36 protein-coding genes and 1 riboswitch (2 of these 37 cut by a window edge) are annotated in these 57,671 nt (G+C 53.5%); of the genes, 18 read left to right on the top strand and 18 right to left on the bottom strand.

Annotation, left to right across the window (positions count from 1 at the left end; all coding sequences use genetic code 11):
* Positions 1-678, bottom strand: partial view of a 4-hydroxy-tetrahydrodipicolinate synthase gene (gene dapA / locus QA596_10015; protein MDG5767801.1) — the 5' portion only. It extends 243 nt beyond the left edge of the window; 678 of the gene's 921 nt are visible here — the first part of the coding sequence; the start codon lies at positions 676-678; the stop codon falls past the left edge of the window.
* Positions 679-689: 11 nt separating this feature from the next.
* Positions 690-1,421, bottom strand: coding sequence for a dihydrodipicolinate reductase C-terminal domain-containing protein (locus QA596_10020; GenBank protein ID MDG5767802.1), 732 nt, complete (start codon positions 1,419-1,421; stop codon positions 690-692).
* A 201-nt stretch (positions 1,422-1,622) separates the two neighbouring features.
* Positions 1,623-1,812, bottom strand: a riboswitch (Lysine riboswitch).
* 249 nt (positions 1,813-2,061) lie between these two features.
* Here QA596_10020 and QA596_10025 point away from each other — a divergent pair.
* The 3 genes from QA596_10025 to QA596_10035 are packed head-to-tail and all read left to right on the top strand — an operon-like array spanning position 2,062 to position 4,723.
* A complete protein-coding gene (locus QA596_10025) occupies positions 2,062-3,096 on the top strand; it encodes a cobalamin-dependent protein (protein ID MDG5767803.1) in 1,035 nt (344 codons plus the stop codon).
* Positions 3,093-4,082, top strand: a complete 990-nt coding sequence (locus QA596_10030) for a HAMP domain-containing sensor histidine kinase (protein MDG5767804.1) — start codon at positions 3,093-3,095, stop codon at positions 4,080-4,082. Before QA596_10025 ends, QA596_10030 begins: the two co-directional genes overlap by 4 nt.
* On the top strand, positions 4,079-4,723 hold the full coding sequence (locus tag QA596_10035) for a CPBP family intramembrane metalloprotease (GenBank protein ID MDG5767805.1): 645 nt from the start codon (positions 4,079-4,081) through the stop codon (positions 4,721-4,723). Before QA596_10030 ends, QA596_10035 begins: the two co-directional genes overlap by 4 nt.
* Positions 4,724-4,794: 71 nt before the next feature.
* On the opposite strand, the gene QA596_10040 is transcribed toward QA596_10035, so the two are convergent.
* Positions 4,795-7,386, bottom strand: coding sequence for an ABC transporter permease (locus tag QA596_10040; protein ID MDG5767806.1), 2,592 nt, complete (start codon positions 7,384-7,386; stop codon positions 4,795-4,797).
* Complete coding sequence (locus QA596_10045) at positions 7,383-8,156, bottom strand: ABC transporter ATP-binding protein (GenBank protein MDG5767807.1); 774 nt, start codon at positions 8,154-8,156, stop codon at positions 7,383-7,385. The genes QA596_10040 and QA596_10045 overlap by 4 nt, the downstream gene beginning before the upstream one ends.
* 282 nt (positions 8,157-8,438) lie before the next feature.
* Here QA596_10045 and QA596_10050 point away from each other — a divergent pair, with 282 nt between their 5' ends.
* The 4 genes from QA596_10050 to QA596_10065 all read left to right on the top strand — a co-directional run bounded on the left by QA596_10050 (position 8,439) and on the right by QA596_10065 (position 12,789).
* Positions 8,439-9,104 (top strand): arylesterase, encoded by a 666-nt coding sequence (locus tag QA596_10050; GenBank protein MDG5767808.1) that lies wholly within the window; start codon positions 8,439-8,441, stop codon positions 9,102-9,104.
* Positions 9,101-9,814: a CPBP family intramembrane metalloprotease gene (locus QA596_10055; GenBank protein MDG5767809.1), complete on the top strand. Its 714-nt coding sequence runs from the start codon at positions 9,101-9,103 to the stop codon at positions 9,812-9,814. The genes QA596_10050 and QA596_10055 overlap by 4 nt, the downstream gene beginning before the upstream one ends.
* Positions 9,815-9,854: 40 nt before the next feature.
* Positions 9,855-10,109, top strand: coding sequence for a Smr/MutS family protein (locus tag QA596_10060; protein ID MDG5767810.1), 255 nt, complete (start codon positions 9,855-9,857; stop codon positions 10,107-10,109).
* Positions 10,110-10,215: 106 nt separating this feature from the next.
* Positions 10,216-12,789: a DUF3160 domain-containing protein gene (locus QA596_10065; GenBank protein MDG5767811.1), complete on the top strand. Its 2,574-nt coding sequence runs from the start codon at positions 10,216-10,218 to the stop codon at positions 12,787-12,789.
* Positions 12,790-12,963: 174 nt separating this feature from the next.
* Here QA596_10065 and QA596_10070 read toward each other — a convergent pair whose 3' ends face one another.
* The 4 genes from QA596_10070 to QA596_10085 all read right to left on the bottom strand — a co-directional run bounded on the left by QA596_10070 (position 12,964) and on the right by QA596_10085 (position 19,783).
* Positions 12,964-14,163 (bottom strand): hypothetical protein, encoded by a 1,200-nt coding sequence (locus QA596_10070; GenBank protein ID MDG5767812.1) that lies wholly within the window; start codon positions 14,161-14,163, stop codon positions 12,964-12,966.
* Positions 14,164-14,299: 136 nt separating this feature from the next.
* Positions 14,300-16,219 (bottom strand): DUF5060 domain-containing protein, encoded by a 1,920-nt coding sequence (locus QA596_10075; GenBank protein MDG5767813.1) that lies wholly within the window; start codon positions 16,217-16,219, stop codon positions 14,300-14,302.
* Between the two features lie 180 nt (positions 16,220-16,399).
* A complete protein-coding gene (locus QA596_10080) occupies positions 16,400-18,889 on the bottom strand; it encodes a glycoside hydrolase family 95 protein (protein ID MDG5767814.1) in 2,490 nt (829 codons plus the stop codon).
* Positions 18,890-18,949: 60 nt separating this feature from the next.
* A complete protein-coding gene (locus QA596_10085) occupies positions 18,950-19,783 on the bottom strand; it encodes an alpha/beta hydrolase-fold protein (GenBank protein ID MDG5767815.1) in 834 nt (277 codons plus the stop codon).
* Positions 19,784-20,105: 322 nt separating this feature from the next.
* On the opposite strand from QA596_10085, the gene QA596_10090 reads away from it, so the two are divergent.
* From QA596_10090 to QA596_10105, 4 genes are all read left to right on the top strand, one after another.
* Positions 20,106-22,748 (top strand): glycoside hydrolase family 3 C-terminal domain-containing protein, encoded by a 2,643-nt coding sequence (locus QA596_10090; GenBank protein ID MDG5767816.1) that lies wholly within the window; start codon positions 20,106-20,108, stop codon positions 22,746-22,748.
* 106 nt (positions 22,749-22,854) lie between these two features.
* Complete coding sequence (locus QA596_10095; GenBank protein ID MDG5767817.1) at positions 22,855-24,798, top strand: glycoside hydrolase family 97 catalytic domain-containing protein; 1,944 nt, start codon at positions 22,855-22,857, stop codon at positions 24,796-24,798.
* A gap of 6 nt (positions 24,799-24,804) precedes the next feature.
* Positions 24,805-26,169 (top strand): glycoside hydrolase family 43 protein, encoded by a 1,365-nt coding sequence (locus QA596_10100; protein MDG5767818.1) that lies wholly within the window; start codon positions 24,805-24,807, stop codon positions 26,167-26,169.
* A 197-nt stretch (positions 26,170-26,366) separates the two neighbouring features.
* Complete coding sequence (locus tag QA596_10105) at positions 26,367-27,962, top strand: alpha-L-arabinofuranosidase C-terminal domain-containing protein (GenBank protein ID MDG5767819.1); 1,596 nt, start codon at positions 26,367-26,369, stop codon at positions 27,960-27,962.
* A 118-nt stretch (positions 27,963-28,080) separates the two neighbouring features.
* On the opposite strand, the gene QA596_10110 is transcribed toward QA596_10105, so the two are convergent.
* A complete protein-coding gene (locus QA596_10110; protein MDG5767820.1) occupies positions 28,081-29,445 on the bottom strand; it encodes a TrpB-like pyridoxal phosphate-dependent enzyme in 1,365 nt (454 codons plus the stop codon).
* Positions 29,446-29,854: 409 nt separating this feature from the next.
* On the opposite strand from QA596_10110, the gene QA596_10115 reads away from it, so the two are divergent.
* The 4 genes from QA596_10115 to QA596_10130 all read left to right on the top strand — a co-directional run bounded on the left by QA596_10115 (position 29,855) and on the right by QA596_10130 (position 35,147).
* A complete protein-coding gene (locus QA596_10115) occupies positions 29,855-30,319 on the top strand; it encodes a YtoQ family protein (protein MDG5767821.1) in 465 nt (154 codons plus the stop codon).
* A 369-nt stretch (positions 30,320-30,688) separates the two neighbouring features.
* Positions 30,689-32,611: a M13 family metallopeptidase gene (locus tag QA596_10120; GenBank protein MDG5767822.1), complete on the top strand. Its 1,923-nt coding sequence runs from the start codon at positions 30,689-30,691 to the stop codon at positions 32,609-32,611.
* Between the two features lie 334 nt (positions 32,612-32,945).
* Positions 32,946-34,133, top strand: coding sequence for a glycine C-acetyltransferase (kbl, locus tag QA596_10125; GenBank protein ID MDG5767823.1), 1,188 nt, complete (start codon positions 32,946-32,948; stop codon positions 34,131-34,133).
* Between the two features lie 27 nt (positions 34,134-34,160).
* Positions 34,161-35,147: an NAD-dependent epimerase/dehydratase family protein gene (locus QA596_10130; protein ID MDG5767824.1), complete on the top strand. Its 987-nt coding sequence runs from the start codon at positions 34,161-34,163 to the stop codon at positions 35,145-35,147.
* A 139-nt stretch (positions 35,148-35,286) separates the two neighbouring features.
* Here the strand turns inward: QA596_10130 and QA596_10135 are convergent, their stop codons facing one another.
* The 6 genes from QA596_10135 to pruA form a co-directional block, all read right to left on the bottom strand.
* Positions 35,287-35,793, bottom strand: coding sequence for a hypothetical protein (locus QA596_10135; protein MDG5767825.1), 507 nt, complete (start codon positions 35,791-35,793; stop codon positions 35,287-35,289).
* Positions 35,794-35,892: 99 nt separating this feature from the next.
* The gene (locus QA596_10140) at positions 35,893-36,801 is read right to left on the bottom strand and encodes a hypothetical protein (GenBank protein MDG5767826.1); all 909 of its coding nucleotides are present in this window, start codon (positions 36,799-36,801) and stop codon (positions 35,893-35,895) included.
* Between the two features lie 526 nt (positions 36,802-37,327).
* Positions 37,328-40,465, bottom strand: a complete 3,138-nt coding sequence (locus tag QA596_10145; protein ID MDG5767827.1) for an efflux RND transporter permease subunit — start codon at positions 40,463-40,465, stop codon at positions 37,328-37,330.
* A gap of 237 nt (positions 40,466-40,702) precedes the next feature.
* Positions 40,703-44,062: an efflux RND transporter permease subunit gene (locus tag QA596_10150; protein MDG5767828.1), complete on the bottom strand. Its 3,360-nt coding sequence runs from the start codon at positions 44,060-44,062 to the stop codon at positions 40,703-40,705.
* Between the two features lie 3 nt (positions 44,063-44,065).
* Positions 44,066-45,265, bottom strand: a complete 1,200-nt coding sequence (locus QA596_10155; protein ID MDG5767829.1) for an efflux RND transporter periplasmic adaptor subunit — start codon at positions 45,263-45,265, stop codon at positions 44,066-44,068.
* A 325-nt stretch (positions 45,266-45,590) separates the two neighbouring features.
* On the bottom strand, positions 45,591-47,216 hold the full coding sequence (pruA, locus tag QA596_10160) for an L-glutamate gamma-semialdehyde dehydrogenase (protein MDG5767830.1): 1,626 nt from the start codon (positions 47,214-47,216) through the stop codon (positions 45,591-45,593).
* Positions 47,217-47,893: 677 nt separating this feature from the next.
* Between pruA and QA596_10165 the strand changes: the two genes are divergently transcribed.
* Positions 47,894-48,343, top strand: coding sequence for a hypothetical protein (locus tag QA596_10165; GenBank protein ID MDG5767831.1), 450 nt, complete (start codon positions 47,894-47,896; stop codon positions 48,341-48,343).
* A 597-nt stretch (positions 48,344-48,940) separates the two neighbouring features.
* On the top strand, positions 48,941-49,687 hold the full coding sequence (locus QA596_10170) for an SDR family oxidoreductase (GenBank protein ID MDG5767832.1): 747 nt from the start codon (positions 48,941-48,943) through the stop codon (positions 49,685-49,687).
* Between the two features lie 72 nt (positions 49,688-49,759).
* Here the strand turns inward: QA596_10170 and QA596_10175 are convergent, their stop codons facing one another.
* Positions 49,760-51,970: a TonB-dependent receptor gene (locus QA596_10175; GenBank protein ID MDG5767833.1), complete on the bottom strand. Its 2,211-nt coding sequence runs from the start codon at positions 51,968-51,970 to the stop codon at positions 49,760-49,762.
* A 296-nt stretch (positions 51,971-52,266) separates the two neighbouring features.
* Between QA596_10175 and QA596_10180 the strand changes: the two genes are divergently transcribed.
* Positions 52,267-53,466 (top strand): NAD(P)-dependent oxidoreductase, encoded by a 1,200-nt coding sequence (locus tag QA596_10180; GenBank protein MDG5767834.1) that lies wholly within the window; start codon positions 52,267-52,269, stop codon positions 53,464-53,466.
* 57 nt (positions 53,467-53,523) lie between these two features.
* On the opposite strand, the gene QA596_10185 is transcribed toward QA596_10180, so the two are convergent.
* Positions 53,524-55,419 (bottom strand): glutamine--tRNA ligase/YqeY domain fusion protein, encoded by a 1,896-nt coding sequence (locus QA596_10185; GenBank protein ID MDG5767835.1) that lies wholly within the window; start codon positions 55,417-55,419, stop codon positions 53,524-53,526.
* A 1,392-nt stretch (positions 55,420-56,811) separates the two neighbouring features.
* A protein-coding gene (locus tag QA596_10190) for an integron integrase (GenBank protein MDG5767836.1) crosses the window boundary here: on the bottom strand, positions 56,812-57,671 show its final stretch. Its footprint extends 931 nt past the window's final position; only the last 860 of its 1,791 coding nucleotides appear in the window; its start codon lies off the right edge, out of view — the gene reads right to left on this strand; it ends in the stop codon at positions 56,812-56,814.

The following is a 57,671-nucleotide window of genomic DNA, read 5'->3' on the forward strand; positions in this document are numbered from 1 at the left end:
AAGGGCCATTTCGGAATAGAGCCTTGTAGCTGCGGGCCAGACATTTCCCGCCACCGATACCACACCGCAGGCGCCATGCGGGGCAAAATCAGGAAGCATGAGGTCATCACCGCTGTAAAGCTGCACATCACCGCAAACCGCTTTGTATTCGCGAAAATCATCCACCGACCCGCTGGCCTCCTTGATCGCCCAGAAATTCTTGTGCGTATGAAGCCGGGACACCGCGTCCAGATGCAGCGCGATACCGGTGCGTTTTGGAATATTGTAGAGCATCACCGGCCGTGTAACCAGATCCAGCAGTGTTTTAAACCAGTGATACTGCCCCTCCGGACCCGGTTTTGAGTATATCGGGGTTACCATCAGATAGGCATCCACCTTTTGTGATTCCAGAAAATAGAGCCACGAGGCCACGCCGGGCAGATGATGTCCGCCCACTCCGACCATGATCGGTATGTCCAGTTTCAGCGATACGGTATATCGAACAATGAGTTTACGCTCTTCCTCATCCAGGTTCAGGGATTCTCCGGTACTGCCGAGGATCAGAACGCCGTTTCCGGCCTCTTCCTGTTCACGCAGGAGTCTTTGAAGGCCTTCAAGGTCAGGGCGCCCCGAATCGGTAAGAGGTGTAATCAGGGCGGTCCAGAGCGGGTTGTTCAAACGGTTATTCACGTGCTTCATTGATTTGCTGTTTAGGAGGAAAAATTCGATTGCCCGGCGGCGGGGCCGGTACGCTTCCAAAGTTTGTCGAGGGCGATCTGCTGGATATCGTACAGTCCGGGCGCCATTTCGTGGCGATCGGCAAGAACCTGCCGGGCGGTCCAGAGCGCGCCTGAGGCAAATATGCTTCGGTTACGGGCCGAGTGTTCCACCGTGATCTCTTCAAAAGGGGTTGAAAGGGTAAGCGAATGTTCGCCGACAACGTCTCCGGTCCGTTCCGAGGTAACCTCTACCGGCTTGGCCAGCCATTCTTTCCAGGCCAGTGCGGTTCCGCTGGGGGCGTCTTTCTTTCGGGTGTGATGGACTTCGTGGATGGCGTATGACCACTCATCGTACAGGGAATCGGCCATGCTCAGGATGCGGATAAGCTCGTGCATGATATTCATGCCCAGGCTGAAATTGTTGGCATGGACCCAGATCAGGCCCTGTTCCCCGAGTTTCTCCGAGAATGCTTGCCGGCCACCCGGCCAGGCGAAACCGGTAGAGCCGGTTACAACGGGAATTTTGGCGGCAAGCAGTTCCGGAATAGCTGCTACAAATGGGTCTCCGGGAAGAAAACAGATGGCAATATCGTGTCCGGCAAGTTTCGATGCTTCGGGCGGGTTGTCAATATCATAGACCGTGACCTGGATTTCCTTTTTTCCATGGGCCAGCTTCAGTACTTCGCCACCGGTCCGTCCGGCGCCGACCAAAGCGATGTTCATCTGCATGATTACAATTGCATTTCAGATTCAGGCGGAGCAGCCGGGAAAAAGATTACGCACAGGCCGCAAGGTTTCACTGCAGGCAGCAGAACTCATCCGGTTGATCCGCCGATTACAAACGATACAAGAGAGGGGCCACTTGGAAAATCGGCTGCTCGACAAGAAGGGCAAAAGAAGTGGTTCGCTGCATGCCGGCGAATTCACTCCCAAAGCACTCCACGATCAGCATTTGAATACACTTCGTGACAGTCCCGGGGATTCAGCCCACGGTCCCAACACACCGGAAGGCCACTCTCCCGGGATGTTTCGGCAAATGCCCCCTGGCCATCGGTCACTGGCAAAAACTGGCGCCTTGCGATAGTTACCTGGCATCTGCTCCTCTTCAGGTTTTTGATAAACTTAGCAAGAATTGCCGTCAACTCAAAACAAAAAACGCTTGTGTCACTACCAAAAATGGTTATTATAAAGCAGGTTACCTTGACGATAAGAATGGCAATTACCACTCGTTACCCGCAGTCGAATACAAGATGGAGCGGGTGGACGGCATGAATTTCGGAAGCCCGTTATACTTTCAAATAAAGAGCAGGAACCCGGGACCTCCTCGCGCTGAAACGGACCCGCAATTGCAGATACTGTTCAGATGAACATTGCAGAAACCAGAAAACTGAAGGATTTTATCGAAACAAAGCGGGCTGTTCTGCTGACCGACCTTTTATTCGATCTGCAGCAAGAGTCGCCCGGTTTCGATTGGGATAATTATCTCTCCTTCTACATGGGCCACCTAAACGAGTCGCTTTCTTCCAATAACACGGCTGTTTTTTCAAAATTCCTGAGCTGGTCGCGATCGGTCGGCCGGCACCATTCCATCAAGGCACTGGAAGCAGACACCATCACGAAGAAGCTTGCCGCACTTTCGGGCAGACATCTTCCCCGTGAATGGCAGGAGGAGTTTATCCGTTTTCTGGAAGAGAGCCGGTTCAGGTCGGAAAAAGCGGAGCCGGAGGCACAGTCGTTTCTGGAGGTCGATTCCGGGCTGGAATCGCTCGCTTCGGAGTATTTTGAAACCCTGATCAGCGGTGACCGAAACAAGGCCTCAAAACTGGTGATGGATGCTGTTGCCGGAGGGGTACCCGTCAAAGACATCTATCTGAAGGTCTTCCAGCCGGGATTGTGGGAGCTTGGACGACTTTGGCAAATGAACCGGATTTCGGTTGGTCAGGAGCATTTTTTTACTGCGGCCACCCAGATGATCATCTCCAGATTATATCCGAAAATATTCAGCACCGAGAGAAACGGAAAGCGGATGATGGCTACAGCAGTGGGTGGAGAACTGCACGAAATCGGCATCCGTATGGTCTCCGATTTTTTCGAGATGGATGGATGGGACACCTACTATATCGGTGCCAACTGTCCGGCCGATGAATTGCTCGAAGAGCTTCAGAAACAGAGACCCGACCTTCTGGGCGTTTCCGTTACCCTGGGTTCGCATATTGGAACGGCCCATAATCTCATCCGGCAGATTCGTGATGTTCCGGAGCTAAGCGGACTAAAAATCCTGATTGGTGGCCGTGCTTCCCTGGACCACCCGGATCTTTTTTCCAACATGGAGGCCGACGGATTTGCCCTCGATGCGGAAAGTGCGGTTACCACGGCAAACGAGGTCACGGGATCATGAAAGAAAGCGACAAAAATAAATCACAGAAAAAAATAAAAACAGTGGGAACCGGACGTATTCGCCTCACAGACGATCCGTATTACAACAAAATCGCTCACCTGAACAATGAGCTGGCCAACATTCAGCGCAGCCTTGCCAAGAGCCGATTCGAGCTGGAAGAGAAAAACAAAAAGCTCGAAGAACAGCATGAAGAATTGTCCCACCTCAACCATCTGAAGAATGAAATGTTGGGCATGGCGGCACATGACCTGAGAAATCCGCTGTCCACCATCATGGCACTCAGTGAGCTGCTTCTCGAGGACGATGCCGATGAGTTGAATGAGTCGCAGAAAGAGTTCATCGGGGAAATACGCACCTCCAGTGCATTCATGCTCAAGCTGGTCAACGATATGCTTGACCTTTCGCAAATAGAATCGGGCTCCATCAACATGGAGCTGCAAACCGTTGATCTTGAGAAGATGCTGAAGCGTTCCGTGAAACTGCACAACATGATGTCCGCACGAAAAAAAATCAGAATCGGCTTCACCAACACCATTTCACCGGAAATTGACGGGAACACCAATGGAACTGCCTTGTTGATTCAGGCAGATCCCGGAAAGCTGGAGCAGGCAATCAACAATCTCCTGGGGAATGCCATCAAGTTTTCACCGGAAGATACTGCCATTGAAGTACAAACCGAGCAATGTGCGACACCGGGCAGCCATGCCGACGGTCGAAATTATGATGCCGGTGACATTCTGATCCATATACGGGACAAGGGACCGGGGATATCACCCGACAACCAAAAAAAGCTGTTCAAACCTTTTACCCGGATAGCAACCGAATCCGGTCACTCTGGCAAAGGTACCGGGCTGGGCCTGGCTATCACCCGCCGTATCATAGATGCACACGGATGGAGTATTCATCTGGATAGTGAGGTCGGCCGGGGTTCGGTGTTCACGATCCGGATACCGGTTCAAAAGCGGGTGCAATCACATTCGCGATGATGATGCGTCAGGAGCATGACACTCCCGGAGATCTGGTCAAGACCTCGTCCGGCGGCCTGGCGCTGATGTCGCTTGCCTCGCTTGTGGTCTATGCCGGCCTTGCCTGGGTACTCGTCCGTTTTTTTCATGATGCACCGCCCGCCGCTATGTTTCAGCATGGATTTCCATGGCCGGTTCAGCTTGTCGTTGGCGCGACACTCGGAGTTCTTGCGGCATTGGTTATCTCCCGGATCATGTTCCGGACAGCGTTTTCTTCCATTCTGAAGGATTACGCCATCGTGCAAATGCTTTCCGAAATGCGCCTTTCGCGTTTTGACCGACTTCAGATATCTCTGTTTGCGGGTGCGGGAGAAGAGTTGCTGTTTCGCGGCGCCATCCAGCCGTTGCTCGGCATCTGGGTCACCTCGTTCCTTTTTGTTGCCCTGCACGGATACTTCCGGTTCCACTCCATCCGGCATGTGCTTTTCGGTGTGATTTTCTTTGCCCTGAGTGTGGGGCTTGGCTGGCTGTTTCAGTGGGCCGGACTCCTTGCGGCCATGGCTGCCCACGCCGCTTACGATTATGTGATGCTTGTTTCCGGTGAGCGGTATTCTTTTGGCCGGGACCGTGAGGATGTCTCCCCGGCAGAGCCCGTATCCTGAAAATCTTTTTGCGGCAAAGTGAAACCGCGGGTCGAAGCCTGTACCAGCAAAAGACCGTGTTCCGGGTTCGGTTACTGCTCCAGGTTTGAGCGCAACGTCTCAAGCGGACTGTTTCCCAGCATTCCCCGCATATTCAGGAAACCCACAAAAAGGGTCAGGGCAATGACAACTGCAGAGGCAACGACCAGAGCAAGCAGATCAGGGACAAAAGCCAGATCGAAATAAAACCAGGCCAGCAGCCATCCGGCCGCAAACGCGAGAAGGAGTCCGGCCAGGCAGGCCAGCGCGCCCAGCCAGAAATACTCAACAAACTGTATCCCCCGGATCTGGTACCGCGAGGCGCCGAGCGTGCGCAGGAGCACCGATTCGCGTATCCGCTGGAACCGGCTGATGGCAATGGCGCTGGCCAGGACAATGAGTCCGGTGAGAATGGTGAACAGCGCCATGAACTGCACGGCCATCGCGATTTTACCGAGGAACGTCTGCACACTCTCAAGCACCAGTCCGATGTCGATCGCCGAAACATTTGGATGGGACCTGACCACCTCCTGCTGCATTCGATGGGTGGCGGCCTCGTCCGGTGCACGGAGCGTCATGGCATGGAACTGTGGTGCCGGTTCCAGCACACCGGCGGGAAACAGCAGGAAAAAATTGGGCTGGGGCCGCTGGAAATCGACATCCCGGATGGAAGCGATGTACGTATCCACCGGAACGCCCTGAACATCGAACCGGAGGGTGTCGCCCAGGCCGCTGCTCAGATCATCCGCCAGGCGGTAATCCATCGAGACCGGCACGATTTCACCAGACCCGATGCCCGCGGATCGACCGATCCACTCACCTTCCAGCAAGGTTTCCGCTTCATTCAGGGATTCCCGGTAGGTGACGCGGTATTCGCGAGTCAGGGCCCAGCTGCTCTGTTGCCGTGTGGTATCCTCCCGGATCTCTCTCACCGGCCGGCCGTTCAGGTGTGTCAGCCGCATGGAAACGATCGGTACGTTTTCGATGACATCCACCCCGTTTTGTTCCGCGATCGAAACGATATCCTCAATCTGATCCTGCTGGATGTCATAAAAGACCAGGTTGGGCTGACCATCGCCGCCGGTTTGCAGCTCGATGCGCTGAAGGATCATCTCCTGAGAAAGGTACATCGAGCCGATGAGCAGCATTCCCATGCCTAGTGTTGTAACCAGAACGGACGTTTGATTGTTGGGCCGGAACATATTGGCGATTCCCTGGCGCCAGATATAGGAAAAAGAGCGCAGGCGTAGCATTCTGGCCAGGTGCACAAACAGGGTCGAAGTACCGAGGAGCAGTGCCATGGCTACAACTAGTCCGATCACAAAAACCGCAGCGGCGACAAAACTTTCCAGTAAAAGTCCCAGAATGGTGGTAAGAGTCACAATTATACCGGCCGAAACCGCTGCTTTGGTCCGTTTCCCAACATGGGCCAGCGGCGAGAAATCGGTTGCGCGGATGGTTAACAGCGGCGGGATGTTGTTGATGCTCAACAGCGGCAGCAGCGACAGGACGAAACTGACCGCCACCCCCGTAACAAACCCGAGTGCCACAGCGGACAGCGACACCTGCTGCATCAATTCAAACGGAAGGAAATCTGTGAACAGCATCGGCAGAAAACGCTGTGCCACCATGCCGAGCCCCACACCGATCAGGCTGCCTGCCAATCCGATACCCGCCACTTGTATCCCGAATATCTGGAGGGTTTGTCGTGATGAGGCGCCGAGGCACCGCAACGTGGCAACCGTCGCGCTTTTCCGCTTGATGTACACGTAAATAGCGCTCGCCACCCCCAGGGCTCCCAGCATCAGGGCGATAAAACCCACCATCCCCAGAAAACGGACCAGGTTGTCGATCACCATTGCAAAATCATTTTTCCGGGATGCGACGGTTGTGACAGTAAGCATGCTTTCAGGTTCCCGTTCGCGAAATGCCGAAGCCAGGTGCTCCAGTTCCGCTTCCGATTGCAAATCCTCACGCCCGTCATCAAAAGCAAACCAGGTGGTGTACTGAACCCGGCTGCCCCGGTCCAGAAGTTCGGTACCGGCAACCACGCTTCGGGGCACCACCACTCTCGGACCGATCAGAGAAAAGACGGCCGATTCGCCCGGAAACTCCAGCAATACGCCGGATATAGGCATCCATTCGTTACCTACACGAATGGAATCCCCCACCTGAAGGCCGAACTGATTCATCGCCGGGCGATCCACCAGTGCCGAGCGCTCCGCCTGATACCGGGCCGCGGCATCGGGAGGCTCGGTTTTCATCTCACCGTAAAATGGAAACTGACCCTCAATGGCCCGTATCTGTGATAAGCGAGTGGATTCCGCGCCACGAGATTCCCCGGGTCGATAAAGCACCATAGAGGAAAACGAAAGCGCATGAGCCTGGCTTCCTCCCACCGAGTCCACCATCTCCTGAAGCCGATCACCGAAGGGTTCGGTGCGGCTGATTTCCATATCCGCTCCCAGCAGCTCCTTGGCCTGATCGTTCACCGTCAGCATCACGTCGCTTCGAAACGACAATATGGCCACCAGCGCCGCAACCCCGGCCACGATTCCGCCACAATAGAGCAGCAGGCTTCGATACTGTGCCCGGGCGTCACGCCAGGCGGTCTTCATGCTGAACAGATCGGGCAGCAGATTCATCGCAACTCCTCCTGCTGACGGACTATCGCATCAGAATTCTGAAGCACAGAGGGCGCTTCCTCGGAGTGACCTTCGGTATGGGTATCCGATGCCACTTTGCCTCCCTTCAGGCGGATGATGCGGCCACACTTCCCGGCCAGCTCCGGATCGTGGGTGACAATCACAAGGGTGGTTCCCTCCTTTCGGTTCAGATCGAAAAGAATCTCTTCTATCTGCGCACCGGTCTCCGAATCCAGGTTACCGGTAGGTTCATCAGCAAACAGAATATCGGGTTTGTGGATAAATGCCCGTGCGATTCCAACCCGTTGCTGCTCCCCGCCCGACAGCTGCGACGGGTAATGATGCATGCGTCCGGCCAGGCCTACCTCATCCAGCAACCGTTCGGCCTCCCGGGCCACCTGCGCATACGAGGCGCCACGCAGTTCTACCGGCACCATCACATTTTCGAGGGCCGTAAGTGTGGGAATAAGTTGAAACGACTGGAAAATAAAGCCAATGTGACGGTTGCGGATGACGGCCAGCCGGTCTTCGTCCATCTGGTGAAGCGCATGCTCGCCGAGCAGGATTTCTCCGGAAGTGGGACGATCGAGTCCGGCACAAAGGCCTAACAAGGTGGTCTTGCCGCTGCCGGAGGGACCGATAACCGCGCAGGTTACACCCTGGCCGATTTCAAAAGATACACGGTCAAGAACCGTCAGGGGTTGATCTCCGCTGTTATAGGTTTTGGTCAGTTCATGGACTCGAAGCATGGAAGTGGTGTTAGATAGCATTGTGATTCCGGGAGATTAACGGGCCGGGCGGTAATGCCCTGGTAGTGATTCGCTGTGAATTGGTGATGCCCGGGACGACACCCGACATCGCAGATAGATTCGACATTCTAAACTTAATCTGTTATAAAATCGTTGACGTTTCTTACATTAATTACGTGTATGGCTCTGAGTCGCCTTCCATTCCGGGCTGCAGGCGAATTAAAACCACACGGCAACAAAACCCCGTATAACGGCCCGAGCCCAACCAACGGCTGAACGTTCAAGACGACACGAAACACAACGATGCACCTCCGTATACTCATATTCTTCCTGTTTGGTTTCCCCTTACTTGCATTTTCTCACACCCCGGCTGCCGGTGCGAGCGTCGACAGGCCCGCAGACTCGACCATTACCGTACTCTTTTTCGGAGACAGCATCACGGCGGGTTACGGACTGGACGTGGATCAGGCGTTTCCCGCGATACTCGAGAAGATGGCCCGGGATGAAGGATTCGCCCTGGAAGCTGTGAACGCCGGTGTGAGTGGTGAAACCTCCGCCGGCGGACTTCGCAGAGTGGGCTGGATCCTGCAGCGGCCATTTGACCTGTTCGTTCTTGAACTCGGGGGAAATGACGCCCTTAGGGGAATCGATCCGGATCATACCCGCGACAATCTGGCACAGATCATCGACAAGGTACTGGAGGAGCGGCCGGAGAGCAAAATTTTACTTGCCGGTATGGAGGCCCCTCCCAATATGGGCAACGACTACCGGCAGGCTTTTCGCCAGCTGTATGTTGATCTGGCCGAATCCCGGCCGGTCAGCTTTATGCCGTTCATCCTGGAGGATGTCGCCGGTGAACCGGAACTGAACCTTCCCGACGGCATCCACCCCACCCCCGAAGGACACCGGATCATCGCCGGAAACCTGTGGGAGGTTTTGAAACCCGTACTTGAGGAGCTCATGCCATGACAAAACGCTTTGAGCCGGAATTTCGATACATCGGTTGGAGTTCGGGTGTCTCAATCGGGCGCAAAATTTTCCTGACCCTGGAATTCCTCCTGCTGTTTCTTGCCGTGCCGGCACTGATTTTCTACGACGTTATGCCGTTTTCCAAAATCGGTGTTTTGCTGGCGTTCACGGTTTTTTGTGCGTTTATCCTTTGGCGAGACGGCCGGTTCAACCGCAAGAAACTCTGGAACACCAAAGGGGTTCGTAAAGCAAGCCGCAATATCTTCATCCGATTCATCCCGGCGGCGGTCTTTCTGACTGTCATCATTCTCATGCTCGAACCGGATCAGCTGTTCAATATGGTTCGCAATGACTTCAACAACTGGCTGTTCGTGGTCATCGCCTACCCGCTGTTTTCCGTCTATCCGCAGGAGGTCATCTACCGCGGTTTTGTATTTCACCGCTACGAACCCCTCTTTCCGAAACAGCGGTTCATGATCCATGTCAACGCTCTGAGCTTCGGTTACCTGCATATCATCTTCGGAAACTACCCGGCCATTTTTCTGACCTACGGGGCCGGCTACCTGTTCGCCCGCACCTACGCCGAAACCAAATCCCTGCTGGCTGTATCGCTGGAGCATGCCCTTTACGGCGTGCTGATTTTCACCATCGGTTTCAACGATTACTTCCTGAATTCGGTGGTTCTGGATCTGAACCTGTTTTTCAAATAGCCGAGCCCTTTGCATAATTGCTTTTCAACCCGGTAACGTTATGGCCAAACTGAAACTTGACCTCCACGACATCTTCAACAAAGGCGAGCGGATCGATTCCGAACTGGAACGGATCATCGACGAGGCCGTCGAAAAAAAGATCAAAACGGTCGAGATCATCCCCGGCAAGGGAAGCGGCCAGTTGAAAAAACGGGTTCTGAAATTTCTGGAACGCCCCGATATCAAGTCGCGCTACCACCGCATCGACAAGGACAGCAAGAACCACGGCCGGCTTTTTGTCTATTTCAAGAAGTGAACGCCGCCTCGAGCAACAGGCAAAATCTCTTGTTTTTCGGTGGACTGTAAAGTAGGTTGCCTTGAGAGTCGCCTAATTGCCCCCTCCCACTCAGCGTATCACCGCCATGAAAACCGTGATTCTCTCTCTGGCACTTCTATTGACTCTGTTGTTCCAGCCCCTTTCACTTCAGGCACAACACTCATCCTCATTCGACCTGGAAGCCTACAAGAGTTTCCTGGAGCAACACCGCAATATTTCCTTCAGTGAGCTCGAAGCCCTGTACCCCGCCGATGAACTGCTGCGGGAAGCTCCCGTCACCTTCAGCCGCGCCCTCTATGCCGACACCGTCGTTCAGCACTATCGGCTGAACGACCAGGAAATCGAGCTCCTTGAGCGGAACAGCTTCGTTGTAACCGACCGTATCCGCTACAAAAGTTTCGGTGAAGCCTTCTTCACCATCTACAAACGCGATCTGCCGGTCTATCTCTCCAGTGACGCGATCCTTCACGCGTTGCATATGTCGTACTCCGAAATATTAATTAATCTGGAACTGCAGGAACTGAAACCCCGCCTCCGCGACCTGCTTGACGGACTGCACCGGGAGCTTCCGTCACTGGATGATCAGTACGGCGGCGACCCGCTCATGCGGCGAAGCCTGATGGACCTGGACCTCTACCTCGCCATCCCGCGCCTGCTGCTGGGCGACAGCGCGACTCCTTTTTATTCCGAGAACGAGAGCGAGATCGAATCCCTGATGGGACTGGTGGATGCCCAAAATGCGACTCGCTATCCGCTGTTCTCTCCGGTGGACATTCCCAGAGATATCGATTTCAGTCAGTTCACTCCCAGGGGGCATTACACCCAAAATGAGCGCCTCACCCGCTATTTTCAGGCGATGATATGGCTCGGGCGTTCGGAGTTCTACCTGATTCCGCCTGAATCGGGTGATTATAACCATCTGACCGAAGATCAACGCAACCGGCTTGGCCAGCGCCAGACCATCAACGCCTATCTGCTGGCCGAAGCGCTTGAAACCCGTGCTCTTGCCGGGCCGCTCAATGAGATGGAAAGGATCCTCACCTTCCTGATCGGAGAATCCGATAATGTCACTGTGCCTCATCTGATCGAACTCAGGTCGGAGTCCGGCTTTGCCGATGCCGGCTCCCTGGCCGATATGGACACCTATCTCACATTCCGGCAGAATCTCGAAAACAAGCCGTACGCGTCACAGCGCATTCTGTCGCAGATTCTCAAGACCGATCCCTCCTCCCCCGACAAGATCGAGCCGGCATCCGCTTTCTTGCTTTTGGGTCAGCGGTTTATCATCGACTCCTTTGTGATGGCCAATGTTGTCTACGACCATGTCAGGAACCCCAACCGCATGCTTCCGAAAAGTGCGGATGTGCTGTTCGCGCTGGGGAATAACGATGCGTTGCTGGTGCTAAAAGATGAACTGGAAGAGTACAGGTATGAGGAAAATCTCCTGGCCCTTCGTTACCTGATCGATCAATACGACTCCGAGTTCTGGAATTCCTCGTTCTTCAATTTGTGGCTCAATGGCATCCGTACGCTGAATCCCGACAGACAACAGGCTTCTGCCGGAATAACCAGAAATCAGCTGCCCCTGTTCATGCAGACCGAGGCCTGGAGCCGGAAGAATATGAATACCCAGCTGGCATCCTGGGCACAGCTGCGCCATGACAATCTGTTGTACGGCAAGCAATCTTACAGCGGCGGACCGGTATGCGAGTACCCTCACACCTACGTCGAACCGGTGCCGTACTTCTTCCGTGCGATGGGCCACCTGGCTGTGACCGCGCAGACCTCCTTTGACAACATCCTGGACGGCAGCCATGCACAGACCAGAGTCTCACGCTATTTTGAGTCGTTCGCTGAAATCATGAACAAACTGGCCGTCATTGCCCGGAAACAGCTGGACGGCGTCGATACCACGTCAGAAGAGAAAGCCTTTCTGCAGAACATGCTGCACGAATCGGATATGTGCGGCGTGGAGCTGACCGGCTGGTACAAGGATCTGTATTTTACGGGAGATGTGGGTGCACTTGAACAAGACTATGTTGTGGCGGATGTGCACACCTCTCCCTACAGCGAATCCGGAAGCAGAGTCGGATGGGTCAAGCACGTCGGTACGGGTCCGCTGAACCTGGCCGTACTCAGTGCGGAACTGGGTGACGGCAACACCTATGCGTTCGTGGGACCGGTTATGAGCTTTTACTCGCATGTAACCGTTGATTTCCAGCGTCTCACCGATGAAGAGTGGGTGCAGATGTTTGAAGATGAGCCGGCGCTCAGGCCGGAATTTATAAACACCTATCTGTTTGATTCCGGCACCTTCTTTTATGATCACCGCCACCATGTCGTTTCGGCCGGACAGGAGGAGGCCCGGAACAATCAGCCGGAAGCCCCGGGATCGCTGGAATTACGGCAAAATTATCCGAACCCGTTCAACAACACGACCAATATCGCATTCCGGATACCGGCTTCGCTGTCCAATGCCCCGGTCAAGCTAACCGTATATAATGTCCAGGGCCAGCTGGTGCACACCCTCCTGAACCGACCGATGCCGGCCGGAAACTACACCGTCCGCTGGGAGGCAAACGTGGCAAGCGGCACATATTACTACCGGCTGGAAGTGGCCGATCAGGTCAGGTCCGGTAGCATGACGCTTATTAAATGAATGTATGCCCGCATAAACCATTATCGCCGGGATGAAATGTTCGGAGGCTGAAGACAACTCAGTTAGCTCATTGCCAACCACCATAAACGAGAAAACGGTCTTTAAGAGGTCATGGTGATGCCCCTGAACAGGCTGATAAAAAACTGGTTAGTCTCTTGTGCTGAAATCAATTGCTTAATCCCGGGTATTAAAAAAAAGTCTGGCTCCTGCTTGTGATGCCTCCGGGTCTTTAGCCAGAATCACCGGGTTAATAGCTCCGAGCGGACGTATCAGCAACCCTTTGGTAGTTCCGTCCAATAAACGCTGCATCACTGGCCGTGACAGGGTTATGCTGGTTTTTCCGCCGGGCGTTTCATTCAGGGCAAGATCAATAATCATCTGCGTATTAAACACTTCGGCATACGGAAGCCCCTGTGTTAGCCTGTTGTAGCTGAGTGTTTCGGTATCCCAGTCAGCTTCACCGCCCAAAATTTCAATTACGCGAATTTTGCCAAACTCCACTCCGAGATCTTCCCCGTAAGCTTCCACATATCTGCCGCCCCGGGATACCGAATGCGTCGTCACTTCCAATATACCCGCACCTTCGGCTTCAGCACCGGCATGATCCCCGAAATCCCAGCGTAAAACAGCCCATTGGCTGGCATAGACCGACAGCACACGGGTATCCCCTGTCTTCCAGTTACTGAAATTAACCTCCGGAAAATCCAGGTTGATTAATCCGTCATGCGTTACCGGCAGCTTATGGGCAAAGGTATCCAGATCCGGAACCGGCGGGTGGTACTTCAGCGGTTCGCCCGCATCGGGACCGGCTTCGTCTACATACACGATATCGGCGCGATAATAATCCAGGTCAACGTGGTAGGTGTCCGGTCCCCAGTCGGTAACGCCGAGTTGAACAAACAGGGAATCATCGGGTCCGGCATCCAGGTCTTTGGTGGTAAAACCTATGGTGTGCCAGTTGGTATTATCCGGTATATCATGCTCGATAAGCTGGCGATAGAAATCCGTGGTGCGATCCGTATTTATCATGAAATTTAGCCTTCTCGGGGCATGACTGACCCTCACCCTTGCCTCCACTCGCAACTCATAACCCGGCTTTGAAAGCAGGCTCAGATCCAGGTCATCTGAAATATCCCGTTTGATCACGGCCCACCAGACGTTAAAGCGATCTTCGGTGGCATCCACACTGATGCGGGCAAATCCATCCTTCTGAACAAAATCCATGGATGCATCACCATCTCCGGTAAAGAAAAACCACCCTTCTATATCATGCCGGTCAAATTCATCCAGAAACTGTGCGTGGCAGACACAGGGCACCATCATCACAAAAAAAAGAACTATCCGTAAGGCCGATTTTGAAAAGTTTATTTTCATAAGAATGTCCGGGATTATATTTCAGATTCTGCTGGTTCTTCAACTCGGGTATTTGCATGCTACGGGAGATAGGGTATTATCAGATAGCTAACGGCCGCCATCGTATCCCATCAAAATACATTGCAATTTAATCGGGTTACTCTACCGTAATTTTTGCTGCCCAGTCACGGACAGAACGCTGTCCGCCTTCCGGGAATCCGGGAAGGGTAAGCATACCGCTTGAATCGGCAGTTATGCTAACGGCTTCGTGCCACTGGCCCGTCATGGTATCGAACCACCGGAACGTGTATTTGGTGCCGGCTGTGAAATTGTGGAGTACCGGCAATTCGGACTCGTTCTCAAAATACAGCATGGCCAGGTTTTTGTCTTCGGTACGCATCATGTAGGCCCAGCCGTCCAGCCCGTCTTCGGGAGCGTCGGATGCTTTGCCCGGTTCCATATCGTTCCGGGCAAGTTTCAGCTGCTGATACCGATCTCCTTCTGAAAGCATAAAGAGTTCCAGATGGCGCATGTAACCGGCTGATTCGTATTGAAAAGCATCCCATACATGCGGACGTGCACCGTCGGGTTCACCGGTCGTGGTAATATCATAGGCCGCGGTTCCGTGTACATGGCCCGACAATCCCCCGGATAGCACCGAGCCGTACATTTGTGCACGCGCAAAATAGTTATCCCGGTCGGAATTTGCAGGCGGACGCTCTCCTCCCGGCATATTGATTTCATGATGCCATCCCGTGTAATACGGTTCGAAATTGATGGTCGGGTATGGAGGGTCCAGATTGAAAATCGTTTCCATGGTGTACTTGACCCGGTGATCTCTTGGTTTGTTGCCTACGCTGTGCATGGTCAGCCACGGGGCCTCCTCGGCATGGCCAAAGGCTTCGTAGGTGGTACTGTCGATAAGAACCGTCACCGGTTGCGCAAAAGGCATGGGACCGTACGTTTCCAGATGATAGGTCAGCGCTTCGTTGAACTGATCGGCGGTGAGGCTGAAATCGTCGGGGATCCAGTCGAGGTGCAGCACACTGTATACAAAATTATGCGCCCCGTACCGGGATGCCAGATACTGCACAAACCGTGCAAAGGTTTCGTTAAAATCAAAGTAGGCATCCCAGGAAGGCCCCACATCACGCCGAATGGTTTCCAGCAGGGGCACAAATCCCTGTTCGGCAAGGTAGTCCATTTTTTTATCAAGGCTTTGAAAGTACTCGGGATTGATTTTGTTGAAATCCGACACACCATCGTACTCCTCTGACATGGCAAACGGGAGATGTCCATATTCATCCCTCATGCTTTTGGCGGTAAAGGTGCCCCAATACGCGTCGCCGCCGGAGGCATCCACACCCGGTCCGTCGGCGACATCATAGCCGAATTTTTCCCAGGCGTTACGGATATAGATCCCGTTCTCATCCGCATGGGTGCTTGGGTTCAGGTCGGCATCCCAGTTGGGGAAAGCGGCGATCATACTCACAGAGTTAAAACCCTGATTTTTCCGGTAGATCACCGCGTCTTCAAAGCCCATGCCGGGTCCGGGTACATAATCATCAGAAGTGGCCGCATTCCGGAACGGCAGCCGCCATGTGGCACCGGCCAGCCAGGTATCCCCCACCATAAAATACGGGGTGCCGTCGGCGTATTGCAGAGCGTGCCCGTTGGGTGTAGGCCGCAAAAAACCGCGCCGGGTCGGGTTTTCCCGTTTCTCCCTTTCGGTCCATGCCCGCGCCGAAAACGAACCGGACTGACCGTTCAGCCCCTCGTCTCCGGGATGATTGGAGCCGCTCGTCCAGTGCCAAATACCGGGTTCGGTAGCTGTGACCCGCACCCGGAAGGTGTTGCCTCCATCCCAGAAACCGTAAACTCGTTTGGAGAAACCGGGACCTTCGAGCTCTACCCAACACGTGACATCCGTGTAATAATTATCGTATTCATTAGCAGCGGTCAGTGTAATCTCTTTTATTTCCCAAACACCCATATCGGCATCCTGTGCTTGCAATGACATGGCAAACACCAAGAAAAACAGAACCAACGCTGATTTGATCCGGACTGCAGGTTTCATATCCAACTCCGTTTTTTGTGTTGTCTATTACATGCCGGCAACATACGGATTTTAAGGATACTCTCGGCAGTCGATCCGATGGTCAATTGGGCGAAAGCAGTAGTCCTGTCCCCGGCGCGGACTCCCGACAGAGCGCGAAATCCCGACAGAGCGCGGGTGTCCGTTACGCGATAAATTCTGTTACCGCCTCACCAGTTCCACCGACTCCCCTTCCCGCAAGGTGATATCATATTCATACGCCCGGTCCGGCGAAAAATCCGGCTCTTCCCGGGAATGAATCAGTGGGGGCAAAATATCAGGATTCGCATAAAACGGATTCGGGTTTTCGCCCTCAGCTTCCGCAATTCCGTTGCCCTGCAGCGGTACCGCCGAACGCACCCGCAAATGTCCACCGATTTTTGAAGTAATTGACGCCGAGCTCACTTCACCGTCCCGCCATTCGACATCCACTTCAAAACCGCCCCGGGCCCGCAGCCCCTTCACATGGCCGTCAGCCCATTTTTCGGGCAGCGCCGGGAGCAGGTGAATAGCCTGATCATGACTTTGGACCAGCATTTCGGCTATTCCGGAAGTCGTCCCGAAGTTACCGTCAATCTGAAATGGCGGATGGGAGCCGAACAGATTGGGGTAGGTTCCGCCGGATTCCGCAAAACCGTCCTCCAGAGTTGGCGTTAATTGATCGGTGATCAGTTTCAAGGCGCGATCACCATCCAGCAAACGGGCCCACAGATTGATTTTCCAAGCCATGGACCACCCGGTCGACTCATCCCCCCGGGCATCCAGAGAGGTTTTAACAGCAGAGAACAGCTCCGGGTTTTGGTATAGTGAAATCTGATTTGACGGGAAAAGTCCATACAGGTGCGAGACATGACGGTGGGAATCATTCGGATCATCCCAGTCGTACATCCACTCCTGCAATTGTCCCCAGCTCCCGACCTGCATCGGCGCTAGCCGCGGCAGCAACGTTTTAAGGCTGTCGGCGTACTCATGGTCCATATCCAGAATGGATGAGGCCGAAATCACATTTGAAAAAACATCAAAGAGCAGCTGGTTGTCCATGGTTGCGCCGCAGGCGATGGAGGTATTGTCCCTATGGGCGTTTTCCGGTGATTTGGACGGGCAAATCACCAGCCAGTTGTTTTCCGGTTCCTCCACCAGGATATCCTTGTAAAACAGGGACGCGCCTTTCAGAATCGGATATACTTCGCGCAGGAACGCCTCATCACCGCTGAACATGTATCGATACCACAGATGCTGACTCAGCCAGGCACCGCCGCTCGGCCACAAGCCATAAAAAGCGCCATCCACAATTCCGGAGATTCTCCAGATGTCCGTGTTGTGATGGGCCATCCAGCCCCTGGCATTATAAAGCCGGGAGGCTGACTCCTGTCCGGTTTCCGAAAGATCCCTTATCAGGCCGATCATAGGCTCATGCATTTCCGACAAATTGGTTACCTCGGCGGGCCAGTAATTCATCTGCGCATTGATGTTGATGGTGTATTTGCTGTCCCATGCCGGTTGAAGCTGGTCGTTCCAGATGCCCTGCAAATTGGCCGGCTGCGTACCGGGCCGGGAACTTGATATGAGCAAATACCTTCCGTATTGGAACAGCAGTGCGGCCAGTTGCGGATCATATCCTTCCGAAAACTCTTCCAGACGAACATCCGTGGGCTTTTGCACAGCCTCGCTGCTCCCGACGTACAGATCAACCCGATCGAACATGGAGGCGAACTTGTCGATATGCGCATTCTTCATGGGTTCAAACTCCTTGTGCCAGGCACCGTCCAGCCGGGATTGCGCCCGCCGGGTGGCATCCCCCGAAAGATCATTATAGCTGTTGAAGTTGGTTCCCGTGCTTACGAAAATCACCACCTCATCCGCATCCGAAATAACCAGCTCGTCATCGGCAACTTCCAGCGCTCCACCGGAGACCTTCGGTTTGGCAATCGCAGTAAATGCAACACGCCCTTGTTTGTTTTCATGATCACCGGATGTGCCGGTCAGATGAATCGCGTTGTCTTTGGCAGTGATATTGTGTCTCTCATGAGGGCTGTCCATACCAAGGGAAAATGACAACGCGCCGGGTTGATCCGCCGTAAGCCGGACCAGAATAACATCATCCGCAAAAGACGAAAACACTTCCCGCTTGAATGAAATGCCGTTCCGGGTATAAGATACCGTGGATATCGCCTCGGAGATATCGAGCGTTCGCTTGTAGTTCTCTGCCGGTGACTGATCCGCAAACGTGATGTTCAGATTGCCAACGGTCTGATACATCATGCCGTGATTTGAGCCCTCTTTTGCTTCAAACGGCAGGACACTGCTTGCCAGGTTCTGGGCTTCGGTATGCTCTCCGTCAAAGATCAGTTGCCTGATTTGGGGGAAATACGCTTTAATATCGTCGACAATGTTGTTTCCGGGTTCACCGGCCCAAACCGTATCGTCATTCAGCTGGATCACTTCCTGGTCAACCCCACCGTAAACCATGGCTCCGAGCCTTCCGTTGCCAACAGGCAGTGCCTGCACCCACATTTCCGCAGGCTGATCGTACCACAACAACATGGGGTTTCCGGAATTATGATCACGTTTCCCGGTGTGATCACTGCATGAGATCAGGACGAAAGCAATCGCCGCAATCATCAGAGTTACAGGAATATTCAATTTGGACATTTCGCTAGCAGTTACATGATGAAAGGATTCGGTTCTGGCAGCTTGTGGTGTGCTTTTTCTTTACCGGAACAGCAATTGGGAAAACAGGTACAAATCATTCCGCCAGACATAAAAATCATGATCTCCGGGCTCCAGATAGTAAATATGGTTTACATCGTTGGCCGCAAGATACTCATGAGTGCGGACGGTAACATGCAGCAGGCCATCCTCTTCGCCGCATGAAAGCCAGAGAAGATTGAGCTTGTCATTCAGCTTTACGGGTTCGGGAGCCAGTTCTTCTCCCACCCTGGTATTGGGTGCCGGTGAAAATGCACCGACCCACGAAAAGGTGTCGAGGTTTCCCAGACCGAAATTCAGTGATTGTCCGCCGCCCATCGAGAGACCCGCCAGTGCGCGATGCTGACGGTCGGAGTAAACCGGATAGGTTTCCTCAATAAACGGGATCAGGTCATCCAGCAGATCCCGCTCGAAATCGGAAAATGCCTGCACCCGCTCGGGCGCGAAAATATTCTCACCGGGGCGGTCGTCCTTCATGGCTCTGCCGTTCGGCAGCACGACAATCATCGGTGCCAGCTTTCCTTCATGGTACAGGTTATCAAAAATGACTTCCGGCCTGCCATGATCCAGCCACTCCCGTTCATCACCGCCGATCCCGTGCAGCAGATACAGCACAGGATACCGGTTCTCTTCCGAGTAGCCGGGCGGGGTGTAAATGTTCGCAGTTCTCTTTGTTCCAACCGTACTGGAGTAATACTCAATGGTCTGAACCTCACCGCGGTCGATGTTTTCTCTTTTCTCATCAAACCCCGGTGGCGCTTGCTCTATGGCATCCTGCCCGTTTGCGGCAACAGTAAGGCAAAGGCAGGGAATCAATAATCCTAGAAATAGTCTCATTTTCCTAATTTATTAGATGTGAAGGAAATGGTTGCCGGATACAAAGCAGGAGGAAGTGCTGAGTGTCCGTATCTAAAAATTCTCAAAGCAACATAATAATTGATTTCATATAATAGAAGTGTAATTTTTACACATAATACCGTGAGGTTGCTAAAGCATCCTTTCGAGTGTATGTTCATAAATGACATTTCCATGTGAACAGCAACCGGCAATAGTATTCAATGCCTGTAAATCAGCTGAAGCGAAAAGTTGGATCCCTCATTGACTTATAGGCATCTCCAGTATTCACATCCGCCTAATCCTCCTCCAAAAAGGTGCCCTTATGAAGACCCTATCACAAATCACCACTCTGATGTTACTGCCTCTGCTTCTGGTGATGTTTGCGTCCTGTACCGCAGATCAATCGCAAGAGCAGGCCCAATTTGAATACCCGTTTCAGAATCCGGCTCTGGATTTTGATGAACGGGCGGAAGACCTGCTTTCCCGCCTGACCCTGGAGGAAAAAGTCTCGTTGATGTTCGATCAGTCTCCGCCAATTCCCCGTCTGGGCATTGAAACGTTTAACTGGTGGAGTGAAGCGCTGCACGGCTATGCTTTCGTTGACAGCGTAACCGTTTTCCCTCAGCCAATCGGTATGGCGGCATCATTCAACGATGATCTTGTTTTTGAAATTTTTAATGCTACTTCGGACGAAGCCCGGGCAAAATATCATCAGGCACGCCGAAGAGGTGAGGAAAACCGGCGTTTTTTGAGCCTCTCCGTATGGACACCCAATGTGAATATTTTTCGTGACCCGCGATGGGGCCGCGGACAGGAAACGTACGGCGAAGATCCCTACCTCATGACCCGCATGGGCGTACAGGTGGTAAAAGGCTTGCAGGGGCCCGAAGATGCAAAGTACAGGAAACTGCTCGCCGCGGCCAAACATTTTGCGGTCCACTCCGGACCGGAATGGAGTCGTCATGAGCTTAACGTAACCAACGTGGACAAACGCCTGCTTTATGAAACCTATCTGCCGGCGTTTAAAGCGCTTGTAGAAGATGCCGATGTGCGACAGGTGATGTGTGCATACCAGCGCCTGGAGGACGAGCCCTGTTGCAGCAATGACAGACTTTTGCAACGCATATTACGCGATGACTGGGGCTTCGAGCACCTTGTTGTTGTGGATTGCGATGGCATTACTGACTTCTATACCACTCATGGCGTCTCATCAAGTCCGATGCATGCATCCGCCAGGGCCGTGATGGCAGGAGCCGACCTGGAGTGCAAGTGGGAAGACCATAACTACCAGCTTCTGCCTGAGGCCGTGGAGCTGGGACTTGTGCGTGAGGAGGATATCGACCGAAGCGTATTGCGGATTTTGAGAGGCCGTTTCGAACTGGGCGAGTTTGATGATGACTCCATTGTTCCCTGGGCTCAAATCCCGGAATCCGTGATTACCAGCGAAGAACATCGCGCACTGTCGCACAAAATGTCACGGCAAACCATGACCCTCCTTCACAACAAAAACGATATCCTCCCGCTGGACAAAAACAACATCGAGAATCTGGCTGTTATCGGACCCAATGCCAATGACGATGAAGTTCTGTGGGGTAACTACAACGGCGTACCTATCAGTACCATCACCATTCTGGATGGGATCACATCCATGGTGCCTGAAGAGAATGTATTCTATGATCAAGCGATAGATCTTGTTGATGATCAGCTCACCAGCAGCTACATCCCCCGACTGACAGCAGATGGACGGCCGGGTTTTAAAGCAACGTACTGGAATGATCCCAATTGGGAAGGGGATCCGGTCATTACTCAACAAATCACCCGTTCGTTGCAGCTTACAACGGCAGGGCAGCATGAATTTGCACCCGGGGTAAGACTCGAAGGATTCTCGGCTGTCTACGAGGGTGAGTTTACACCGGAAGCCACCGAAGAGTTGGTGTTTAAAGGCGGAGCAACCGGATTTTTTGAAGTTTCGGTAAATGGAGAGGTGATTGAAAGCTACACAAACTGGAGAACCCTTATCACACGCATTCCATACACGTTTGAAGCCGGTAATTCCTATGACATCCGGATTCGCTATGCCCAGCGTGAAGACTGGCAGGCTAATATCGATTTGGAGTTCGGAAGAGAAGAAGATGTCGACTATGACATCATTGTCGAAAGACTGGCCGGTATCGACACGGTAATTGTTGCCGGCGGACTTTCCACGCGCCTGGAAGGCGAGGAAATGCCGGTTGACTTCCCCGGCTTCAAAGGCGGTGACCGAACCGACATCGAGCTTCCCGCAGTACAGCGCAACCTCTTGCGCGCACTGAATGATGCCGGAAAAACCGTGATCTATGTAAACCTTTCAGGATCCACCATTGCCTTTGAACCGGAACTGGAAACCACCGACGCGATCCTGCAGGCCTGGTACGGCGGTGAAACCGGTGGGTTGGCAATTGCGGAAGTTCTGTTTGGGGAGGTAAATCCATCCGGTAAATTGCCCGTCACGTTTTATGGAAACTCGGACAATCTCGGGGACATTGAAGATTACACCATGGATAACCGGACCTACCGCTATACCGATGAGTACCTGTTTCCTTTCGGATTCGGTTTGAGTTACACGGAGTTTGAAATTGGCACTGCGAAACTGTCCAAAACAGCGATCCGCACCGACGAATCGACAAGTATCACGGTGCCTGTGAAAAATGCGGGGGATCGTGACGGCACCGAAGTGGTTCAGATTTACATACGGAAGGTCGGCGATGATGACGGTCCGATCAGAACGCTCAGAGGGTTCCAGCGAGTGGAACTATCAGCGGGATCGGAACAAAACGTGACCATTGATCTGCCACCCTCCACCTTTGAGTTTTTCAACCGGGATCGCCGGAAAATGGATGTTAGCCCGGGTGAGTATGTGGTGTATTACGGAAACAGTTCCGCTGCGCAGGATCTGCAGGCGCTGCGTATCGAACTCAGAGACTAAGCTTGCGTAATCATCCACGGCAAGCGTGAATCGCACAATAGCAGCATCAAATCGTTTTTCAACAACTTGGGGTTTTTTAAAACAACTAAAACTTAAGCCAAAAGCTATGTTAACGAAAACATTACTTATAACGACATGTTACGTCATACTTCTGTCCACTAACGCTTTTGCACAGGTTGCATCCGTCAAAAGCCCGAACGAAAAGTTGAAGCTGGAAGTCTTTGTGGATCGAGGCATGCCAACCTATGCGGTCACCTACAATGGTCACAGTGCCCTGGAAAAGTCACCGCTGGGGCTGCTTACCAATGAAGGGGATTTCAGCAGAAATATGCAATTCATTGAGTATGAAACCGATGAGGTAGAGAAGAGATATACCCAGGACCGTATCAAGCACTCCTATATTGAGTATCATGCAAATACGCTGCGGGCAACGTTTAAAAACGACTCCGACCAGGAAATTGCTATTCTGTTTCAGGTCAGTGACAACGACATCGCCTTTCGCTATGAGCTGCCCATGTGGGGGGATACCAGAGCCGTCGTAATCACCGAAGAAGCAACCGGATACCGCTTCCCGCAACAAACCAGAAGCTATTTGTCGCACATGATGAGGCCCATGGAAGGCTTTGCGCGAACCTCCCCCAGTTATGAGAGCGGATACGAGCTCAACTACGAGATTGAAAACAATCAGTCCGATTATGGCTATGTCTTTCCCGGATTATTCCATGTGGAAGATGAGCGTTGGGTGCTCCTTACCGAAACCGGTGTCAGAAGCCTGTACAATGCATCCCACCTGAGCAACTTTGAGGACGGTCTGTATACGATTGCCCAACCCGATTCCGGGCAAAACAACGGCTTTGGAAGTACCGGTGCACAGCTTGGCCTGCCCGGCGTAACTCCGTGGAGAACCATTACCGTGGGCGAGACACTGGCTCCCATTGTGGAAACCACCATTCCCTGGGATGTTGTTGATCCGCTGTACAAGCCATCCAAAAACTACCGGTTCGGTCGAAGCACCTGGAGCTGGATCATCTGGCAGGACGAAAGCATGAATGTCCGCGATCAGGTCACATACATCGACATGGCGGCATCCCTGGGCTATGAGTTCATACTGATCGACGCATGGTGGGACCAGAATATCGGCTATGAAAAGATGGAAGAGCTTGTCAGGTATGCCCGATCGAAGGATGTCGGGGTGTTCTTGTGGTACAACTCGAACGGCTCGTTTAACGATGCGTTCCAGACGCCCATCAACAAAATGAATACATCCATTGCTCGTAAAAAAGAGATGCGCTGGCTCAGGGATGCAGGTGTAAAGGGAATCAAGGTAGACTTTTTCGGCGGAGACAAGCAGGAAACCATGCGCCTGTATGAAGACATCCTGTCGGATGCGAACGACCATGGCCTGATGGTCAATTTCCACGGAGCCACCCTGCCGAGAGGCTGGGAAAGAATGTTCCCGAACTTTGTGGGCAGCGAGGCGGTCCTGGCGTCAGAGATGCTGGTTTTTGTGGAGCATGTTCGTGAGATGGAAGCCGTTTACGCGACCCTGCACCCGTTCATCCGGAATTCCGTCGCAACCATGGAGTACGGCGGTGTAGTGCTCAACGATTACTTCAACAGAGGCAATGTAGACGGCCAAAAACGACTGACCACCGACGTGTTTCAAATTGCTACGGGAGTCCTGTTTCACAGTCCGGTGCAGTTCTTTGCATTGACACCGAACAATCTGGAAGAGGCGCCGGGATTCCTGATTGACTTCATGAAAGACATCCCCACCACCTGGGACGAAACCCGGTACATTTCCGGAAAGCCCGGTGAGTATGCGGTCATTGCACGCCGTCACGACCGGCAATGGTATGTAGCCGGAGTCAATGCCGATCATAGCGCCAGGCAAATTTCCATCGAAGTGCCGTTCCTGGCCGGCGAGCAGGTCACCATCTATAACGACGACCGAAACGGTGACCCCGGTTACACCACAAGGACCATTTCAAATGATGGCAGAGTATCCTTGACCATTCAGCCCAACGGTGGTTTTGTAATTAAAAATTAATGAGCCATGATGATGACGACTCTATTTATCTCAATTTCAATTATTCTGGGATCCCAGATCCACAACCCGATCGTTCAAACCATGTTTACCGCCGATCCGGCTCCCATGGTTTATAACGACACCCTGTTCGTGTACACCACACATGATGAGCAGGAATCGTCCAACTTCTTCAAGATGTACGACTGGCAGTTGTTCTCCACAACCGACATGGTTAACTGGACGGCTCACGGGACCGTAGCCTCCCTGGAGGATTTCAAATGGTCCGACATTGATAACGGCGCCTGGGCACCGCAGGCAATCGAACGCGATGGAAAATTCTACTTCTACTGCCCCATCCACGGCGATGGAATCGGCGTCCTTAAGGCGGACACCCCCTACGGTCCCTTCAAAGATCCGATCGGGGAACGGCTGGTAGAATCCGATTATATCTGGAACGACATCGACCCAACCGTCTTCATAGACGATGACGGACAGGCCTATCTGTATTGGGGCAACCCGGATCTCTACTATGCCAAACTCAACGAAGACATGATCTCCGTTGATAAAAGCATCGGCGAAAATGGAGCCGTTAAGGTGGAAATGACGACCGAAGCTTTTGGAGAACGGGAAGAAGAGGATGAGGACTATCCTACCCAGTATGAAGAGGGTCCCTGGCTTTATGAGCGTGATGGGACGTATTACATGGTCTTTGCAGCCGGGGGAATCCCCGAAGTGATCGCGTATTCCACAGGTCCGACGGCCACAGGACCATGGACCTATCAGGGGCTTATCATGGACAGGCATCCCGGACTTGCTTTCACGAACCACCCCGGAGTTATTGAGTACAAAGGCAACTCCTACCTCTTCTATCACAATCAGGAGCTGCCTGGCGGCGGTGGCTTCAACCGTTCGATTGCCGTCGAGCAATTTGAGTATAACGCCGATGGAACCATCCCGGAAATCGTACCTACACGAGAGGGTATCGTGGAAGGAGTGGGTACACTGGATCCGTTCATCCGGGTTGAAGCGGAGACCATCGCCTGGTCGGAAGGACTCAAGGTTGAAGAGGATGAAGAGATTGGCGTCTACATCAGTAATATCAACAATGGCAACTTTATAAAAGTGCGTGATGTGGATTTTGGGGATGGCGTAAGCTCATTCGAAGCGCATGTTGCCTCAGATAACAGTGATGCCGCTATAGAAATCCGTGTCGGCAGTGTCGATGGTGAGCTGCTGGGAACATGCGATATCGCGAGTACCGGCGGGATGCAGAGCTGGGACGTGCAAACCTGCGATGTCAGCACGATAAGCGGTGTGCACGATCTCTATTTCGTATTTACCGGTGGCGAAGGCGAATTGTTCAATTTCGATTACTGGAGATTTCAGAGATAATAGTGGCCACGTGAATCATTCATGGCCGATATTTCAACCACTCAGGTGTATGATACAGACCACGTGTGCTCCTGTGAATCCGAATATTTTATACATATGAAATGTCCATGACCGAAGCCCGGTCCGGTCACACAGGAGTATGATTAAAATCGTCATGGACATTCTATGTGTCCTTGTGAATCAAATATTTTAAACACATGAACACTCACAAACAACGTTTCCAGATTGCCATCACCATCTTTTTTTTCGCATGGTGCGGGATGGCGGCGAATTCTTCAATCGCCCAAAGTAGTGAGCCTGTCAAGATTACCATTGATCCGTCAGATGAAGGGCCGGTAATCAACCGGCATATTTTCGGACAGTTTGCAGAACACCTCGGCACGGGAATTTACGGAGGTGTCTGGGTTGGGCCCGACTCGGATATCCCAAATACCCGCGGTATTCGTAATGATGTCGTTGAGGCGCTGAAAGAGCTGAAAATCCCGAATATTCGCTGGCCGGGCGGATGCTTTGCCGACAAGTATCACTGGCGTGACGGTATCGGCGCTCCCGACGAAAGAAAATCCAGAATTAACGTAAGCTGGGGTGGATCTCCGGAACCCAATACCTTTGGAACCCATGAGTTCTTTGACTTTTTGTCCCAGGTTGGCTCCGAAGCTTTTGTCTCTGCGAATTTGGGCTCGGGCACGATACGGGAGGCTACCGACTGGCTGGAATATCTGACAGCAACCGGCACATCACTGGCGGAAGAACGAGCACAAAACGGCCACCCTGAACCTTACGAGGTCGCTTTTTGGGGAATTGGGAATGAATCATGGGGATGCGGCGGAATGCTGACCGCGGATGAGTATGTACGTGAAATGATTCGCATGGCCAGTTTCACGTATAATTATAATGATGATGTTTCAACTCAGTTTGTTGCCGTCGGACCTGATCCCGATGTTGAAGAGAGCCTGGATTATACGGAAGTGATCATGGAAGCCTGGGCGGACCGTAACTGGACCTGGGATATTCATGCCCTCTCACTGCACAGATATACCCGCGGCGGATGGCCGCCCCAATATCCCGCAACCGGCTTCAATGAGCTGGAGTATGCGGTGGTGTTAGAGGAGACGCTCGGGATGGATGATTTTATTATCGAGAATAAAGAGATCATGGACAGGTACGACCCTGATAAAGAAGTCTCCATTTTGGTTGATGAATGGGGCACCTGGTATGAGCCAACCGAGGGAACAAATCCCGGTCACCTGCAACAGCAAAATTCCCAGCGTGATGTGATGATCGTTGCATTAAACCTGAATATCTTCGCACGCCATGCCGAGCGGGTTCGGGGAGCCAACATCGCTCAGATGGTCAACGTGCTGCAGGCAATGATCTTCACCGACGAAGAACAGATGGTGTTAACGCCGACCTATCACGCATTCCGCATGTACGTTCCTTTCCAGAATGCCACGCGCCTGGCAATAGATTTCGATCAAGGGACTTACCAGGCCGGGGACATAACCCTGCCCAAAATAGATGCCATTGCGGCAAAAGGTGTCGACGGGCGGATCTATGTGGCCATCACCAATATTGACCCAAACAACCAGGCTTCATTTGAACTTTCGTTGGATGGGCACTCCATTGCCGGTGTTACAGGTGAAACCCTGTACGCGTCGGAAATAGATGCGGTAAACTCCTTTGATGATCCGGACAATGTGTCACCCCGAGAGATATCAGCACAGGTAGACGGGAGCAACGTATCTGTAACCGTACAGCCGCAATCTTTGACTGTACTTACTCTGCATCCCTGAACCGGGCGGTTAATCCCGATCCGGCCTTATTTTGAGGCTGCGATAATGCTGGTTGTACCGCATCAGATCGGCGTGTCTGCACAAAGATAGCAACCCTGTGCTTTCACGCCCTGATCAATTACTTTGGCTGAATGGAACGGACTTCGCTCAGGCTGTCCTGAAGCTCGGTGCCGGTAAAGGTGTGATCTGACAGTACCCCTGCGAAGTAATCTTCGTACGCTTTCATATCTACAAAACCGTGTCCGCACATGTTGAAAAGGATGGTTTTCTGCGTGCCCTCCTTTTTGGCCTGTTCGGCTTCGCGGATAACCTGGGCAACGGCATGGGTTGCTTCGGGCGCAGCGATAATGCCCTCCGATCTGGCAAACAGCACACCGGCTTCAAAACACTCCAGCTGCTGAAGCGCCCGGGCTTCGATCAGATTGTCCTTGAGGAGCTGGCTGCAGAGTACACTGGCACCATGATAACGGAGTCCGCCGGCATGGATGGCAGCCGGCCGGAAATTGTGCCCGAGGGTATACATCGGCAGCAGCGGCGTGTAACCTGCGTTATCGCCGTAATCGTACATGAATTCGCCCTGCGTCAGTTTCGGGCAGGATGCGGGTTCCACCGCGATGCACCGCGTCGTCTTCCCTTCGGTGATGTTCTTGCCTATAAACGGAAACGCGATACCGGCAAAATTGGAGCCGCCTCCAAGCGGGGCGATAATGACATCCGGGTAGTCGCCTGCCATTTCGAGCTGCTTTTCGGCCTCCTGACCGATAACGGTCTGGTGCAGCAATACGTGGTTGAGTACCGAGCCCAAAGCATACTTGTGCGTTTCGTCCGCTACCGCCATCTCAATTGCTTCGGAGATCGCGATTCCGAGGCTGCCCGGCGAATCGGGATCCTCGGCAAGGATATTTCGTCCGGCCTGTGTCCGGTCGCTTGGGGACGGATGGACATCGGCGCCGAATGTGTTCATCATGATCTTGCGGTACGGTTTCTGGTCGAAACTGATGCGCACCATGTACACCTCGCATTCGAGTCCGAGCTGGCCGCAGGCAAAGGCAAGAGCCGTCCCCCACTGTCCCGCACCGGTTTCGGTAACAATCTTTTTGACTCCCTCCTGCTTGTTGTAATAGGCCTGGGCAACGGCGGTGTTGGGCTTGTGTGATCCGCTCGGACTCACGCCTTCATACTTGTAGTAGATTTTAACCGGAGCGTCCAGCGCTTTTTCCAGGCCCCGGGCGCGGTAGAGCGGAGACGGCCGCCAGATGTTGTAAATATCCTGCACCTGATCCGGTATCTCAATATACTTTTCGGTGGATACCTCCTGTTGGATCAATCCCATCGGAAATATCGGTGAGAGGTCATCGGGACCCGCCGGCTGCATGGTCTTCGGATTCAGTGGCGGCTGCGGCTTGTTGGGCATATCAGCCGCGATATTGTACCAGTGAGTAGGCTTTTCCGATTCATTCAGCAGGATTTTTCTGTTGCTCATACCGATATATTCCTTTGGTTACAATTGTGATTGGCATTGGCGCCGGGTTCCCTCGGCCTGTGCTTCCGGGTTTGCGGCCAAAACAGAATAAGAGATAATTGAATAAAATTCCTGTGAAAAAACCGGCTTTGAAGGGATATGTTTGAATGCTCTGCCAAGCAACACCATCCACAGATGCTCCGGTGGAAAATCAATGCCGGATAGATGCACACAATCATCCACGGCGATAAATTTAAGAATCCCGATACGTGAGGAGGTTCCGCAGCGTGTCCGGCTTCACTTGCCGACGGCATCGGCGACCGGGCAAAAATGATCTTATTTTCCTATTTTCCGCCAGGCTGCAAGGAAACCCCTGGCTATGGCAGCGATTTTTACAACGACTCTTTTTGCAACATAACCCCGATTTCCCATGAACTGGAGTATCTATCTTGCCGGCGAAATTCACTCGGACTGGCGAACCCGGCTGATTCAAATGATCAACGAACGCAACCTGCCGATTTTGTGCACCGGACCGGTAATCGATCACAATGCCAGCGACAACTGCGGAACGGCGATTCTGGGTGAGGAAGAGCAACCGTTCTGGAAGGATCGCAAGGGTGCCGGGATCAATGCCATCCGGACCCGCAGCCTCATGGAGCAGGCGGATGTGGTGGTTGTCGCGTTCGGGGATAAATATCGCCAATGGAACGCCGCATTCGACGCCGGTTATGCCGCGGCGCTCGGCAAGCCGCTGGTCATCATCCACCCCGAAGAGTTCGACCACGCTTTAAAGGAAGTCGATCAGGCGGCCAACGCGGTAGCCCGAAAACCGGAGCAGGTCGTGGATATCCTGCAGTACATCCTCACCGGAGAACTGCCCGCCGGCGACAACTGAGCCGGACACCGGGGTTCAATAAGGTAACAAAATGTCACCCTTCCCGTAAAAACATCATCGGGAGCGAACGTTTTGTTCGGCCAGCCGTTAGTTACTTTCGTATATTGACGCGTTTTTTACTCAATCGGACGCCCTCAATCACCTCAACCGGATCATATTGAAATCGAGACGCAGAGACACTTCGACCTGCGCACGGAATCTAAACCTATCCAAACCATCTGAATAATGCTGAAGCCCGTTTTTATCTCTCTTTTGACAATCTCACTCCTTACTCTGTTTTCCTGTTCACAAAAAGTGCAGGAATCTGTTGGCAGTGACTATGACACACAGGCAGCCTCATCCTTGCAGTCCGGAATAAGCCTGGATAACATGGATACCTCGGTGCGTCCGCAGGATAATTTCTACCGGTTCATGAACGGCAACTGGCTGGAAGAAACCGATATCCCCGCCGACCGTGCCCGATGGGGAAGCTTTGACGAGCTCAGAGAGCAGTCGCAGGAGCACGTGCTTGAGATTATCCTGGAGCTGTCGGAAGACACTCACGCCCATGGATCCGACGGACAAAAAATCGGGGACATGTTCCGTTCTTTCATGGATACGCTCGCCATCGAACAGCTCGGACTGGAACCGATCAGCTCCGACCTGGCCCGTATCGACGCCCTGCAGAGCCATGACACCCTGCCCGAATTCTGGGGATACAACCAGCGGTACCGTTTCGGATCGCCGGTGAGTGTCTATGTCGGGCTGGACCTGATGCAGTCCGATCAGTACATCACCTCGGGAACACAGTCAGGGCTGGGACTTCCCGACCGGGATTTCTATCTGCGTGACGACGATCGCAGCCTTCAGCTTCTGGATGCCTATCGCACCTACATCACCCGCCTTTGGGACGCGGCAGCGTGGGGCGACGGTGAAGATGCCGCCAATCGCATCATCGCGCTGGAAACAGCGCTTGCCGAACAACACTGGACACGCGTCCAGAACCGCGACCGCCAGGCGACCTACAACAAGATGACGGTGACCGAACTTACCGAAACAGCTCCCGGCTTCGACTGGCTGCGCCTGCTTGATCAGGCCGGACTGGGTGATGTCGAGGAAATAGTCATCCGACAGCCCTCCTATTTTGAGTCGTTCGCAGACATGTGGCGGGAAGTGGAGCTGAATGACTGGAAAACGTACCTGCGATTCCATCTGCTGCGCAGTACGGCCTCAAACCTGAGCAGCACCTTTGCCGACATCCATTTTGATTTTTACGGAAGAGCGCTCAGCGGCCTGGAAGAGCAACGCACCCGTGAACGCCGCGCCGTATCGAGTACCGAAAGCACGCTTGGTTTCCTGGTGGGTAAAAAATATGTGGATCGCCACTATCCGCAGGAGGCCGCCGACCGAATGGCCGACATGATCGATAATCTGAAGGTCGCTTTCGAAGAATCCATCCACGAACTGGACTGGATGACCGACGACACAAAACAGGAGGCCCTGGCCAAACTGGCCAATTTCAACGCCAAAATCGGATACCCTGAAGTCTGGCGCGACTATGACTGCCTGGAGATTTTTCCCGATGACCTGATCGGCAACCTGCGCCGCGCATCACTCTGCGAATATGAGCGAAGTACCGGTCGGCTCGGACAGGAAGTGGATCGCGAAGAGTGGGGCATGACTCCCCAAACTGTCAACGCGTATTACAATGTGGTCCTCAACGAGATCGTCTTCCCCGCCGCCATCCTGCAACCGCCGTTTTTCAATGTGGATGCCGATGATGCTGTAAATTACGGTGGTATCGGCGCGGTTATCGGCCACGAAATCACACACGGCTTCGACGACCAGGGCCGGCGATCGGATGGTGACGGCAACCTGCGCGACTGGTGGACCCAGGAGGATGAGGAGCAATTCCAGGCGCGTGCACAGCTTATGATCGAGCAGTATAATGCCTTCAACCCGATCGAGGACCTGCATATCAACGGCGAACTGGCCCTGGGCGAAAATATCGCCGACCTGGGCGGGATGAACGTGGCCCTCAGGGCATGGCGCAACTCTCTGGAAGGAGCAGAATCGCCTGTTATCGACGGATTTACCGGCGAACAGCGGTTCTTCATGGGCTGGGGTCAGATCTGGCGTATCAAGTTCCGTGACGAATCACTTCGCCAACAGCTGGTTACCGGTCCGCATTCCCCCGGCAAATACCGCGTGCTGGGCATCCTGTCCAATATGCCGGAGTTTTATGAGGCATTTGAGGTGCAGCCGGGTGACCCGATGTATCGCGAAGAGGATATTCGCGTACGCATCTGGTAGGATTGTGGTGGCGTTCCCTTGCCCGAAAAACCGAATGCAACCCAAAGGCAACGTTACGTTGACTCTTGCTGTTTCTGCCAATAGTAGCTATTGTGTTTTCAGGATACAGAGCGTGCGTGACCTCTGCAGTGTTATTCCGGTGATGATCTGACTTCGGCGCTTGTGGTGCTTGCTTCTTTCACCCCTCGCCTGCCGGACCTGATTATTCGGCAACCGCATGTGACCACCAGGTGACAAATTCCGGAATGGGTGAAGGGCAATTGCTGAAACACCTGCATCACGCAATAACGATTTTTGACGGAACGCAAACGAGACTTTTTTCAGCCATATTTCCATGTACGGATCACTTCAAAAAGAGCTTCAAAAGGAACTTGCCACTATCCGGGAAGATGGACTCTATAAAACAGAGCGAGTGCTCACATCGCCCCAGGGCGCGGATGTCACCACCGACGACGGCAGGGAAGTCATCAACTTCTGCGCCAACAATTACCTCGGACTCTCATCCCACCCCAGGATCGTTGAGGCGGCCAAAAGTGCGGTTGATAAACGGGGTTTCGGCCTGTCGTCGGTACGCTTCATATGCGGCACCCAGGACATCCACCGGGAGCTGGAGCGGAAAATCGCCGATTTTGTGGGGATGGAGGATGCCATTCTCTATGCCGCCGCCTTTGATGCCAATGGCGGGGTGTTCGAACCGCTGTTCGGCCCCGAAGACGCCATCATCTCCGATCAGCTCAACCACGCCTCCATTATCGACGGGGTGCGCCTGACCAAGTCCCGCCGGTATGTGTACAAGAACAATGACATGGTTGATCTGGAGGCCAGGCTGAAAGAGGCTTCTGATGCGCGACACCGGATTATCGTTACCGATGGCGTGTTTTCGATGGACGGTACCATCGCACAGCTCGATAAAATCTGTGATCTGGCGGACCGGTACGATGCGCTTGTGATGTCGGATGAATGTCATGCTACCGGCTTTGTGGGTCCTACGGGCCGCGGCGTGCATGAATACCATAATGTCATGGGCCGGGTGGATATCATCACCGGCACTTTCGGCAAGGCCCTTGGCGGGGCCTCAGGTGGCTTTACCGCCTCACACAAAGAGGTGATCGATCTGCTGCGGCAACGATCCCGCCCATATCTGTTTTCCAACACCGTTGCCCCCGCAGTTGTCGGCGGCTCCATTGCGGCACTGGATCTGCTGGAAAGCACCGGTGATTTGCGCAAACGGCTCATGGAGAACACCCGTTGGTTCCGCTCGGAAATGGCCTGCGCCGGATTTGACATCCCGGATGGAGAGCACCCGATCGTGCCGGTTATGCTGTACGACGCCAAAATCGCCCAGAAATTTGCCGCCGACCTGCTTAATGAAGGTATTTATGTGACCGGATTCTATTATCCGGTCGTCCCCAAAGGCCGGGCGCGCATCCGCGTTCAGCTTTCGGCCGTTCACGAACAGGCGCATCTGGAACGTGCTGTCACCGCATTCCGGAATATCGGCAACCGCCTCGGAGTGATCTAATCCAATTCGCATCACCAAAATCAACCAATGAGCGCTTCGCAACAGAACAACAACCGGATTCTCGTCACAGGTGCGGCCGGTCAGCTTGGGATCGAACTCACAACCCGGCTTCGCAAGAAAGTCGGGGCAGACAACGTAATCGCTACCGATATACGAAAACCGGAATATGCCGTTGGCCTGCCGGACGGGCCTTTTGAGTTTCTCGATGTATTGGACAGGAGCGCGCTTTTCAGCCTGGCCGAAGGGTACCGTATTGGGACGATATATCACCTCTCGGCCATCCTCTCGGCCCGCGGCGAAAAACAGATTGAAGCCACCTGGCGCCTCAACATCAACGGCCTGCTTAATGTATTGGAGCTGGGCCGCACCGAACCGGGCATGCGCATCTTCTGGCCCAGTTCCATTGCCGTATTCGGACCGGATGCCCCTGCGCACCGGACTCCTCAAAATACGCCGCTCAATCCCACAACCGTTTATGGCATCAGTAAAGTGGCCGGCGAGCACTGGTGCGCGTATTATCACCGACGATACGGGGTGGATGTCAGAAGTCTCAGATACCCGGGCCTGATCGGCTGGAGATCGGAGCCCGGCGGCGGCACCACCGATTATGCCGTTGACATGCTGAAGCGTGCGGCCTCCGGGAGCGAATTCGAGTGTCCGGTTGACCGTGAAACTCCGCTTCCCATGATGTACATGGATGATGCGGTAAATGCCGCGCTTCGACTGATGGCGGCCGAGGCCGGCCAGATCGGGATTCGCACCAGCTACAACATCACGGCCATGAGTTTCACCCCCGGCGATCTTGAAGAGGCCATCCAAAAGCACAGACGTCGATTTCGTGTTCGTTATGCACCGGATGAGCGCGATTCCATCGCCAGGAGCTGGCCGGACAGCGTCGATGACCGGGCGGCGCGTGAAGACTGGAGCTGGCACCCGGAATTTGATCTTGATGCAACTGTTACCACCTTTTTCCTTTCAAACTCCGAATACCGCTTTTCACCAGAAAAAGTGTAGCATCATATGATATGACCACACAAGACCCAAGTCAGGCGATGGAAGAGACGGCGTAAAGGTGTAGCGTCATGTAATATGACCCCGACCGGGTGAAACCATTGATCCTTTTTTTTCACTGCCCAGGATTAACCATCTGTTTTTAGTCCTCAGATTTTAGTCTCTCAATTTCTTCCTTCCATTTCCTCCTTCCATTAACCACAAATCGCTCTACCTTATCATCATCTTTTTTAATTGAAAGTCCATTCGGTATAATTCCCAAAGTATTATAGAAGCCGACCTCCTGAACTTGACCAATTCCAATGATCTCTTCATGGTTCTGAACATTAAGTTTATGTGATTTAAAATGGATTCTATCTTCAAGCAGATAAAGAACCCCTCCAACTGATTCAACATTCTTCAAATGATTAGCCCCACCCGAACGGATAATCGACTCTCCTTTCATGTTTTCAATTTGAGTCTGCTCTTTTACCATCCTGGAGGTCACGAAGTAATACATCGCAACTCCAACAGCAAGTCCTGTTACTGGACCGGCAATCAAGGCATATTCAATTGCAATATAAAACGCATAAAAAAGCCCCGATAACAGGCCGAAAGCAATTCCGGCTATGATTGAGTTTCTTTTTTCTGTCATAATTTTTTCTCCCATGGCAGCTCCATTTGAAGATTGTTCGTTATAGAAATAAATCCGGACCTCAACCACGTATGATTGAAGCCCGGATACCTGGATATCATTAACTACTGGTAATCAACTACCTCCATTATCAAAGATTCGATCAAACAACTGCTTTGCGGCATTTGTGGCCGAAGCTCCGGCCGACGTGCCAAGGGCACCAGCTGCGGCTCCCGGGCCACAACCAATTCCACCAACAACGGCTCCTCCCATACATCCTGCAACTGCACCGCCCACTGCTCCGCCGACATCGGCTCTGACCATTGACCTTCCATTAAACCACTGGATTTCATCAAAAAAATCGGCGTTGAGAGACTTGTGATATTCAGCGTAGTCGCTTCCGACCAGAGCCTTGACCCACTCCTCATAATGCTGCTCCCAATACTCAGCCGATTCAATACCAACAGAAGTAGCCGCATAGATGACATATCGCTGCTCAGGATCCAGCTTCTGAACCGCATCACTTGAATTAATGCGTTCAAGGGCACTGATCATCTCCTCCCCGTTTTCAGAGGTTTCAATGATTCGGTCCACTTCCTCCAAAATATCCCACTGCTGTTCAGTGAGATTTTCAACTGCCGAGGCACTCAGCCGATCCATTACATGTCCCGCTTTGTTTACATTACCAAGATGGTCATCCGACTGTGCATTGATCAATTCTCCTGCAACTATTTTACGAATATCACCTTTGTCCATATTGTGCATTAACTCCTTTGAAGCAATGCTGTTGGTAAGTGACTCCTCCATAAAGCGAATTGCGGAAGACCGGTCTTCAAAAGGTTCCGTATTTCCTTGCAGGTCAGCAAGCACATCCGCCATAACCTCGTTGTGTAACATCCCGACCACCCGATACTGCTCAAGGGTCTCATCCGGTTTCTGGATAACTCCCTTGTCGCCCATATCATGTGTACAATATGTCACAAAAAAGAAAGACAGAAGTAATATTGCTGTCATTGCGATCGATTTATTTCTGTTGTTTTTCATAATCCGACACCCATGATTTATAGTTATAATTTATCAACTTAGGCTCCTCAGACCTCAGTTATGATTCGGTACTCTTGAGAGTCCAATGCCGGTGGATCCTTACACTTTTTTTCGAAAAAAAAAGACATGGCCGAAACCCGGTATCTGTCCGCGAATCCGGGCTTATCGCCGTTTCCTGCCGTATGAGATACCGATGCCTTTAGACGATCGCCGCAAAAAAACAGTCAGTGTATTCAAGAGGTGTGCAAGTCCTTTCAGACTAAAGGCGCAGGACCCGGCGCATGACGGCTCATCCTATTCCGGAAACTCTATTCAGCCCGGTCCAATTCGCAGGGAAGCGCCATATAACCCATGAAATAGCTCCTTTTTCATGGGGATGCCATGGAGTTGCTATGGAGATATCAGAACGAAGATCAGAAACCAGGCCGGTCACAATCCAAAAATTGTCACGTCCCAGGCAGACAAAATATGGGTGCGAGTCACGTTATACGGACATGGATCACACAAACCGGCCGATCCTGCAACCCTATTTCGTCAGCGAAATGCCTTTTTTAAACAGATCGCGCCGCTCTTTGGAAATACCGATCACAATGGCGGGAACCACGAAAAGGGTCAACAGCGTCGCAAAAGCGAGTCCGCCGATCACCGACTTGGCAAGCGGACTCCAGGTCTCGGCCCCCACGCCCAGCTCAAGGGCCAGCGGAATCATGGAGAAGATGGTGGTCATGGCGGTGAGCAGAATCGGACGCATTCTGCGCTTGCATGCCTGGAGGAAGGCGATCAGATAGGCGCGGTCAGGAATCAGGCTCTGATCCGAAACCGGTCCCGATCCGCTGCCGGCCAGTTTTCTGCCGGTGCTTTGATGGATATAGTCAACCAGTACGATCCCGTTGTTCACGACAATACCCACCAGAATCACGATACCGATATAAGCCGGCACACTCAGCGGGGTTCCGGTGACAAAAAGAAACACCAGCGATCCGAAGAAGGCCAGAGGTACGGTGAACATGATGATAAACGGGTCGCGGAAGTTTTCAAACAGGGACGCCATCACCATATAGGTGAGCAGCAGAGCGAAGATAAACGCGATACCCATTTCGCGGGCACTGTCGTCCTGGAAGCGCGACCTGCCGCTAAAATCATATCGATACCCGTCCGGAAGAACGATTTCGTTGGTGATGATATCGTCCACCACACTGCGGTACCGGTCGTGCTCTACATTGATCATGATGCTCATGTCGAGTACCAGCTCCCGGTCACGGCGCGACAGCCGCTGCATGCTCTCCCTCAATTCGAAACTGCCCAGCGCGGTAATCGGCACACGCGCGTCATCCAGCTGAAGCAGCTCCAGGGCAAACATATCCTCCCGGTTTTCAAAACGGTCCCGGACATTGCGGATCTCAATAGGGATTTCCCGCCCCTGCTCCAGGTAGTATCCGCCGCGACTGCCACGCGCCTGGGTGCCAAACGCGCTTGCCACCTGCATGGTACGCACATCCAGCCGGGCAATCCGCTCGCGGTCCGGGTGGAATTCAAACTCCGGACCGGGCCGCGATCTCGGATTGGAGACCGACATCACCTCCGGCTCCCGAATCAGGCGTTCTTCAATCCGGTAGGACAGTTCTCGAAGTCTTTCCATATCAGGGCCGTACAGCGTTACCTGGAGCCCGCGGGGACCCCATCGGCCGCCTCGCATGCCGCCCGGCCCCGATCCCGCGACCGATATGTCCAGCTCTACACCGGGGTCCTCAAACCGATCGGTCACCTCGGCGATAACATCATCGGTGGTTTTTCTTCGCTCGCGCTGATCCACCAGCAACACCTTGATCTCCCCGATATTGCTTTGTGTGGACCATCGCTGCCGCCCGATACTTGTTATGACGGTTCGTACTTCGGGCATTTCCAGCAGATCGTCGGAATAATTGCGGAGCAGTTCTGCGGTGGATGTCAATTGGGTGCCGGCCGGCAGATCAACACGCATATCGAATTCGCCCGTATCGCTTTCCGGGAAAAACTCACCGGGGATGGTCCGGAACAGGAACAGCGAGCCTCCGATCACCAGAAGCACAAACATGGCCACCACGTACTTCCGCCGCAGGATCCAGAACAGGATTTTTCCATAGTTTTTTTCGACCAGGTGGATGAGTTTGAACATCCCCTTGCGCCGTGTGAACTGCTCGGGCCGTAACACCAGAGATGCCAGCACCGGTATGAGAATGATTGCAGCCAGGAAAGAGCTGGTGATGGCGATTGATATTGTCAGTGCCAGATCGCGGGTGATGGTTCCGGTGACTCCGGTAACCCCGAGAATCGGAACAAAAACGGCCAGAGTGGTTAGTGTGGAGCCTAGCAACGCTCCGGCCACTTCATTGGTGCCCTCCAGGGCGGCGCGGAATCGATTCTGCCCCTGGACCAGTCGGTTGGCAATACTTTCGGTGACCACAATGGAGTTGTCCACAAGCAGCCCGATTGCCAGCGCCAATCCCGTTATGGAGATGATGTTCAGGGTGATGCCCACCGCATACATGGCGGCGAACGTGGCGGTAATTGAAACAGGAATGCTCATCGCAACTACCAGGGCCACACGCCATCCGCCCATAAACAACAGCAGAATAAAAATTACTACGGTAAGCGCAATGACAGCCGATTGTGCCAGGTTGTTGATGGATTCCTCGATGAAATCTCCTTCGTTGCTAAGCACCTGCATGGTAACACTGGCGGGCAGCACTTCACCCATACCCTGCATTTCATCAATAACCGCATGGGCCACATCGAGAGTGTTAGCATCGGACTGTTTCTGTATCTGTACCGTTACGCTGTTTTTGCCGTTGACCTCCTCGATTGAGTTGATGTCCGCGAAGGTGTTTTCCACCCGGGCAACATCGGAAACGCGGATGAGCGCACCGTCATCGCCGTTCCTGACAATCGTCTGCGAGATCTCCTCCAGCGACCGGAACATCGATTCGGCCCGGATGCTGTAACTGACGCGGTCGGCGACCAGGTTACCGATCGGCTGGTTGACATTATTGTCCTGGATGGCGGATACGACATCAGACGGCACCACCCGGTGGCGGCTCATGGCGGCGGGATCGAGACTGACAAAAAAGCTGCGTTCGAGTCCGCCTTGCGTTTCGGCCGACGCGACTCCGCGCAATCGTTCAAATCTCGGCTCAATCAACTCGGCCGACAGCTGCCGCAATTCATCGAGACCCAATACCGGCGATTCCACGCTGATTTGGATGATCGGGGCGCTTTCCGGATCGAACTGAAAGATCACCGGCTCATTGGCCTCGGTAGGCAGCTGAGGCCGCACCCGGTCCATGGCCTCCCGCAACTTCATCTCCGTGTACTGGACATCGGCACCGGGCTTCAGGCTCAGAATCAGAAACGCTCCGCCGCGCCGCACATTCGACTCCAGCTGGTCGATGCCCTCCACCCCCATAATGGCGCCTTCGATGGGCTCTACAACGAGCCGTGACATATCGTCGGGCGCCACGTTGGCGTAGTTCACCGAAACCGCGAGCACGGGGATGTTGAACTGCGGCATCAGCGTGATTTTCAGATTCGCCAGCGAAAACAGGCCGAACCCCACCACGAGCAGCGACATCATGAAGACCGTGACCGGCCGCTTCAGTATTCGTTCTGTGATAGTAATCTTTTTCATCGGTCTGTCGGGTGGTACCGGGCGCCCTCAATGGCGATTCCGGCTACTTATCGGGTTTGGTATCGTTGGTCGGTTGACCTCGGTGCGCGGTTTACCGGTAATGCTGACGCCGGCTCCGCATGCTGATGCTGTTGTTGGTCAAGCGTGTTGATGCTGTCATATGTTCCGCGTGTTCAGGCTGCTGTCGGATCCGGATTTCAATCGTTGTTTGGTTTTCGGTGTGATGGCTTTTCGGTTTCATCCTTCCTGCACGAGCGGATCTTCCTTGCGCAAACCGGTGAAGCCGGCTTTTTCGGCCATACGGTTAACGAGATTGTACATGCACGGTACTGCAAAAAGCATGAGCAGGGTCGACATGGCCAGCCCGCCGATCACGGTTCGTGCCATCGGGCTCCAGGTTTCCGACCCGGCGCCAAGCTGCAGCGCCAGCGGGGTCATGGCCAGAATCGTGGTGAGGGCGGTCATCAGAATCGGGCGAAGCCTGCGCGAGGCACCGTTAACGATCGCCTGATGCCGCTCCTGACCGCGAGCCTGCAGGATTTTGATATAGTCGATCATAACAATGCCGTTGTTGACCACGATGCCGGTAAGCAGAACCAATCCGACCATGGCGGTTACACTTACCGGAGTGCCGGTGGCCCAGAGCATGAGCAGCACGCCGGTGAGGGCCAGGGGGATGGTGACGATAATAATCAGCGGTTCAAGCAGACTTTCGAACTGGGACGCCATCACCATGTAGGTCAGTACACCCGCCACAATGAAAGCGATCATGAGGTAGAAAAACGAACGCTGCTGATCTTCGGCGGCGCCCCCCACTTCATAGCGGTACCCTTCGGGCCATTGCAGGGTGTTGAGTGCGTCGCGCGTGCGCTGCGTGGCGGTTTGCAGATCAATGCCGCCCAGGTCGGCGTTGACTTCAACCATGCGTTCCTGGTTGATGCGGTGGATGCTGGCCGGACCGGTTACGCGCTCGATGCGGGCGAGGTTCTTCAGGGGCATCCAGTCGCCCTGCGGGGTGCGGATCTGGATCTCATCCACCATGCCGGAATGTGCACGGTCGAACGGGTCAAGCTGCACCAGTACTTCAAACTCAATGCCCTGATCCACAAATGTGGTGGCGAGGTTGCCGCGAACCGCGTCACTCACGGCGCTGGTCACCTGAGCGGTAGTCATACCAACGCGCGCAATCCGTTCTCGGTCCATGATGAGGCGCAGTTCGGGTCGCCCCTGGTCAGCGGTGCTGAACAGGCCGGTGATACCTTCGATGCCGCGCATCCGCTGCATGGCTGCGTATGCCAGGTCTTCGCGAACCTCCGGGTCGAATCCGTATATTTGAACAATCAGGCCGGTTTCACCATCCGGACTGAGCGGATCTTCCCGCAACTCCCGGATGTTGGCGGCGGGTACTTCCATCAGGGCCTCCAGCAGCGAAGCGGTGATTTGGAACTGGCTGCGCGACCGATCCTGAACCGGAACCAGTTCAATACGCACCACTCCCTGATTACCGCCGGGGTTGTCGGCCCCTTCGATGCCGATTTTGTCGCCATAGTCCGAAACCACAAGCCGGGTTTCGGGTACTTCACGGGCGATGACCTCCTCAACCTGACGAATGGTTCGCTCAAGCTCGAACAGGTTGACACCCGGTTCACGCTGGACCTCAAGCACGATCCTGTTTTCATCGACTTCCGGAAAAAATTCACCGCCAAGCTGGTAAAAAATCGGGAGCGATATCAACAGGAGAAGGAAGGCGAACAGCACTGTTAGTCCGCTGCGGTGAAGAACGTTGTCGATGGTCTGGCGGTAGCCGTTCTCGACCCTGTCGAATCCTCGCCCAAGTGCCGGAGCCACATTTTGGGCAAAAAACGTACCTATCAGATGGAACAGCCATGCCAGTGCGCGGTACACCGGATACACCGGCAGGAACACCAGAAAAACCGGAATGCTGAGAATGCGGGTGGTGATGGACCTTCGGCGCCACTCCAGCAGACGCCGGAGCGCGGACGGATTGCGATCTGCGCCGGAGATCTGTTGCGTACCAGGGGAAGTCTGCTTGTCGGTGGATGATTCGCGCTCAGAGCCGGCGTCCGATTCCGAAGCTTCCGCCTCTTTCCGCCGCTGCTCCCATCCGAAAAAACGGGAAGCCATAACGGGGATGAGGGTCAGTGCCACCAGCACCGAAACAATCAGCGCGAACGAAACGGTAAGGGCCAGATCACGGAACAGCAGACCGGCGATGCCCGGCACAAAAAGGACCGGGAGAAAAACAACGAGGGTGGTCAGCGTGGACATCACCACCGGACCGGATACTTCCCTGGCTCCCTGCATCGCCGCATCCCTGCCGCTCTCCCCATCCTCGCGGAACCGGAAGATGTTCTCCAGTACCACCACGGCGTTGTCCACAACAAGGCCGACGGCCAGGGTGAGTCCCGACAGCGAAATGATATTCATGCTCACATCCGCCCAGTGCATAATGCTGAAGGTCGCGATGATCGACACGGGGATGGAGATGGCCACAATGAGCGATGAGCGGCCGCTGCGCAGAAAAAGCAGCAGCATCAGCATTACCAGGAACACGGCCTGCAGGCCGGTCAGAATCAGGTTGCGGATGGACATCTCGATGAAATCGGCCTGGTTGGTGAGCACATCCAGCTGAACGCCGGATGGCAGGATGGCGCGAAGGTCATCCAGGGAGCCCATCACTCCGCCGGCCGCCATCACCACATTGCTGTCGCTTTGGCGGTACACATTGAGGATGACACCGTCGTTGCCCTGAACACGCACGTTGCCGATAGGCTGGGCGATGCCGTCTTCCACCCGGGCGACATCCCTCAGGTACACGGGGTTGCCCTCGTTGGTGCCGACGATGGCACTGCGGATCTGGTCGATATTCCGGAAATCTCCAACCGTTCTGAGCGAGTAAGTGGTTTCGCCCTCTTCGAGCTGGCCGGCCGGTACCTGGATATTCTCGTCGCGCAGTGTTGCTGCGATATCGGAGATACTGAGGTTGTAGGCACGCATATCGGCATTGCGCAACCGAATGTTGATCTGCCGCTCGTAACCGCCAGCGGTGGCGGCGGAGGCGACACCACTGATCCGCTCAATGCGCTGTTCCAGCTGCTGGGTGGCGATGGTGCGCAACTCCCTGGGGCTGCGGGTCTGACTGGTGAGGGTGAGCACCACCACCGGCTCGTCGTTGGGGTCGTAGGAAAAAACAACGGGCTGTTCGGCATCCCGGGGAAGTGTTCGGCGGATCATATCGAGCTGCTTGCGCACCTCGGTTTCAGCAAAAAACAGATCGGTGCCCCAGTCGAAGTTGAGGCGAACGACCGATGCTCCCTGGCTGGACTGCGACCGTACCCGCTGGATGCCCGAAACACTGCCGACGGTCTCTTCGATGGGCCGGGTAATGAGGGTTTCGATATCTTCCGGAGCGACCCCTTCGTAGGTGGTGTAGACGGTCACGGTCGGGAACGAGACATCCGGGTAGAGATTCAAGCGCAGATTCATCAGCCCGAAAATCCCGAATCCGATAAGTATCAGGCTTGCCATCAGAAAGGTGACAGGCCGGTTGACTGCAAGTCTGGATAAATTCTTCATAAATTAGCGGTTGCTGCGCCCTTGGCCGCGTCCCTGTCCCTGGCCCGGTTGTTGTCGATCTGCTTCCAGCTGTTGTCCGTCCCCGGCTCCGGGCCGGTCACGGCCGACGACTCGTACCGGTTGCCCGTCCATCAGGTTACGCTGACCGGTAATAATGAGTTGTTCTCCCGCTTCAAGGCCCGACAACACTTCGACCCGCTCGCCCTGCTCGAGTCCGATTTCCAGTTCCCGCTGCTGCGCGACCGTGTCCCCAGCCACAACAAACGCGTTGTAGGTACGCCGGATTTCGACGGTATTTGTTTCCGGCTCGATGTAGGTATCGATCTGTTCCAGCATGGCGGATCGCGGGATCACGACGGCATCCTCGTGGGTGATAAGGGTGATGCGCGCTTCCACCAGCGCTCCCTGCCTGATAGAGCGGGTTACGTTGGTCAGGCTCACCACCACCTCACCCAGACCGCTATTGGGATTGAGTTGTGGACTGATACGGGACACAACGCCCTCGGCGGCAAGTTCTTCACGGTTGGACAAGCTCAGAGCCACCGGCAGTCCGATACTCAGATCTTCCCAATCCTGCATCGGCAGGAACAGACGTGTTTCGTAGCCGACCAAATTGGCCACTTCAAATGCCGCTTCGCCGGTGCGGGCCAGATCGCCCTCGGCGATCATACGTTGCAGGACAACCCCATCCACCGGTGAACGAATTTCGGTATTTTCCAGGTCCTCTCGGCTTTGTGTGAGGGCGGCCCGGGCCGATTCCAGCTGAGCCCGGCTGCTTTCGAATGCGCTTCGGGCGTCCTCAAATTCGCTGGAACTGCTGGCTCCACGTTCATAGAGCTGCTGCTGCCTGACGAAGGCGGAACTGTCCCGCTCAAAGGCCGACCGGCTCTGCCTGAGTTGCGCCCGGGCCTGTTCAAGGGCATCCCGGTAAGGCACATCATAAATTTTGGCAAGGACTTCTCCGCTCGAAACCGAGTCACCAAGATCGGCGTGAATACGGGTAACGCGGTTGCTCACCTGGGGAATGATGGATATCACATCCTGTGCCCTGATGGTGCCGAAAGAGCGCACCTGGTCGGAGATGGAAGAGGTGGTGACGGATTCGGCCTCGACGCTTACGGCCTGGCCGCGGGGTTGGCCCCATCCTCCCGGTCCTGAACCGGGACCCTGGGGACCGCCATTATCGGAGCCACAAGCTGCCATCAAGGCAACGAAAAGAAACAGGAAAAAACGGTGTAATAATTGCAAGGTCAATGAATTGGTCTATATTTGTTATGGTAAGAACGGAAGCGGTAAAAAATCATTATTTCATCACCTGCACGGCAGAGCAGGCTCTGGCGAAAAACACTTTCTGGCAATTAGACGTTCGTGCGCCGCTAAAGTTTGCGGGTTCAATTGATTGCCGATTTAGCACAATATTGATTCAATGTGGCCTGTCACATCTGCCGCATTGGTACAACATAGCCTCAATCCTCCCTCTGATGGTTATATGCGTGCCTTCATCCCGCCCGGCAGTCTCTGTCCGGAGTCAATCCATATAGGGATAACGCCATTCCCGCGGCGGATCAAACGTTTCCTTGATCGAGCGTGCGGAGAGCCAGCGCAGCATATTTTGCCGACTACCGGCCTTGTCGTTGGTGCCGGACCTGCGGGCACCGCCGAACGGCTGCTGATCGACCACCGCCGCCGTCGGCTTGTCGTTGATGTAGAAGTTGCCGGCGGCATCACGCAGGGCATCGGCCATCTTCTTGAGGACATAGCGATTCTTGGCGAAAATCGCACCGGTCAGACCGTATGGCGAAGTTTCATTGCAGAGCTTGAGGGTCTCCTCGAAGCTGTCGTCCTTATAGACAAAGATCGTAAGAACCGGTCCGAATATCTCCTCCTCCATCGTCTTAAACCGGGGATTGGTGGTGAGGATGACCGTCGGTTCCACGAAATAACCGGTAGAATCGTCGTAACCGCCTCCGGCGATGATTTCGGCATCTTCCGCTTCCCTGGCGAAATCAATATAGCCGGTGATGCTGTCGAACGCTTTCTTATCGATAACAGCGCCCATAAATGTTGAAAAATCCTGTACGTCGCCGGTCTTTATCGCGGCCACTTCCTTGAGGAAGGATTCGCGGAACCCGGGCCAGAACGACTCCGGCACATACATGCGGGATGCCGCCGAGCATTTTTGTCCCTGGTATTCAAAGGCACCTCTGAGAGCGGCGACCGTTACCTCTTCCACCGAGGCCGAGTTATGGACGAAGATAAAATCCTTGCCTCCGGTCTCCCCGACAATACGCGGGTAAGAGTGATATTTGTCGATATTATCCGCGATACTTTTCCAAAGGTGGTTGAACGTGCCTTCGGATCCGGTGAACTGCAGTCCGGCAAAATGCGGACTCCGGATGACCGGGTTGCCGACATTCGGGCCCGAACCCGGCAGGAAATTGATCACCCCGTCGGGGAGTCCCGCTTCCTGCAGCAGACGCATCACATAATAATTGGAATAGATGGAGCTGGTTGCGGGTTTCCAGAGCACCACGTTTCCACACATGGCCATGGAAGTCGGCAGGTTCACTCCGATGGCCGTAAAGTTGAATGGCGTTACGGCAAAGAGAAAACCCTCCAGCGGACGGTACTCTACCTTGTTCCACATCCCTTCGGGCGAACTGGGCTGATCGGCCATCACGCTGGTGAGATAGTAGGCGTTGAACCGGAAGAAATCCGCCAGCTCCCCTACCGCTTCGATTTCCGACTGTTGCGGGGTTTTCGACTGACCCAGCATGGTAGCGGCGTTAATGGTGTAGCGCCAGGTGCCGGTCAGCAGATCGGCTGCCTTCAGAAAAACCGCAACACGCTCTTCCCAGGGGGTAGCCGCCCATACCGAACGGGCATCAAGCGCCGCCTCAATGGCTCTTTCCACCTCTTTCTCTCCGGCCTTGTGAAGCGTTCCGAGTTTGTGGCCGTGGTTGTGCGGCATCACTACGGGGCTGGTATCGCCTGTGCGGACTTCCTCCCCGCCGATGATCAGGGGAATATCCACTTCCTGTGACGATAAACGCTTGATCGCCGCTTTCAACCCCTCCCGCTCCGGAGTTCCCGGGGCATAAGAGTTATAGGGTTCATTCCTGGGTACGGGTACATTGAAATGGGCCTGAGTCATGCCTGCTCCTGTTTGTTTATTCAAATTGTGTGATACAGTATACTATTCAAGCGCTTTTTCCGCGCAGTGAGTTCCATGGTGAGCCGACAAAATAAGGCATAGCGCGTTTAAGAATCCAGCAAATCCACAGATCCTTTGCAATTTCGGTTCGATTTCAATAAAAACAGTGCGTAATCAAAATCTACCGGTTGCCATTTCTCCGTTTCCTGACTGTCATTATCTCATTTCCCAGACATCTTTTTTTCTTTTTAGATCGGATTTCCACCCAAATCTTGAGATAACCATAATTTAATACACAAGCAAAAGCCCTTCCAACTCTGGTTTCATACATTTTTTTAAACTTTTTTTCTGAAAGCGATTCGACCGAATTTTAGCTCCCAGAAAAGCGCTATCACATTTGATAACGATAAAATAATAGTGTGAAGCACCCCATTTTAATTCCTGGAAAAGCCCTTTCACAACCGACACTTTTCCTGGTGAAATCCTTTTATATGGAACAGGAGAAACGTTTTTATCAAAAAATTAGTTATCTTTGTAACAGATCGAGAGAAAGAGTTTCTCTCTTGTTCCAGAAATTTGAGTCATTACAAAAAACAAAAACAAATAAGACACAAATCATGAAACATCGCATTATACACAAAGCGACCGAATACCTAACAAACAAAAAAAACAGACCTATGAGAAATCCACTTAAAAACACCCCGACCATTATCTTTGCAGCGCTGGTACCCATTGTCATTGGAGCGGCTCTGCTGATCTTCAACAGTACTCCGGCAACCTATGAGAAAGCGGATGTCAAAACTGCTGTATGGGTGCTGGACATTAACGATGCTGTTCTTGGTACCGATTCACTCGGCACACTTACGGCCAATCTCTATGAGGAAACCAGAGGCGAACGCCGGACGGAAGTGCTTAATCCAATCATCAACGATATCGAGCGTCTGCTTGGCAACACCAACCGGGAGACTCCCGCACTGTTGGCCGATCTGCTCAGAGACCTCTCTGTAGAACACCCGTCAGAAGAAATCCGCCGCAACGCCTACATAGCCATGGTTGTCGCTCTTGACAGCGAAATCATGGACTACGACGCCCCCTTTCAATCCCGAAGCGAATTCGTTTTCAACTGATCGTGGTGGCGTTTATTCATCATATCACCACTTTTTTCCAATCTGGTTACGCCGAATCATCGTTCGGATGTAACCGCCGCCCATCCTGTGGCCCGGAGACGGCCTGAGTAAAAACATACCCCACTGACCCGCGCGGTCACCTGTCCTATTTGTCTCCACTCTCAACAGCATTGATACTTCACAGCCGGTTTGCACCTTCGCATTATTCAAGCGACCGTCCCCGTGATACGTTGCGCACTAAACTGACTGACAATCCAGCCGGTTGACGTTTTCTGGTTATCAGCACGGTATCGCCATGTCGTCCTTGTGATGTCCCGCCAAATCCAGCCGGCAACCGATAATCGGTCTGATCCTGCCTTCGATTTGCCGTATTGTCCATTACGCGTGAAGAAATGCACTTTTATGCCCTGAACAGTCGGATTGATCCTGCCATCGATTTGCCGCCTTGATCCGGACATTGCTCTGCACACCAGTTATTTGTCAGATCCGCAGCCAAACGTTATTTTTTGACAGGGCACTGCGACAGAATAGTGTCCGTGCATGAGTCGACCCTGGTCGCGACAGCCGGCGTTCCAATCCATCCCAAATCCTGCGAATATGTCTTTTCAAAAAAAGAATGTCATCGTAACCGGGGCAGCCAACGGCATCGGTCGTGTCATTGCCCGAACATTCGCTGAAAAGGGCGCTTTTGTCGCCCTGGCCGATATCGACGACGGTGCCGGCAAGGCACTGGAACATGCCATTCGGGAGGATGGGTTTGGTGCGCGATTTTTTCATGCGGACGTCTCTGATCCCGGCTCGGTTGAAAAGCTGATCAAGCATACAACCGCCGCATGCGGATCCATTGACATCCTCATCAACAATGCCGGCGTTTCGGAGTTTACCCCTTTTTATAATTTGACGACCGATGAATGGGACCGTATCCTCAATACGAATCTGCGTGGAGCCTTCCTGTGCGCGCGGGAATCAGCGAGGGTCATGTGTGAGAACGGCGGCGGGTCCATTGTCAACATCGCATCCACCCGTGCACTCATGTCGGAGCCGGGATCTGAAGCCTATGCCGCTTCCAAGGGCGGATTGCTGGCACTCACGCACGCGCTGGCCCTGTCACTGGCCGATGACCGGATCACGGTCAATGCCGTTAGTCCGGGCTGGATCCACACCGGCGACTACACCTCCCTGCGTGATATCGACCATCAGCAGCATCCCTCCCGCCGCGTGGGCCGGCCGGCAGACATTGCCCGCGCCTGCCTGTTCCTCTGCGATCCCGAAAACAATTTCATCACCGGAGAAAACCTGGTGATCGACGGCGGCATGACACGGAAAATGATTTATGAGCATTGATGAAATGCTTGCAGATTCGAAGCCGGCCATATAGCCATCCGCCATTACGATGTTGTTATGCAGATCCGGAACCTATAACGACATTTCGATGCCGGCCCTCATCCAGCGGCCCGGTTGCGGGACGTTCGGAATATCCATGTAACTGGTATCCAGCACATTGGATGCTTCCATGAACAGCCTGGCCTCCCCAATTCGGTAAAAAAGGTTCAGATCTACGGTCCAGAATGAATCAAACGGCCGGGTGCCGGTAAACTCGCCCTCTTCATAATGCAAATACTCCCCGGCCCGGTCCTGCCAGGTTACGGTGGAAAGCACGCCGCCGTTACGGGCTACCGGCAGCAGCAGAGAGATATCCACCTTGTGCGTCAGGTGATCCAGCACATAATTGGAGATAAACTCACCGCTCTGCTTATCGGCATGCATATAGGTGTATTGCAGCGACAGGTAACTGTGGACAGAATAAACTGCAGACGGCGAATGGCTGGTGGTTGTTTCCGGAGGGCTGGAATCGCCGGATGCATTAGCCAAATACTGATTCCGGGGAGCTGTGGATGCATTTTGACTGCCGGCTCCGGATGTCTGAGAGCGACGCGCAATTGCCGCGGCCGTCCGGCGGGATCCGAGCGGAATGCGGATGCCGGCTTCAAAACCGGTGATATTCACGCTGGTCAGGTTCTCACTGCGCCAAAGCTTGTCATCCGGGCGTCGGATCCAGTCAATCATGTTGGTCCCTCGGCGGTGAAAAACGGCGGCATCTGTCTCCACACCGTTCCAGGAGCTTTTCAGGCCGGTTTCGACGGTAATGGCCTCTTCCGGTTCAAGATCGGGATTACCCAGGTTATCCGGTCCGCTATAAAACAGATCGGTGAATGTCGGGAGCCGAAGCGTGCGGTTGGCGCTCAGATACCAGCGTAAATGCTCGTGTAGCCGCAAGCCGAGATCCGCCCCGGGGAAAAGGGTCACCGGCACATCCAGGTCGGAATTGGAATAAATGAGGGTCCCGGCGGAAAAGGAGAACGGACCGGTGGCATAACTTTGCTCGAGCATCAGGCTGAGTCCGCTGCGATGGTAGGCGTGGGTGAACCAGGCATCGTCATAACCGGAAACCCGGCGGGGCGCGGACATCGGTTCACCAAGGACATTGCTGTAGATATGCTCATAACGGTAATCGAGGCCGACCGAGCTGGCGCCGAACCGGCTGCTGTAGACCCAGTTGAGTGAAGCCCCCAGAATATCGGTCTGATGGTAGTTATGACCGCCGTACCAGTCGGGCGACTCATGGCGAAACAACTCAAACCGGTCGTGATGCCGCCGCCAGTAGACAGCCGGCGCAAGGCGCACGGAACCCTCGGGAAGCCAGCGCAGGGAGGCAAATACCGAACGGGTATGCTCAAACTGATCCGGAAAGCGGGGGGTATAAAAACTATTGGCGCCAAATGCTTTTTCATTATATCCCGCCTGAAGGTCCAGGCGCCCGGAATTGAACCCCAGCTGTGACCGGTAAAACAGGTTGCCGGTGCGGAAGTCGGTATTCTCGGTAAATCCGTCGCTGGTCATGCCATGAATGGACAGATGGTGATTTACCGGTCCGGTTTGTGCCCCTCCGGAGATGCCGGCGGACCCGAACCGGTGCTGCCCTCCTGACAGTGAAGCATGGATTTGTGACGCACCCGGTTCTTTTGTGATAATGTTGATGGCCCCGTTAAACGCATTCGGACCGAAGATTCTGGCTCCGGGTCCGTGCAGGATTTCCACACGTTCGATACTCTGCAGATCCACCGGTACATTCAGGTTATGGTGCCCGGTTTGCGGATCCGTGACATTTACGCCATTGAGCAGCACCAGGGTCTGGTCGAACGTACCGCCGCGGATGCTGACATCCGATTGCATGCCATAGGTCCCCCGATGGCGGATATCGACACTGCGCACCCCTGACAGGAGTCCGGCAAGGTCATGGACAGGGGCATCGCTGATCTGCCGGCGGTCCATTACCCGCACCGATCGCCGCATCTCGGAATACCTGACCGGAACACGCTGGGCGCTGATAACAACCTCGTCCAGGTCAACGGCTATGATCGAATCCGGCGAGATTACCAGATAGGGCTGATCACGGTCTGATAAACGGGGTCGTTCGATATGACCTGTTTCAGCGGATAATGCGGATTCTCCAAAAGAACTGGCCGGCTCGGGAGGATCAATAGTCGATGCGGGTTTTTGATGGGCGGGATCAGCACCTGCCGAAAGGCTTGTCGCGGCCCGGGTCACATACGGCGAAAAAAACAAACATAAAACGAATATCGCAGGCGCCCATCGTCGCCCGGTGGTTCGGTAAGAAAGCATATAGCAGGTAGTTACAGTCCGGTTTCATTTGTCGGTGCACTTCGTCACCGGTCCATCTGCTTGAAAATACACACCTCACCCTTAAAACACACGGACGAATGAAGTTGCGCTTGATGAACTCATTGCCATATTGCCTGGAGTTAACTGAAATGGTAATATGATATGGAACGCTGGCTTCAGGTAGCATGCCAGAAAGCAATACCAATCCACCAAATCACCACTTCACAGGAGGGAAATCTATGCAGGTATATCTGGGTGACAAACTGCCCGATGTGGCAAAGAAACAACTCGCGGGCCTGGGATGCGATGTGATCGACCGGCCGGATAGTGGCAAGGCAGACCTGGACCGTGGAATTGGCGATGCGGTTGTACTGGTCGTGCGATCTACGGTCGTATCCAGCGAGTGCATCCGAAACAGTCCGGCACTGACACTCATCATCCGGGCCGGAGCGGGAGTCAACAATATTGATCAGGACGCCGCCAGCAAGGCGGGTATTTTTGTATCCAACTGCCCGGGGCAAAACGCCATTGCCGTGGCGGAACTGGCACTTGGACTCATGCTGTCGCTTGACCGAAGACTCCCGGAAAACGTCGCCGAGTTCCGAAACGGAAACTGGAAAAAGTCGGAGTTCAGCAAGGCCGACGGCCTGTACGGGAAGAAGCTGGGGATCATCGGAACGGGACAAATTGGCAGAGAAGTGATTGCGCGTGCCGGGGCTTTCGGCATGCCGGTCATCGCCTGGTCGCGCTCCCTTACCGCAGAGAAAGCCGAAGCGCTGGATGTGACCTTCGCCGACAGTCCGGGAGCTGTTGCCGCAGAATGTGACATCCTGAGCGTGCACCTGGCTCTCAGCGACGAAACGCGCGGACTGATTTCTGCGGATATACTCGCAAGCCTGAAACAGGGAGCTCTCTTCATAAACACTTCCAGGGCTGAAGTTGTGGACGGCGAAGCCCTGTACCGCGAGCTGGAATCTGGTCGAATTCGCGCCGGCCTGGACGTATTTGATGAAGAGCCGGAACAAAAAAGCGGACCGTTCAGCAGCCGGTTGCAGAAGCTGGAGAATGTCTATGTAACCCATCACATCGGAGCAAGCACGCAACAGGCGCAAATTGCGGTGGCCATGGATGCCGTGGAAACCGTTCGTGTATACGTACAGGAAGGACGGGTCCGCAACTGGCTGAATAAAAGCGGCCGGAACAAGACTCCGTGCAAGCTGGTTGTGAGGCATTTCGACAAGCCGGGTGTGCTGGCCAATGTGATGAGTGAGCTCAAAGCGGTGGGCATCAATGCCCAGGAACTGGAGAACGTCATCTTCAAAGGCAAGGAAACCGCCTGTTGTACGATCCAGCTCAATAATCATCCCCCGGAAGAAACCCTTACGGCTATTCGAGGCCGAAAGGATGAAGTCATAAGCGCGCTTCTTCTGTCGAACTGACCTGCTTTCGAGCAACTGCTCACCATATTCGTCAGACGCAATCCAACTCCAAAAGGCTCACTTCTTGCTCTTGCGAGCCCAGGTATCACGCAGCGTTGCGGTGCGGTTGAAGACCTGCTTTTCCGGTGTGGAGTTTTTGTCGGGATAGTAATAGCCCTTTCTCATAAACTGAAAATAGGGCATTTCGGGTGATACAGTTACGCTGGGGTCGCTTCCCACGCTTCCGTCACCGACCTGGCTTGCATCCCTGGAGCTGTGCACGTCATCCGCTCCATGACCGGAAGCGTCCTTGCGTGCGTTGCCGCTGCCCGAATTTATATGGTCATCGGCTGACTCCGCAGCTGTGGTGTCCGGACTATCCGCTGAATTCGAATTACCGACGCCCCAAACAGGCGTATCATCCGCCAGCACCGGTTCGGCATACGCCGAGGAGATGACATTCAGGCTGTCGGGATTTACGAAATCGGTAAACTCCCCTCCCGTCCGGGCAGCTTCCTCCACCGGATTCTCCACGGTAAACAGGCGGTCGTACTCCCTGATTTCGATGCGATGTGCATGGGGGATGCTCACCCAGTGCAGGGTTCCCTTTGCTTTAATGCCGGAGGTATCGCTGCCGCTTTTACTGTCCGGATGATACCGGCAGTGAACTTCGGTCAGGTTCCCCTCATCATCCTTCACAAAATCATCACATGTGATGATATACGCGCTCTTCAGGCGGACACTGCGGCCTGGTCCGAGGCGGAAAAACTTCTTCGGCGGGTCCTCCATGAAGTCATCCCGCTCGATGTAAAGCTCTCTTCCGAACGGAATTTTCCGGAAACCGGCGGATTCATCCTCCGGATTATTCTCGCTTTCAAGCTCCTCGAACTCCCCTTCCTGCCAGTTGGTGATCACCAGTTTCACGGGGTCGAACACCACCATGCGTCTCAGGGAAATTTTGTTCAGATGTTCCCGGGCGCAGAACTCCAAAAGCGACAGGTCAATCAGGTTATCCCTTTTGGCCACACCGATTCGGGTGCAAAAGTCACGAATCGCCTCCGGAGTAAAACCACGTCGGCGCAGGCCGGATATGGTCGGCATGCGGGGATCGTCCCACCCTTCCACAACACCCATTTCGACCAGTTTCAGCAGGCGGCGCTTGCTCATGATGGTATAGGACATGTTGAGGCGCGCAAACTCATACTGCCGGGAGGGGAAAAGATCCAGTTTATCAATAAACCAGTCGTACAGTTCCCGGTGCGGCATAAACTCAAGAGTACAAATGGAATGGGTGATCTTTTCGATGGCGTCACTTTGCCCGTGGGTCATATCGTAGGTAGGATAGACACACCACTTGTCGCCGGTTCGGTGATGGGCGGCGTACTTGATACGGTAGATAACTGGGTCCCGCATAAGCATATTGGGCGAGGCCATATCGATTTTTGCGCGGAGGGTACGGGAGCCCTCATCAAACTCACCGGCCCGCATCCGCCGGAACAGGTCCTCGTTTTCCTCCGGTGACCTGTCGCGGTACGGACTGTCTGTTCCCGGACGCGTGGGTGTTCCCTTGGCGGCGGCGATCTCCTCGGATGTAGAGTCATCGACATAGGCGAGCCCCATGCGGATGAGTCTTACCGCAAACTCATAAAGTTGCTCAAAATAGTCACTGGCATACAACTCCCGAGCCCACTTATACCCCAGCCACTGCACATCGTACTTGATACTGTCAACATACTCGACTTCCTCGGTAGCAGGGTTGGTATCATCGAAACGCAGGTTGGTCTCCCCCCCATACTTTTGTGCCAGCCCAAAATTCACGGATATGGACTTGGCATGGCCGATGTGCAGGTACCCGTTGGGTTCCGGCGGAAAACGGGTGAGGATGGTACTGTGTTTGCCTTCCTTCAGATCCTTTTCAATAATTTCTTCGAGGAAGTTCTTGGATACGCGCTCTTCTGCTGTGTTTTCTGACATGTAACTTGAGAGATTGGGGTTGGAGATGAGGTTGGAGCTGCAGATTGGAATTTGACGAGATTGGAGATTGGAGATTGGGGGTTGGACGGTGTTGGGGCTTGAGATGGAGGTAGAGGTGGAGGTGGAGCTGAATTGGGGTTGCAGGTTGAGGCTTTAGATTGGAATTGGAAACTTTGCGAGGTTGGGAGTTGGGATTGGACTGGGTTGGAGTTTGTGTTGGGACTGGGGTTACAGGTTGAAGCTTCAGATTGTAATTGGAGACTGTGCGAGGTTGGGAGTTGGGATTGGACTGGGTTGGAGGTAGGTGGATACTGAAGGATGCTGAAGGATGCTGATTCAAATCATGCCCAATATAGCCAAAAATGCAGAAAACCGAACGCCCCGGATCGCAATACAAGTCAAAGGAGATTCCATGTAACGCGGGTGGTGGCAATGCCTCGAAACTCATGAGGAATCGGTGGTTGATTAGCAAGATACTGCACCATTTGGATTATCATAATCCTGCAAAATAGCGATAATAGAGATGTTTTTGGGTATCCAGGAACACAAGACCCGTTTTAATAGCAAATCCGGATCATGAAAAGGACGAATGTTTAAACGTCCTCGAAAGGTAATCGACTTTTAATCACCAAAAGAGGTTTTCACCGAACTCGTTGCGTAAGAAACTTGAGACCGTCAAGCTTTCACCGAATTGGTTGCGTAAGAAACTTGAGACTGCCTTCTTCTCTCCTTGCCATGCGGATCTTTGATAGCACCGAAAAAAGGAAAAAGCAGGTGCAAATGTAAAATGAAGAAGCCGCTTGCCATAATCTTCCCAATCTATTATTCTGGAAAAAATACATTTGGCGCCGGTGAGTGCGGTCAATACGGAGGGGGGCAGGAATTCCAATACCTGCTGATGGGCAATGAGAGCAGAGAGACCCTTTTGCAAACGTGACTCACAAGGCGGAGCTTTGTCCGCGACCGGCACTTACTCGCACATCTCATACAATCCGGATATGTCCAAAGCATGGCAGGAAGTGATTCAGGATTCCCAATCAAGACGAAGACAAGCTAATTCAGCTTAGACCAATCCTTTCCCTTCCAATCCAGGGTGCAATGAAGCTTTTCAGAGCATGACGGCTACGGCTCGATATAAAAAACACCGGCGAAATTGTGCTACATGCCAGCCGGTTTGATGGGAAATATCAGCCGGTCACACCCCTTGTTTTCCTAAGAGTGAAATGAGATATCTTTACTTTGAGGTGATCTGACTGCAGGCCTTCATGGTTTTTCTTGGGCTTGGTCGTTAAGAAAAACCATACGCAGGCCAGGTCACCTGGCGGTCTCAAGTTTCCAACGCAACATTTCCAACAAACGGAGATCTTGCGCTTAGCATATCAATCCATGGACTCAAACATCAAGCGGACTCCTGACGGCAAGTCCGGAAGTCTTCAACACATGGGTATAGATCATGGTCGTTGCCACATCATTATGTCCCAGAAGCTCCTGGACGGTCCGGATATCGTAACCTGCTTGAAGCAAATGAGTGGCAAACGAATGTCGGAGAGTATGCGACGAGACCTTTTTCGAGATACCGGCAAGCCGTACAGCCTGCCTGAGTTCCCTGTGAAGTGTCTCTCTGGATATATGAAACCGCGAATGGTTACCGGTCTGCGGATCACGTCCGATGGTTTGTGATGGAAACAAGAACTGCCATCCTGGTTCCGTCGCTGCATTGGGATACTTTTTTGCCAGTGCATGGGGTAGCGAGACGGCACCAAAACCGCGACGCAGATCCCTCTCATGAATTTTTCCAACTCTGACAATTTGCTTCTTGATTCCCTCCAGCAAAGATTCAGGCAAAACGGTTGTTCTGTCTTTCTTACCTTTCCCATCACGAACCATGATTTGTTTGTATTCCGTATCGATATCCTTGATACGCAATCGAATGCACTCCGATATCCGCATCCCGGTTCCATACATCAGCTTGAGGGGTAACTCCGCCTTGCCCTGAATCAGATCCAAAACCCTACGCACTTCCTTTGCACTGAGAACCACCGGCAGCCGGCTTACCTTCTTTGACCACTCCACTTCATCAACATAAAAATCCGTTTCATCCATTACCTGGCGATACAAAAACAGTATGGCACACAATGCCTGGTTCTGCGTTGATGGAGATACATTTCTGCGATTCACCAAATACGTTAGAAACTCCTTTACCTTATCCTCGTTCAGCCTGGCAGGATGGATTTTCTTGTGAAACAGGATGA

The organism is Balneolales bacterium ANBcel1 (assembly GCA_029688905.1).
GTDB lineage: Bacteria > Bacteroidota > Rhodothermia > Balneolales > Natronogracilivirgulaceae > SLLW01.

What these genes read in the sequence shown, in the direction of transcription:
- QA596_10070 (MDG5767812.1), bottom strand. Translation starts at nt 14,163, where the DNA reads ATGAAAATAAACTTTTCAAAATCGGCCTTACGGATAGTTCTTTTTTTT.
- QA596_10035 (MDG5767805.1), top strand. Translation starts at nt 4,079, where the DNA reads ATGATGATGCGTCAGGAGCATGACACTCCCGGAGATCTGGTCAAGACC.
- QA596_10155 (MDG5767829.1), bottom strand. Translation starts at nt 45,265, where the DNA reads ATGGCAGCTTGTGGCTCCGATAATGGCGGTCCCCAGGGTCCCGGTTCA.
- QA596_10165 (MDG5767831.1), top strand. Translation starts at nt 47,894, where the DNA reads ATGAGAAATCCACTTAAAAACACCCCGACCATTATCTTTGCAGCGCTG.
- QA596_10130 (MDG5767824.1), top strand. Translation starts at nt 34,161, where the DNA reads ATGAGCGCTTCGCAACAGAACAACAACCGGATTCTCGTCACAGGTGCG.
- QA596_10075 (MDG5767813.1), bottom strand. Translation starts at nt 16,219, where the DNA reads ATGAAACCTGCAGTCCGGATCAAATCAGCGTTGGTTCTGTTTTTCTTG.
- QA596_10105 (MDG5767819.1), top strand. Translation starts at nt 26,367, where the DNA reads ATGAACACTCACAAACAACGTTTCCAGATTGCCATCACCATCTTTTTT.
- QA596_10060 (MDG5767810.1), top strand. Translation starts at nt 9,855, where the DNA reads ATGGCCAAACTGAAACTTGACCTCCACGACATCTTCAACAAAGGCGAG.
- QA596_10090 (MDG5767816.1), top strand. Translation starts at nt 20,106, where the DNA reads ATGAAGACCCTATCACAAATCACCACTCTGATGTTACTGCCTCTGCTT.
- QA596_10050 (MDG5767808.1), top strand. Translation starts at nt 8,439, where the DNA reads ATGCACCTCCGTATACTCATATTCTTCCTGTTTGGTTTCCCCTTACTT.
- QA596_10055 (MDG5767809.1), top strand. Translation starts at nt 9,101, where the DNA reads ATGACAAAACGCTTTGAGCCGGAATTTCGATACATCGGTTGGAGTTCG.
- QA596_10095 (MDG5767817.1), top strand. Translation starts at nt 22,855, where the DNA reads ATGTTAACGAAAACATTACTTATAACGACATGTTACGTCATACTTCTG.
- pruA (MDG5767830.1), bottom strand. Translation starts at nt 47,216, where the DNA reads ATGACTCAGGCCCATTTCAATGTACCCGTACCCAGGAATGAACCCTAT.
- QA596_10120 (MDG5767822.1), top strand. Translation starts at nt 30,689, where the DNA reads ATGGATACCTCGGTGCGTCCGCAGGATAATTTCTACCGGTTCATGAAC.
- QA596_10045 (MDG5767807.1), bottom strand. Translation starts at nt 8,156, where the DNA reads ATGCTATCTAACACCACTTCCATGCTTCGAGTCCATGAACTGACCAAA.
- QA596_10025 (MDG5767803.1), top strand. Translation starts at nt 2,062, where the DNA reads ATGAACATTGCAGAAACCAGAAAACTGAAGGATTTTATCGAAACAAAG.
- QA596_10085 (MDG5767815.1), bottom strand. Translation starts at nt 19,783, where the DNA reads ATGAGACTATTTCTAGGATTATTGATTCCCTGCCTTTGCCTTACTGTT.
- QA596_10030 (MDG5767804.1), top strand. Translation starts at nt 3,093, where the DNA reads ATGAAAGAAAGCGACAAAAATAAATCACAGAAAAAAATAAAAACAGTG.
- QA596_10150 (MDG5767828.1), bottom strand. Translation starts at nt 44,062, where the DNA reads ATGAAGAATTTATCCAGACTTGCAGTCAACCGGCCTGTCACCTTTCTG.
- QA596_10080 (MDG5767814.1), bottom strand. Translation starts at nt 18,889, where the DNA reads ATGTCCAAATTGAATATTCCTGTAACTCTGATGATTGCGGCGATTGCT.
- QA596_10040 (MDG5767806.1), bottom strand. Translation starts at nt 7,386, where the DNA reads ATGAATCTGCTGCCCGATCTGTTCAGCATGAAGACCGCCTGGCGTGAC.
- QA596_10110 (MDG5767820.1), bottom strand. Translation starts at nt 29,445, where the DNA reads ATGAGCAACAGAAAAATCCTGCTGAATGAATCGGAAAAGCCTACTCAC.
- QA596_10185 (MDG5767835.1), bottom strand. Translation starts at nt 55,419, where the DNA reads ATGTCAGAAAACACAGCAGAAGAGCGCGTATCCAAGAACTTCCTCGAA.
- QA596_10170 (MDG5767832.1), top strand. Translation starts at nt 48,941, where the DNA reads ATGTCTTTTCAAAAAAAGAATGTCATCGTAACCGGGGCAGCCAACGGC.
- QA596_10115 (MDG5767821.1), top strand. Translation starts at nt 29,855, where the DNA reads ATGAACTGGAGTATCTATCTTGCCGGCGAAATTCACTCGGACTGGCGA.
- QA596_10065 (MDG5767811.1), top strand. Translation starts at nt 10,216, where the DNA reads ATGAAAACCGTGATTCTCTCTCTGGCACTTCTATTGACTCTGTTGTTC.
- QA596_10140 (MDG5767826.1), bottom strand. Translation starts at nt 36,801, where the DNA reads ATGAAAAACAACAGAAATAAATCGATCGCAATGACAGCAATATTACTT.
- QA596_10145 (MDG5767827.1), bottom strand. Translation starts at nt 40,465, where the DNA reads ATGAAAAAGATTACTATCACAGAACGAATACTGAAGCGGCCGGTCACG.
- QA596_10180 (MDG5767834.1), top strand. Translation starts at nt 52,267, where the DNA reads ATGCAGGTATATCTGGGTGACAAACTGCCCGATGTGGCAAAGAAACAA.
- kbl (MDG5767823.1), top strand. Translation starts at nt 32,946, where the DNA reads ATGTACGGATCACTTCAAAAAGAGCTTCAAAAGGAACTTGCCACTATC.
- QA596_10020 (MDG5767802.1), bottom strand. Translation starts at nt 1,421, where the DNA reads ATGAACATCGCTTTGGTCGGCGCCGGACGGACCGGTGGCGAAGTACTG.
- QA596_10135 (MDG5767825.1), bottom strand. Translation starts at nt 35,793, where the DNA reads ATGGGAGAAAAAATTATGACAGAAAAAAGAAACTCAATCATAGCCGGA.
- QA596_10100 (MDG5767818.1), top strand. Translation starts at nt 24,805, where the DNA reads ATGATGATGACGACTCTATTTATCTCAATTTCAATTATTCTGGGATCC.